Annotated in this window: 63 protein-coding genes and 2 tRNA genes (1 of these 65 running past the window's edge); 43 read left to right on the top strand and 22 right to left on the bottom strand. The window is 34.4% G+C overall.

Annotated features, from left to right (window positions below; genetic code table 11):
- The 4 genes from A9G11_RS06745 to A9G11_RS06760 all read right to left on the bottom strand — a co-directional run.
- The coding region (locus A9G11_RS06745) for a DUF535 family protein (RefSeq protein ID WP_065618734.1) at positions 1-766 on the bottom strand (766 nt) is incomplete at its 3' end.
- A gap of 737 nt (positions 767-1,503) precedes the next feature.
- Complete coding sequence (locus A9G11_RS06750) at positions 1,504-2,505, bottom strand: phage integrase (RefSeq protein ID WP_065618735.1); 1,002 nt, start codon at positions 2,503-2,505, stop codon at positions 1,504-1,506.
- A 2-nt stretch (positions 2,506-2,507) separates the two neighbouring features.
- Entirely contained in the window at positions 2,508-2,945 is a 438-nt protein-coding gene (locus A9G11_RS06755; RefSeq protein WP_065618736.1) for a hypothetical protein, read from the bottom strand.
- A gap of 875 nt (positions 2,946-3,820) precedes the next feature.
- A complete protein-coding gene (locus A9G11_RS06760) occupies positions 3,821-4,177 on the bottom strand; it encodes a helix-turn-helix transcriptional regulator (protein WP_065618737.1) in 357 nt (118 codons plus the stop codon).
- Positions 4,178-4,320: 143 nt separating this feature from the next.
- Here A9G11_RS06760 and A9G11_RS06765 point away from each other — a divergent pair, with 143 nt between their 5' ends.
- The 7 genes from A9G11_RS06765 to A9G11_RS06790 all read left to right on the top strand — a co-directional run bounded on the left by A9G11_RS06765 (position 4,321) and on the right by A9G11_RS06790 (position 8,369).
- Positions 4,321-4,560, top strand: coding sequence for a MerR family transcriptional regulator (locus A9G11_RS06765; RefSeq protein ID WP_065618738.1), 240 nt, complete (start codon positions 4,321-4,323; stop codon positions 4,558-4,560).
- Between the two features lie 2 nt (positions 4,561-4,562).
- Positions 4,563-4,715, top strand: a complete 153-nt coding sequence (locus tag A9G11_RS14405) for a hypothetical protein (protein WP_176701245.1) — start codon at positions 4,563-4,565, stop codon at positions 4,713-4,715.
- Positions 4,716-4,835: 120 nt separating this feature from the next.
- On the top strand, positions 4,836-5,156 hold the full coding sequence (locus A9G11_RS06770) for a hypothetical protein (RefSeq protein WP_065618739.1): 321 nt from the start codon (positions 4,836-4,838) through the stop codon (positions 5,154-5,156).
- Between the two features lie 44 nt (positions 5,157-5,200).
- Positions 5,201-5,416, top strand: a complete 216-nt coding sequence (locus A9G11_RS06775; protein WP_065618740.1) for a DUF2732 family protein — start codon at positions 5,201-5,203, stop codon at positions 5,414-5,416.
- Positions 5,416-5,622 carry a TraR/DksA family transcriptional regulator gene (locus A9G11_RS06780; protein ID WP_065618741.1) on the top strand — a complete coding sequence of 69 codons (207 nt, stop codon included), beginning with the start codon at positions 5,416-5,418 and terminating at the stop codon, positions 5,620-5,622. Before A9G11_RS06775 ends, A9G11_RS06780 begins: the two co-directional genes overlap by 1 nt.
- Positions 5,623-5,641: 19 nt before the next feature.
- Positions 5,642-7,801, top strand: a complete 2,160-nt coding sequence (locus A9G11_RS06785; RefSeq protein WP_081298454.1) for a replication endonuclease — start codon at positions 5,642-5,644, stop codon at positions 7,799-7,801.
- A 388-nt stretch (positions 7,802-8,189) separates the two neighbouring features.
- Complete coding sequence (locus A9G11_RS06790; protein WP_065618743.1) at positions 8,190-8,369, top strand: hypothetical protein; 180 nt, start codon at positions 8,190-8,192, stop codon at positions 8,367-8,369.
- 42 nt (positions 8,370-8,411) lie between these two features.
- Here the strand turns inward: A9G11_RS06790 and A9G11_RS06795 are convergent, their stop codons facing one another.
- Positions 8,412-8,618, bottom strand: coding sequence for a hypothetical protein (locus A9G11_RS06795; RefSeq protein WP_065618744.1), 207 nt, complete (start codon positions 8,616-8,618; stop codon positions 8,412-8,414).
- A 676-nt stretch (positions 8,619-9,294) separates the two neighbouring features.
- Here A9G11_RS06795 and A9G11_RS06800 point away from each other — a divergent pair.
- The 13 genes from A9G11_RS06800 (at position 9,295) to A9G11_RS06855 (ending at position 16,191) form a co-directional block, all read left to right on the top strand.
- A complete protein-coding gene (locus tag A9G11_RS06800) occupies positions 9,295-9,498 on the top strand; it encodes a tail protein X (RefSeq protein WP_065618745.1) in 204 nt (67 codons plus the stop codon).
- Between the two features lie 4 nt (positions 9,499-9,502).
- Positions 9,503-9,880, top strand: coding sequence for a putative holin (locus tag A9G11_RS06805; RefSeq protein WP_065618746.1), 378 nt, complete (start codon positions 9,503-9,505; stop codon positions 9,878-9,880).
- Positions 9,877-10,164, top strand: coding sequence for a phage holin family protein (locus tag A9G11_RS06810; protein ID WP_065618747.1), 288 nt, complete (start codon positions 9,877-9,879; stop codon positions 10,162-10,164). Before A9G11_RS06805 ends, A9G11_RS06810 begins: the two co-directional genes overlap by 4 nt.
- A complete protein-coding gene (locus A9G11_RS06815; protein WP_065618748.1) occupies positions 10,161-10,748 on the top strand; it encodes an N-acetylmuramidase family protein in 588 nt (195 codons plus the stop codon). Before A9G11_RS06810 ends, A9G11_RS06815 begins: the two co-directional genes overlap by 4 nt.
- Positions 10,726-11,172, top strand: a complete 447-nt coding sequence (locus A9G11_RS14670; protein ID WP_065618749.1) for a hypothetical protein — start codon at positions 10,726-10,728, stop codon at positions 11,170-11,172. The genes A9G11_RS06815 and A9G11_RS14670 overlap by 23 nt, the downstream gene beginning before the upstream one ends.
- Positions 11,075-11,317 carry an Rz1-like lysis system protein LysC gene (lysC, locus tag A9G11_RS14775; RefSeq protein ID WP_442902978.1) on the top strand — a complete coding sequence of 81 codons (243 nt, stop codon included), beginning with the start codon at positions 11,075-11,077 and terminating at the stop codon, positions 11,315-11,317. The genes A9G11_RS14670 and lysC overlap by 98 nt, the downstream gene beginning before the upstream one ends.
- On the top strand, positions 11,280-11,693 hold the full coding sequence (locus A9G11_RS06825) for a phage tail protein (protein WP_065618750.1): 414 nt from the start codon (positions 11,280-11,282) through the stop codon (positions 11,691-11,693). The genes lysC and A9G11_RS06825 overlap by 38 nt, the downstream gene beginning before the upstream one ends.
- 433 nt (positions 11,694-12,126) lie before the next feature.
- Positions 12,127-12,765 carry a phage baseplate assembly protein V gene (locus A9G11_RS06830; protein WP_065618751.1) on the top strand — a complete coding sequence of 213 codons (639 nt, stop codon included), beginning with the start codon at positions 12,127-12,129 and terminating at the stop codon, positions 12,763-12,765.
- Positions 12,762-13,115 (top strand): GPW/gp25 family protein, encoded by a 354-nt coding sequence (locus A9G11_RS06835; RefSeq protein WP_065618752.1) that lies wholly within the window; start codon positions 12,762-12,764, stop codon positions 13,113-13,115. The genes A9G11_RS06830 and A9G11_RS06835 overlap by 4 nt, the downstream gene beginning before the upstream one ends.
- A complete protein-coding gene (locus tag A9G11_RS06840; protein ID WP_065618753.1) occupies positions 13,103-14,014 on the top strand; it encodes a baseplate J/gp47 family protein in 912 nt (303 codons plus the stop codon). The genes A9G11_RS06835 and A9G11_RS06840 overlap by 13 nt, the downstream gene beginning before the upstream one ends.
- A complete protein-coding gene (locus tag A9G11_RS06845; protein ID WP_065618754.1) occupies positions 14,004-14,693 on the top strand; it encodes a phage tail protein I in 690 nt (229 codons plus the stop codon). The genes A9G11_RS06840 and A9G11_RS06845 overlap by 11 nt, the downstream gene beginning before the upstream one ends.
- Positions 14,690-15,796: a phage tail protein gene (locus A9G11_RS06850; RefSeq protein ID WP_065618755.1), complete on the top strand. Its 1,107-nt coding sequence runs from the start codon at positions 14,690-14,692 to the stop codon at positions 15,794-15,796. Before A9G11_RS06845 ends, A9G11_RS06850 begins: the two co-directional genes overlap by 4 nt.
- Before the next feature lie 2 nt (positions 15,797-15,798).
- Positions 15,799-16,191, top strand: coding sequence for a tail fiber assembly protein (locus A9G11_RS06855; RefSeq protein WP_065618756.1), 393 nt, complete (start codon positions 15,799-15,801; stop codon positions 16,189-16,191).
- Between the two features lie 410 nt (positions 16,192-16,601).
- Here A9G11_RS06855 and A9G11_RS06860 read toward each other — a convergent pair whose 3' ends face one another.
- From A9G11_RS06860 to A9G11_RS06865, 3 genes are read right to left on the bottom strand one after another with little or no spacing between them, the layout of a single operon-like run.
- The gene (locus tag A9G11_RS06860; RefSeq protein ID WP_065618757.1) at positions 16,602-17,000 is read right to left on the bottom strand and encodes a tail fiber assembly protein; all 399 of its coding nucleotides are present in this window, start codon (positions 16,998-17,000) and stop codon (positions 16,602-16,604) included.
- 6 nt (positions 17,001-17,006) lie between these two features.
- Positions 17,007-17,441, bottom strand: coding sequence for a gp53-like domain-containing protein (locus tag A9G11_RS14780; protein ID WP_442902979.1), 435 nt, complete (start codon positions 17,439-17,441; stop codon positions 17,007-17,009).
- Positions 17,441-18,334, bottom strand: a complete 894-nt coding sequence (locus A9G11_RS06865) for a tyrosine-type recombinase/integrase (RefSeq protein WP_065618758.1) — start codon at positions 18,332-18,334, stop codon at positions 17,441-17,443. The genes A9G11_RS14780 and A9G11_RS06865 overlap by 1 nt, the downstream gene beginning before the upstream one ends.
- Before the next feature lie 269 nt (positions 18,335-18,603).
- On the opposite strand from A9G11_RS06865, the gene A9G11_RS06870 reads away from it, so the two are divergent.
- The 10 genes from A9G11_RS06870 to A9G11_RS06910 all read left to right on the top strand — a co-directional run bounded on the left by A9G11_RS06870 (position 18,604) and on the right by A9G11_RS06910 (position 27,634).
- A complete protein-coding gene (locus A9G11_RS06870) occupies positions 18,604-19,980 on the top strand; it encodes a phage tail protein (protein ID WP_065618759.1) in 1,377 nt (458 codons plus the stop codon).
- Between the two features lie 13 nt (positions 19,981-19,993).
- Positions 19,994-20,599: a tail fiber assembly protein gene (locus A9G11_RS06875; RefSeq protein ID WP_065618760.1), complete on the top strand. Its 606-nt coding sequence runs from the start codon at positions 19,994-19,996 to the stop codon at positions 20,597-20,599.
- A gap of 142 nt (positions 20,600-20,741) precedes the next feature.
- A complete protein-coding gene (locus tag A9G11_RS06880) occupies positions 20,742-21,917 on the top strand; it encodes a phage tail sheath protein (protein WP_065618763.1) in 1,176 nt (391 codons plus the stop codon).
- A 13-nt stretch (positions 21,918-21,930) separates the two neighbouring features.
- Positions 21,931-22,443: a phage major tail tube protein gene (locus A9G11_RS06885; protein ID WP_065618764.1), complete on the top strand. Its 513-nt coding sequence runs from the start codon at positions 21,931-21,933 to the stop codon at positions 22,441-22,443.
- Between the two features lie 71 nt (positions 22,444-22,514).
- Entirely contained in the window at positions 22,515-22,814 is a 300-nt protein-coding gene (locus tag A9G11_RS06890; RefSeq protein ID WP_065618766.1) for a phage tail assembly protein, read from the top strand.
- Positions 22,815-22,822: 8 nt separating this feature from the next.
- Positions 22,823-22,942 carry a GpE family phage tail protein gene (locus A9G11_RS14020; protein WP_081298456.1) on the top strand — a complete coding sequence of 40 codons (120 nt, stop codon included), beginning with the start codon at positions 22,823-22,825 and terminating at the stop codon, positions 22,940-22,942.
- The gene (locus A9G11_RS06895) at positions 22,935-25,802 is read left to right on the top strand and encodes a phage tail tape measure protein (protein WP_065618768.1); all 2,868 of its coding nucleotides are present in this window, start codon (positions 22,935-22,937) and stop codon (positions 25,800-25,802) included. The genes A9G11_RS14020 and A9G11_RS06895 overlap by 8 nt, the downstream gene beginning before the upstream one ends.
- Position 25,803: 1 nt before the next feature.
- Positions 25,804-26,241: a phage tail protein gene (locus tag A9G11_RS06900; protein ID WP_065618769.1), complete on the top strand. Its 438-nt coding sequence runs from the start codon at positions 25,804-25,806 to the stop codon at positions 26,239-26,241.
- A gap of 7 nt (positions 26,242-26,248) precedes the next feature.
- Positions 26,249-27,328, top strand: coding sequence for a contractile injection system protein, VgrG/Pvc8 family (locus A9G11_RS06905; RefSeq protein WP_065618771.1), 1,080 nt, complete (start codon positions 26,249-26,251; stop codon positions 27,326-27,328).
- Positions 27,329-27,412: 84 nt separating this feature from the next.
- A complete protein-coding gene (locus A9G11_RS06910) occupies positions 27,413-27,634 on the top strand; it encodes an ogr/Delta-like zinc finger family protein (protein ID WP_065618773.1) in 222 nt (73 codons plus the stop codon).
- A 79-nt stretch (positions 27,635-27,713) separates the two neighbouring features.
- On the opposite strand, the gene A9G11_RS06915 is transcribed toward A9G11_RS06910, so the two are convergent.
- On the bottom strand, positions 27,714-28,535 hold the full coding sequence (locus A9G11_RS06915) for a VirK/YbjX family protein (RefSeq protein WP_065618775.1): 822 nt from the start codon (positions 28,533-28,535) through the stop codon (positions 27,714-27,716).
- Between the two features lie 409 nt (positions 28,536-28,944).
- Positions 28,945-29,021, bottom strand: a tRNA-Ile gene (locus tag A9G11_RS06920).
- A gap of 222 nt (positions 29,022-29,243) precedes the next feature.
- Between A9G11_RS06920 and A9G11_RS06925 the strand changes: the two genes are divergently transcribed.
- Positions 29,244-29,603, top strand: a complete 360-nt coding sequence (locus A9G11_RS06925; protein ID WP_065618777.1) for a DUF4156 domain-containing protein — start codon at positions 29,244-29,246, stop codon at positions 29,601-29,603.
- A 68-nt stretch (positions 29,604-29,671) separates the two neighbouring features.
- Here A9G11_RS06925 and serC read toward each other — a convergent pair whose 3' ends face one another.
- The 6 genes from serC to A9G11_RS06955 all read right to left on the bottom strand — a co-directional run bounded on the left by serC (position 29,672) and on the right by A9G11_RS06955 (position 38,070).
- The gene (serC, locus tag A9G11_RS06930) at positions 29,672-30,757 is read right to left on the bottom strand and encodes a 3-phosphoserine/phosphohydroxythreonine transaminase (RefSeq protein ID WP_065618779.1); all 1,086 of its coding nucleotides are present in this window, start codon (positions 30,755-30,757) and stop codon (positions 29,672-29,674) included.
- A gap of 145 nt (positions 30,758-30,902) precedes the next feature.
- Positions 30,903-32,279 carry an argininosuccinate lyase gene (gene argH, locus A9G11_RS06935; protein WP_065618781.1) on the bottom strand — a complete coding sequence of 459 codons (1,377 nt, stop codon included), beginning with the start codon at positions 32,277-32,279 and terminating at the stop codon, positions 30,903-30,905.
- Between the two features lie 230 nt (positions 32,280-32,509).
- Positions 32,510-33,787 carry an argininosuccinate synthase gene (locus A9G11_RS06940; RefSeq protein WP_065618784.1) on the bottom strand — a complete coding sequence of 426 codons (1,278 nt, stop codon included), beginning with the start codon at positions 33,785-33,787 and terminating at the stop codon, positions 32,510-32,512.
- A 103-nt stretch (positions 33,788-33,890) separates the two neighbouring features.
- Complete coding sequence (gene argB / locus A9G11_RS06945) at positions 33,891-34,670, bottom strand: acetylglutamate kinase (protein WP_065618786.1); 780 nt, start codon at positions 34,668-34,670, stop codon at positions 33,891-33,893.
- Positions 34,671-34,795: 125 nt separating this feature from the next.
- Positions 34,796-35,806 carry an N-acetyl-gamma-glutamyl-phosphate reductase gene (gene argC, locus A9G11_RS06950; protein ID WP_065618788.1) on the bottom strand — a complete coding sequence of 337 codons (1,011 nt, stop codon included), beginning with the start codon at positions 35,804-35,806 and terminating at the stop codon, positions 34,796-34,798.
- Between the two features lie 800 nt (positions 35,807-36,606).
- The gene (locus tag A9G11_RS06955; RefSeq protein ID WP_065618790.1) at positions 36,607-38,070 is read right to left on the bottom strand and encodes an aminoacyl-histidine dipeptidase; all 1,464 of its coding nucleotides are present in this window, start codon (positions 38,068-38,070) and stop codon (positions 36,607-36,609) included.
- Between the two features lie 152 nt (positions 38,071-38,222).
- Between A9G11_RS06955 and gpt the strand changes: the two genes are divergently transcribed.
- From gpt to proA, 5 genes are all read left to right on the top strand, one after another.
- The gene (gpt, locus tag A9G11_RS06960; protein ID WP_081298458.1) at positions 38,223-38,759 is read left to right on the top strand and encodes a xanthine phosphoribosyltransferase; all 537 of its coding nucleotides are present in this window, start codon (positions 38,223-38,225) and stop codon (positions 38,757-38,759) included.
- A gap of 19 nt (positions 38,760-38,778) precedes the next feature.
- Positions 38,779-40,035 (top strand): alpha/beta hydrolase, encoded by a 1,257-nt coding sequence (locus A9G11_RS06965; RefSeq protein WP_065618792.1) that lies wholly within the window; start codon positions 38,779-38,781, stop codon positions 40,033-40,035.
- A 25-nt stretch (positions 40,036-40,060) separates the two neighbouring features.
- Positions 40,061-41,179, top strand: coding sequence for a glutamate 5-kinase (gene proB, locus A9G11_RS06970; RefSeq protein WP_065618793.1), 1,119 nt, complete (start codon positions 40,061-40,063; stop codon positions 41,177-41,179).
- A 182-nt stretch (positions 41,180-41,361) separates the two neighbouring features.
- On the top strand, positions 41,362-41,769 hold the full coding sequence (locus A9G11_RS06975; protein ID WP_065618795.1) for a hypothetical protein: 408 nt from the start codon (positions 41,362-41,364) through the stop codon (positions 41,767-41,769).
- A 67-nt stretch (positions 41,770-41,836) separates the two neighbouring features.
- Positions 41,837-43,090 carry a glutamate-5-semialdehyde dehydrogenase gene (proA, locus tag A9G11_RS06980; protein ID WP_065618797.1) on the top strand — a complete coding sequence of 418 codons (1,254 nt, stop codon included), beginning with the start codon at positions 41,837-41,839 and terminating at the stop codon, positions 43,088-43,090.
- A 65-nt stretch (positions 43,091-43,155) separates the two neighbouring features.
- Here the strand turns inward: proA and trhP are convergent, their stop codons facing one another.
- The 5 genes from trhP to A9G11_RS07005 all read right to left on the bottom strand — a co-directional run bounded on the left by trhP (position 43,156) and on the right by A9G11_RS07005 (position 47,668).
- Positions 43,156-44,499 carry a prephenate-dependent tRNA uridine(34) hydroxylase TrhP gene (trhP, locus tag A9G11_RS06985; RefSeq protein ID WP_065618799.1) on the bottom strand — a complete coding sequence of 448 codons (1,344 nt, stop codon included), beginning with the start codon at positions 44,497-44,499 and terminating at the stop codon, positions 43,156-43,158.
- 181 nt (positions 44,500-44,680) lie between these two features.
- On the bottom strand, positions 44,681-44,884 hold the full coding sequence (locus A9G11_RS06990; protein WP_065618801.1) for a thermostable hemolysin delta-VPH: 204 nt from the start codon (positions 44,882-44,884) through the stop codon (positions 44,681-44,683).
- A 137-nt stretch (positions 44,885-45,021) separates the two neighbouring features.
- The gene (locus tag A9G11_RS06995; RefSeq protein WP_065618803.1) at positions 45,022-45,750 is read right to left on the bottom strand and encodes a Vgb family protein; all 729 of its coding nucleotides are present in this window, start codon (positions 45,748-45,750) and stop codon (positions 45,022-45,024) included.
- 500 nt (positions 45,751-46,250) lie between these two features.
- Positions 46,251-47,168, bottom strand: a complete 918-nt coding sequence (locus A9G11_RS07000) for a LysR family transcriptional regulator (protein ID WP_065618805.1) — start codon at positions 47,166-47,168, stop codon at positions 46,251-46,253.
- Positions 47,169-47,197: 29 nt separating this feature from the next.
- Positions 47,198-47,668, bottom strand: coding sequence for a hypothetical protein (locus A9G11_RS07005; protein WP_065618807.1), 471 nt, complete (start codon positions 47,666-47,668; stop codon positions 47,198-47,200).
- Positions 47,669-48,315: 647 nt separating this feature from the next.
- Here A9G11_RS07005 and A9G11_RS07010 point away from each other — a divergent pair.
- On the top strand, positions 48,316-48,828 hold the full coding sequence (locus tag A9G11_RS07010; RefSeq protein ID WP_065618809.1) for a hypothetical protein: 513 nt from the start codon (positions 48,316-48,318) through the stop codon (positions 48,826-48,828).
- A 998-nt stretch (positions 48,829-49,826) separates the two neighbouring features.
- Here A9G11_RS07010 and A9G11_RS07015 read toward each other — a convergent pair.
- Positions 49,827-49,900: transfer RNA gene (locus A9G11_RS07015), tRNA-Cys, on the bottom strand.
- A gap of 885 nt (positions 49,901-50,785) precedes the next feature.
- Here A9G11_RS07015 and atoD point away from each other — a divergent pair.
- From atoD to A9G11_RS07045, 6 genes are all read left to right on the top strand, one after another.
- Positions 50,786-51,442 carry an acetate CoA-transferase subunit alpha gene (gene atoD, locus A9G11_RS07020; protein WP_065618811.1) on the top strand — a complete coding sequence of 219 codons (657 nt, stop codon included), beginning with the start codon at positions 50,786-50,788 and terminating at the stop codon, positions 51,440-51,442.
- 12 nt (positions 51,443-51,454) lie between these two features.
- Positions 51,455-52,114: a 3-oxoacid CoA-transferase subunit B gene (locus A9G11_RS07025; protein ID WP_065618813.1), complete on the top strand. Its 660-nt coding sequence runs from the start codon at positions 51,455-51,457 to the stop codon at positions 52,112-52,114.
- A 3-nt stretch (positions 52,115-52,117) separates the two neighbouring features.
- Positions 52,118-53,464, top strand: coding sequence for a TIGR00366 family protein (locus tag A9G11_RS07030; protein WP_065618814.1), 1,347 nt, complete (start codon positions 52,118-52,120; stop codon positions 53,462-53,464).
- 24 nt (positions 53,465-53,488) lie between these two features.
- Positions 53,489-54,670 (top strand): acetyl-CoA C-acetyltransferase, encoded by a 1,182-nt coding sequence (locus A9G11_RS07035; protein ID WP_065618817.1) that lies wholly within the window; start codon positions 53,489-53,491, stop codon positions 54,668-54,670.
- Positions 54,671-54,860: 190 nt separating this feature from the next.
- Positions 54,861-56,681, top strand: coding sequence for a two-component system sensor histidine kinase AtoS (atoS, locus tag A9G11_RS07040; protein ID WP_065618819.1), 1,821 nt, complete (start codon positions 54,861-54,863; stop codon positions 56,679-56,681).
- Positions 56,682-56,697: 16 nt separating this feature from the next.
- Positions 56,698-57,671: the 5' portion of a sigma-54-dependent transcriptional regulator gene (locus tag A9G11_RS07045; RefSeq protein WP_065618821.1), read on the top strand. 421 nt of this gene lie beyond the right edge of the window; only the first 974 of its 1,395 coding nucleotides appear in the window; it begins with the start codon at positions 56,698-56,700; its stop codon lies beyond the right edge, outside the window.

Here is a 57,671-nt window from a genome sequence, read left to right on the forward strand (position 1 = left end):
CGCGAATGGCTTCTCTCTTTTTAAACTCACTTCGCTTATTACTTTTGATATCCTCAATAGATTTTGGCGATTGATTAATTGGTAACTTAAACCATGCTTTATTATATGAGACACCATTTACTTCTTGCCAAAATTTGTCATAGTCGAAATCGAACTTACCTAACTTAACATGAGCTTTATTTTTAACAGCATATATGTTCTCGACCTTAAAAAATTTGGCTATTTCCAAAATTAAAGCCATCATAAGATTGCTGGGTCTAAAACCATAAAAATCCTTAGTTAATTTTTTCAAGACCTCTCTACTGGTGTGTCCTTGCACTCCAGCAATATAAATATCACCAGAAAGTGTAATGGTAAAATGCATAGAAAAAACAAGCTTCTCATCAAAACGCATAATGACTCTTAGATCCCCCTCTCTAGGGTAAAATGCTGAGGAAAGATATAATGATATTTTAGTATCATTTTTGCCTTCCATTTCTGCCAAGATAACCCCATCAAGAGTAGGAGAGTAAAGTTTATCAACAGCATTTGCATTTATTTTCTGATCTATAAAGTCAATATGAGAATTGAGAATAGATAATTTCTTATTATAGGAAATTTTTTCATTGAGATATTTGTGAAATATTTTTTCGCTCAATGGATAAGGTCTTTCTAATTTGTCGTAGGATAATGGATATACACTTAACTTACATTTTTTTTTAAAATCAGCATAGTTAGATTTATTGAGTGATATTTTTATAAAAAACAAAGTTAAACGTGACTTCATTTTATTCATTTCCTTAATTGTATGACCACAAAAATGAGAGATTTTCAGGTTATTTTTAATAAACTTTCAAAATTTAAATAATAAGAAGATTAAACAGAGTTTATCATTCATTCCTTTTTGACTATAAATAAACTCATCGGTGAGGTGATGTTTTCGATTTACACATAAACAGATTTATCAACACACATACCTTTAGTTATTATACCGACCAACTGCATAAATTTAAATGGATTGTATGATAAAATATAAATCAGTTAATCAACAAGGTTATTTTAAAAAGTAACTAAAAATTTAAAGATACTGTTATTCTCAATAAAAAACACCCGCCATTTTACCGCCACTTAGTAAAAACTACTCTTTTTTAGATTAAATGTTTTGATGCTAACTTATTGATTATACTGATTTAGAATGGTGGCCCCTACTGGACTTGAACCAGTGACCAATCGATTATGAGTTTTTTGGAGATATATTTTAAATCAATAAGTTACAATTGAATCTATAAGTTAAAATGACCTATATAGACATATAAAATCATATAAGAACATTGTCAATCGCCATTTCACCGCCATTTTGTTGATTCTTGTTTTTGGTGATTTAATTAAATTGATTTGATGCTTGGTGTCTGCTTTTTGGTTTTTTATTATATTCGATGATTAGTTTGTTTGTTCGGTTGTTGAGATTAAATCAAACATTTTGTTTATTTGGTTTCAATCATAACTTTTAACATTATAGATATTTTATAGATTAGTCAGCGGATTTAATCTTACTGCGTCTTCAAAGTGATCTGGAGCAAAGTGAGCGTAGCGCATGGTCATTTTTATGTCAGTGTGTCCCAAAATTTTTTGTAGGACTAAAATGTTGCCTCCGTTCATCATGAAATGACTGGCAAAAGTGTGACGTAAAACATGGGTTAATTGACGTTCTGGTAGTGCTATATCGGCTCGATCAATTGCGGTACGAAATGCGGAATAACAAGGTGTAAATAGTGTTCCTTGTTTTTTGGGAATTTGGTTAAATAGCTCTTCATTAATGGGAATAGTTCGGTTGCGTTTGCCTTTGGTGTTAATATAGGTGATTTTACCGTCTTTAACTTGAGCGCCTTTTAAATTTTCTGCTTCACTCCACCGCGCGCCAGTCGCTAAGCAAATTTTGACAATAATGGTTAGATCTGATGCAGTACTTTGCTGACAAGAACTTAGTAATGCGTTAATTTGTTCTTTGCTGAGATAAGCCATTTCTTGCTCATCAGTTTTAAATGAACGTATCCGTTCAAGTGGGTTATTATGTTGCCACTCTCCTAGTCTAATTAATTCATTAAACATTGCTTTGAAATACGTTAATTCAAGATTCATGGTTCTTGGGGCTACTGTCTTTATACGGCTAGTTCGGAAGATTTCGCCATCAATACGCTTTTGTCGGTAATTGGTGAACTGTTTTGCTGTAAAATTAGTCGCCAGTGGATCATCCATGCATTCGCAGGCAAATAGCATGGCATTGATGCGTGTTTGGCCATCTTTTAAGGTTTGTCCGTGTAAAGAGTACCAACTTTTTATCAAATCAGATAAATGTCGTTTGTCAATTTTTTCGTTTAGCCAGGGTTTTTGATTTGCTTGTTCATCAAGGTAATTTTCATATGCCATTGCCTCACCTTTGGTCGCAAAACTCTTGCGAATTCGACGACCCCCTGTAAGGTATTTTTCAAATAACCATTTGCCGTTAGACTGTTTTCGGATAGACACGGTTATTCACAAATCTCATCAATTGATAATGTGGAAGGTACATTTCGGTTGTCGGTATATTGAAAACGGAATAAAAAGCGGATGTCGTAAGCGCGTAGAACATTGACAATATCTTGTTTGCTACAAAATTGACTATTAAGTCCGGCTCTGAGGTTTTCAATAAGATCGACAGTAGGTTTACTTTGGCTGTCTGTTGGGATGTTATATTCAAATACAACAATTTTATCAACGGCACTGATGTTGGTGACTTCCATTCCTTCATCGATTTTTAATGGGAATTTACCTTTATCACCTAATAATGATTTTTTAGCACTATCCGCAAGTGCTTTGGAAATAGTACCAGCAGAAGGAGTAGTGGCAGGTTTAGATTTAGCACCATAGGCAAAAGAAAAAGTTAATACACCTAGAAATAACACTGCTAATTTGACTATTTTTTTCATTTTTTCTTCCTTAATTTTAATTTTTATTTATTACTTTAATATAAATATATCCCGGTAAAATAGCGTTATCTTTATATTACCGGGAGTTTGAGATTCCATTTTTAAGGTCTATTTATTTTTGGCCAAAAGTTAATTTGCCATAGCCAATTTATCGATTTTGTTCACTATTTTATACAAAAATGAATTAAATTACTTTAAAAATTTATGTGTTTAATTTTAATACCTATTACCAATCAAACTTGAGATTTTGAAATAAAAATTGCCATTATCAGATAGTTGTATGTGATATTTAATATTTGAGATACCCTCTTTGGTACTCGAGACGTAGTTTTGTGAGCTATTGGTCGTCAGATGTTGATAAGAATTTTATAAAAAATTATTAAATCGAATTGATTTTATTTAGGTTTGATTGGTTAAGTAGCATCGCATATCCTTTATTTTTAAACGTTTTAGGTCATTTTTTTACTATTTAATGGAACCTTTTATCTTACTATTTAAGTGAGATGATAAGACAATACTATGTAAGCAAAGGATGTATACCTATTCCTGATAGGTAGAGCCAATATCGTTGGTAATAAGAAAGTAAAAACCTATTTTACTTATTTTAATAAGCTAGTGAAAAAAATCGCTTCATCTTATTAAGATGCTAACGATTAAACAGACTTGATTACTATTGTAGCCAATATTATAGAGCCGACCAGCTCACCAATAGTAACCAACCATAGGAGACGATAAATATTAGGATAAAATTTACTTCTCCTTGATTTAAGAACCTACCGACACTAAAAAGTGGAATAGGTGATCATGCATATATAAAATTGTTTATCTGCGACTTGAGTACGATATTTCTTTATTTAGAAATTTGCAGGAAAGTACTAAATTAATTTCCCTTTTAATTCAATAAATTCTTGTTCAGTAATTGCTCCTATTTCTTTTAAGTTAGCTAAACGCTCTAGTTTGGCTAATGTTTCTTCTGAAATAATCGTTTCTTTCGCTTCAACCAATGGATTAAAGTCACCTTCGCCGGTTGCTAACCATTGTAAGGAGGCTCCGGTTTCGTCCATACATTTTACAACGAGATCCGAAGGAAACAGATCGCGTCTATAACGAATAGATAGACTTGCCGCTGAAGTACCTAAATAGTTGCTGTATTCCACTTTTGATTTAAAGCCATAGGCTTGAATGATTCTATCCAGCACTTTGGCTCCACCAGAATTAAAATTAATGCTCATAATAAATTAAGCCTAGATTAAAAAAATAATTAAAATATCATTGACATTAAGCTTAGCTTAATGTTAATTTATACAAAGTTTAAGTTACGTTATATATAAACATATAAAAACATATTAATATATTCAGCTAGGAATAATGCACCATGACGACGCCAATTTCAATCACTATTTCAGCACCTTATGTGACCGTTGACGAGTTTGCTCGTGTTTCAGGTATGAATCCCCGTACTGTGAAGAAATATGTTCATGAGGGATTACTACCGACCCGCAAAAAGAAAATCACCGGCAGACATGATCGCTCAACTACTTTAATTAATATGACGGCTCTTACGCTTGAAGGTGCCAAGGCTTTTAATCCCGAATTGAATTTAAAAGAGGAATAATGATGAGCCAAGCTATCTATTTGAGTAGTAAAACCACTAATAAACCAACCGTTATTTTTATTCAGGTCAATAAACACAATCAATGTGGGTGGCTCGAAAAACCTGATGGTAAACATATCAAATTATGTATGACAAACAAAGTCGCGAGTAAGTGAACTGTCGTTAAACGTCAATAGTCTTTTCTAATCATTGCTATCTATTGGTTCTGAAAAGTGCTGTTGACATGTTAATAAAGGCACTTTCATCAGTCAACTTACGTCAATAGAGGAATTCATATGAATAACATTGAACAAGCACGTCAGCTTGAACATATTCGAAAGCTCTATCAGCTCATTAACGGTAATCGTAGTTTAGTACGTAGTAATTTTAATCGTTTAAAGCCAGGACAAAAGAGATTGCTGTTAGCTGCTTCAGGGATCCAACCTCGTTCGATGATAATTTATAACTCAAATAGTCAATTTTCACATACTTTTGGGATGAATTTTGATGATTTGACAGATAAGGAACTGGATGATTTGAGTAAAGGGTTACGTCGCTTACAAGCAATTATTGACATATTTTCACACTGTGAACAACAAGATTTTATTAAACAATAACCGAGTTATTTGATAATTAATCATACAATTATAAGGAAGCAAAAATGGATATGACACAACTAAAAGGCGAAACATTGCTACAGGTACTAAATCAAGTTAGAAGCGAGACTAAACATGATTTATGTCATTTTTTTAATCTGCGCTTACAACAGATTGGTAGCTATATTTTAATCCAACAATTATCACCTAGCGAAGCTAATGAGTTGCTTTGTCAAGAAGCCGAAAAACTACGCTATCAAAATTACGAGACCGAAGCCTAATGCGAGATGTTATCGATCGAGCCAATGACCTTGCCCAACTGGAACTCGACAACCTGATTGCTAATCGAAAAACGTTTCAAGGTGAATCGGCTACACATTGTATTGAATGCGATGAACCTATTCCTGAAAAACGCCGTCAGCTATTAAAAGGTTGTCAGTTGTGCGTAGATTGCCAACGTTTAAAAGAAAAATTAGCTAAAAGATAGCGCTCAGAGATCACACACCATGACCACACTTATAACAAGCTTGCCACCGCTTGCCGTTAAGGATAAGCATAAGTTATTTTTGGCTATGCAGGATTATTATGACAAAATCGGGCGGTTTTTGCCCAATAAACAGATAATCAGAACGCCAATAACAGCGCCAATTTCATGCAAAAAAATGCCACACGCTATTAGTTATAATGAGGTCAAATTGTGGCAAGCCGATCCGGAAGATCATGAATTTCGAACCAAATATTTAGCCGATCTACCCGATTTTTTAAGTAGCTATTTTGCTAATAAATATATAAAACTCTTACAGAGTCAAGGCCGCCAAGCTGCCAATAGCTTTTTACGTCATACACTTGGCGGTAATATTCATGCCCGTCTTAATTTAGTTAACCAACAATATAAAACCAATAAATCCAGTGCATTATCGATTAATTTTGCCAGTGAATTTGCTAAACTTCCCACTTTAACGCCTCATTGTATAAATGAATTAAGTGTTGAGATAGCGCATTATTTAGAAAAGCACATTCAACATTTACTTGATGATCGAACTTTTTGCCTATCAGCCAATGAAATTGATGCCCACAGTTTGGAACATAAATTATATGTCGCGATTTTAGTTGAACTTAAAGGGATTAATATTGATCCACCCTACTTTAATGATTATAAAAATGGCAAATTGACTAATGACAATTGTGTCAGAGCGTTAGCAAAAATAACCAATCAAGAGTGGTGGCAAAAAAAATTAAAAACTCGCCGCGACTATCAACACGAACATTTAGCGATAGCAGTTGGTCAAGTGCAAAAAAAGGCCTCTGCTTATGCTAGCCGAACTTGTCAATCAGAGTGGCGAGAACAGAAACGCCGTAACCAAAAATATCTCCAAAAAATGGCTATCGAAAACGAACAAACCGGAGAACAAATTCCGCTTGATTTACAAGTCTATAAATCGATTACCAATCCTGCAATAAGGCGTGTTGAATTAATGACACGCATGCGTGGTTTTGAAGATCTTGCCGATGAGATGGGTTATCACGGTGCATTTATTACCTTAACGGCTCCTTCCAAATATCATAGTACTTACGCTAAAGGTGGTTTTGTTGAAAATTGGCAAGGAAACAATCCGCGCGAGACTCAGGCTTATTTATGTAAAATCTGGTCACGCATTCGGGCTAAACTTAATCGAGAGCAGATCAAATTTTTTGGCTTTCGTGTTGCTGAGCCACATCATGACGGCACGCCACATTGGCATATTTTGATTTTTATGCGGCCGGAACATTTAGCCCAAGCTTTTAAAATCATGTGGATTTACGCCATGGATGAAGATAGTGAAGAAAAAGGCGCATCAATCAATCGCTTTGAATTTAAAGATATCGATAAGCAAAAAGGTTCGGCAACAGGTTATATCGCTAAGTATATTGCCAAAAACATAGACGGTTATGCACTAGATAATGAAATTGATGATCAAACGGGTAAAAATCTCAAACAGACAGCAAAAGCGATAAGTGCGTGGGCCAGTCGCTGGAAGATCCGCCAATTTCAGCAGTTAGGTGGAGCGCCGGTCAGTGTCTGGCGTGAGTTACGTCGATTAAAAAATCAAAAAGTGGCTAATCAGATAATCGATCCAATCTTAGCTTCAGCCGATATTGGTGATTGGGCTGCTTATACTGTTCATCAAGGTGGTCCATTAGTGCCACGCAAAGATCTTAAAGTCAGACTAGCTTATGAAGAAAAGCTGAACCAATATGAAGAGCCTTTTAAAAAAATTAAAGGCATATTTGCGCCTATTATTGGCTTAGCGTCTTTTATCTGCACAAGGCTTATTAACTGGAAATTGGTACCAAAGCAAAAATCAACTCAGGATGTTGACCTTAAACATCGAGCGAAACGCTCGCCTTGGAGTTCTGTCAATAACTGTACGCCACAAGATCTTTCATTGAAAGCAGATCATCAGATAACAGAACGGCAAATAATAGAGCAACAGTTAAAAATAATTGGTGTACCTAACGATGATCTAACCATAAACCGACTTTATTTGCGACAAAATATAAAAATTAATGCTAAACAGTACTTAAAATTGGATAACCAGCTTAATGGTGTACACCTGATTATTAGTCAAGCACCAGTTAGAACAATAAAGCAACAATCTGACGAAGTCATTGAATTTGAGTTTTAATAAAGTTGGAAAGATGTTTCAGGTTAACCCTACGTCTTAATATAAAGTTAAAATATGATTTAAGGAGAATGCCATGTAATACGGCTATTTTTAGCAATAAATTTGTAAAATTTGGTAAAGAATTGCATGCCAGAAAAGCTAAAACGAATTAGCAATATCCTTGAGTTTTCAGGCAAAAACGGCTAATTGAGCTATTTACTAAAAAAAATGCTATACCAATTAGGGATCTGTTTTGACTCAGTATTTGTGGTTAGAATAACTTAAGAATATAGAGAAACAGATAATTAATTTTAGTAATTTACAGATGATCACAATTTTACAAAATGTTACTTGATCACCACGGTAAATATTATATACTGTATATATATACAGCTAAGAGGGTAAAAAAATGGACGAACTAGAAAAAATAAAAACAATAGAACGAGCAGAACTACTTTCACGTGTTGTAACCGAAAATTTGCATTTGAGAGAACGAGATAAAGATATTGCATTATTTTGGTTTCGTGACCTATTGGAACCCTTGAAAAATCACATGTTTAAAGAATCTATAGAGGAACAAAAAAGGTAACTTAACTTACGTTACCTTTTACAATCAAACAACAAAATGTCACTATTTTGTATTAGGATGAGGATCTTTTACTGAATCACCCTGCCCGGTCAAAATATACCAACCATTTTTAGTATGTGGTTTTTTATTATAATCAGGGCAAGGTGGTAAGGACTTTTTACTTTGGTTTGAATAAATATATCCACAGTCTGCACATTTATAAGTTCCTGCAGAAACATCACTACCGTATGAAGCAAATTTTTGTACCATTACAAGCTCCTCCAATAAATTAAGTTAATGATAAGCACATTACTTATCGTTGCTATATATAATCGTTGCTTAAAAAAAAAGCAAGTGATGTTTTTTATCCCTCTTTTTAAAAGAGGTTTTTGCACTGACTTTACCTCTCTATTTCAATAAGGCATAGCAAAATTAGGCAAATCAGTTGCAATGGCTATTGTTAAGTTACTAAGCTTATGCAGTTCAAGTGGATTTCTTTTTATTGGTAACCTTGTATTGAGTGATTAAATGTGGAAATAATAAACAGTCAGCGCCCCCTGATTAATATAAAATCTCGGTTTTATACTAAAACATATAGTTAACCTGAAACATTTTAACAAGTTGTCATCTGTTCAATCAGGCATTGGTCTTAATTATTACTTTAATGAATTTTACTGCAAATCATCTCATCTACCGAAACCTGCCTTTATTTGTAAAAATTTCCTCTACAATTTAGGTTAGTTGCGATATTACTCATTGCAAACGACCATACCCATATATAGGCGTTTTTAACCGAGTGACCCTCACCTCTCGGCGGCACAAAGAGTCTAGTGGGTTATTCAAACTCTATCTTTGTTCACCGCCGATCCTCTTTTGTTAGTTTTGAAGTGAGTTTTACCGTTTAAAAATATCAGTCAATCACGATAAGCGAAGGAGTAATTAAAAGATGATTGTTTATGCCATGCAAAATGAAACTGTTGACGCATTGGCGTATCGTGTTTTTGGTAAAACAACTGGGATTGTTGAAATTATTTATCAAAATAATCCTAAGCTGTGTGAATTACCAGCGATGTTACCAATTGGCACCGAAATCGATGTGCCTGAAACGGTACCCGAACCCAAACAAAAACTCATTAATTTATGGGATTAACTTAATGACTGAACCAACCACGTTGACAATCACTGCTGTAATTAGTGCCTTTTCAGTATCGATGATCTACCCTAATATTGAAAATGGCATCATCTTAGGCGCATTATGTGGCTCAATTTTACTGGTAATTAGTGAAGAACGTATCTCTGTATTAAGGCGCTTCATTCTATTTTTTATTTCATTTGCTATGGGATTATTATTAGCCGAATTAACTTTGTGCCTGATCCTGCCCTTTTTTCCTGCCAATATTCAACAAAAAATGCCATTGGGATTAGGGGCATTAATTGCTTCCGCTACCAGTGTCAAACTTTTACTGTGGTTGATTAAACGCTTTGACGATCCAACAGATTTCTTTAATAGCTTTAAGGGGAAAAAGCCATGATGATTATGCTTAATGCTTTCCTTTGTCTACTAATAGCAGTACGACTGTTTACTTTCGATCGTGATAATTGTCGTTATAAAGTCAAATACAGCTGGCTTGCCTGGTTAATGATAGTCTCAAGTGTGGCTGTGTTTCTATTTTCTTTTTTCGGTCTTTTAAATCGTGCTTATTATGCACAGATGATTATGAATGTCACGCTCCTGGTCTGTTTACTAAAAAGTAAAGGCAATATTGCCAACTATTGTGCTTTGGCCAAAGCGAAAAAGAAGGAAAAAAAACCATGATCACAACAGAAGAATTACAAGAAGTTGCAACTAAATTAGCCGTTGAATTAGCAATGATTCAAGCTGTAACTAAAATCGAAGCTCGCCATTCAGGGTTTAAAAATGGTCTGCCGGTGATCTTATTTGAACGCCATATCTTTTATCGCCAACTAAAAAAACGTGGTTTTGATGTCAACCGTTTATCGCAAACCTATCCACAACTTGTCAACCTTACTGCCGGCGGATATTTAGGTGGGAATGAAGAAAATAATCGTTTAGCTTCAGCAAAACGAATAGATCGACAAGCTGCGATTGAGAGCGCTAGTTGGGGATTATTCCAAATTATGGGCTTTCATTGGGCAATGTTAGGTTATCAATCTGCCGATGAGTTTGAACAGTTAATGAGTCAAAACGAACAGCAACAATTAGATGCGTTTTATCGTTTTATCTCACACCCATCAAACAATCAGCTACTACAAGTAATGAAAAATAAGGATTTCACTCGTTTTGCTCGTCTTTATAACGGCATCGCTTATCAAAAAAACCATTATGACGTGAAACTCAAAGAGGCTTACGAGGCTTATGCTAAACCTAATTCAAAATAAGCTATTTCCTTGGTTGTTACTGATAATTGGTTTATCAATGTGTTATACACATGGTCAAAAACTTACTACCAAAAATCAACAGTTACAAACCAGTAATAAACAATTGCAAGAAGATAAACAACAACTGATTGAAATTATTGATTATAAAAATAACGAATTAATTGAACTTAATGATCAGTATCAAATTCATCAACAAAAGTTGCTCGAACAAAAGATTCAATTACAAGACGTCAATGCACAAAATCGTCAATATCAACAACAATTAGAATGGCTTATCCATGAAAATGAACAAATTCACTTATGGTCTACTGGCGAGTTGCCTACTGATATTAAACGGCTGTACACTCGCCCCGAAATCAAAAACAGTGCAGATTATCAAAACTGGTTGTCCTCCCGTCACGCCTTGTTATCTGCCCATGAATAACTTACAGCAGAACCGTTCTTTATTGGATGATAATAGCGCTATTTTAAACGCATGGTTTGACTGTGCGTTACAAGTCGAAATGATATACCAATGCCAACAGGATCAACATGAAAAAACTAACTCAATTACGCCAGATGCTCACTGAGAATCATCTCATAAACAATCCAGACTCATTACAAATTAGCGTCAAAGACGGTAATGTCATACCGTTAACGAATGAAAAGCTAACTTACAGTTATCGTTATACTTTTTGTTTAACATTAGATGAGTATCCTCTCCCTTTTGATGATGTCATCACGCATATCATAAGCTGGATGAATATTAATCAACCTGAATTTATGACTAATCCAACATTACGCCAACAAGCAATAAGGTTTAATGCTGAACAAATTACCGATACTCATTGCCGACTACACATCGAATTACAATTAACTGATCGAATTCGTGTAGAAAAGAGTGAACAAGGTCTAACATATCATGCTATTAGCGACAAATCTCCTGATGAAAGATATTTTGAATAACTTTAGCTAAACCTGATTTTACAATTACAACTTTTGGCTTTGCTTTCTCCTGAGCAAGCCAAAACTCGGCATATTTTATTATGTGCCGAGTTTACCTGTTCACAACATGCATAGATTAAATGGTCCGTGTACTTGTTCTTCCATAAATAACAGTGAATGGATAAAAAATAGCGTACCTAAATGGCGTAGACAGTTAACGGACAACAAAATTATTACTCATTGAACTGGTTTTATTGAAATAACGTAAATACGATTTATATACTTTTTAAATTGATGAGATGATTGAAGGATAAGTGTTTAATTATGCTTCTTGTTAAAAAGATCGGCAAACAATAACCTCCATCGTTAATCTAAAAATAGCCATAATTTGTAAAAAATCACTCTACAAACAAGGTCGCTTTATTTTTTGACCCAAAATCATAATGATAACGCTATGAAAAATTATCATCCAGCCGACCTAGTCGAAATATTACGAAAAATAGAAAACCTGATCCGCGTTGGCGTTATTTGTCAAACCCAAGGCGATCGGGTTAAAGTCCGTTGTGGCAATATTGTGACCGCCTGGTTACCATGGTTTACCCACCGCGCAGGTAAAAGCCGATCTTGGTGGCGACCTAGTGTGGGTGAACAGGTATTTATTTTAAGTCCTTATGGAAATCTTGAATTAGGTTGTGTTTTACCTAGCATTTTCAGTGACAATAATCCAGCACCATCCACTTCAGAAGATGGTTATTTTGTCACGTTTCCAGATGGAGCTTCTTTCGAATATGAACCCAAAACCAGCTCATTAACTATTAAAGGCATTAAAACAGCGGTAATCGAAGCGAGTGAACAAATTACGGCAAAAGCTGGTACTAAAATCCACCTTGACACCCCATTGGTTGAATGTAGCGACCATGTCACCTTTAAATCCTTTAGCGCCACCGGTGGTGGTCGTCATGGTAGTACCGGCGCCTTAACCGGTAATGTGGTTCATCAACAAGGTCAATTATCTTCAAATGGCATTGTGTTAGATTCACATACCCATAGGGGTGTCAAATCAGGTGGAGATTCAACAGGGAAACCGCAATGAGTTATATCGGCATGAACACTAAAACCGGACGAACCATTACTGATATGGATCATATCAACCAATCGGTCAAAGATATTCTAACCACACCGATTGGTACACGCATAGAACGGCGAAATTATGGTTCTTTACTTTTTCAATTATTAGACAATCCAAATAATGAAGCAACACGTCTAAGAGTTATTTCAGCTATTGTTATGGCTCTGAGCCAATGGGAAACCCGTATTAAATTGGATCAAGTCGAACTCCTAACCGATAAAGAAAAATTAACGATGCAAATAACTGGTTCACGGACAGATAAACCTAACGAAACATTTACCAGCGAAATTGAGGTAGCATCATGGCGACATTAACCGACTTATCAAAATTACCCCCTCCGGACATCATTGAATCATTAGACTATGAAACAATTTTTGAGCAACGTAAAAACAAATTTATCTCACTCTATCCAGCTGAACAGCAAGAGGAAGTAAAAAAAACCTTACAATTTGAAAGTGAACCGATTGTCAAACTACTACAAGAAAGTGCTTATTATGAATTGATTTTACGACAACGGATAAATGAAGCTTCTCAAGCGTTGATGATCGCTCATGCAAAAGGTAACGATTTAGACAACTTAGGGGCTAATTTTCATGTTTACCGATTAATTATTCAACCAGCTGACAATACCGTAACCCCTGCAATTGAAGAAATCAAAGAATCAGATAGTGATTTTAGACTACGTATTCAGTCGGCTTTTGAAGGGTTATCGGTTGCTGGTCCTCGTGCTGCTTACGAATTTTATGCGCGTAGTGCAGATGGGCGTGTTTTAGATGCCGCTGCAGAAAGTCCATCACCGGCCTGTGTAACTTTAGCTATCTTATCGCGAGAAAATAATGGTATTGCTAGTGAAGATCTAATCCATATTATCCAAAATGCTGTCAATCAGGATAACCGTAGACCAATAGCTGATCGCGTTACAGTGAAATCAGTAGAACTGATTGATTACACAATTAAAGCTAAACTCTTTCTCTACCCTGGTCCTGAATCTGAACCAATTAAGAAAGCGGCAATCAATAATTTACAATCTTATATTAATGAAAAACACCGTATTGGCAGACGCATTAGTCGTAGTGCAATTATTTCAGCGTTACATGTTGTTGGCGTTCAACGCGTTGAATTAGAATCCCCCGCACAAGATATATTAATCAATCGCGAACAAGCCAGTTATTGCAAAAATTATCAAATTGAGGTAGCAGGTTATGGCGAATAAAACGCTACTTCCACCCACTGCTACCGCACTAGAAAAGAATCTATCACAAACCATGGTTTGTGAACCACCCATACCTTTACGCTCTCTTTGGGATGCACAAACCTGCCCTTTTGAATTATTGCCTTACTTAGCTTGGCAATACAGTGTAGATCGCTGGGATGAAAACTGGTCTGAACAGACCAAACGTAAAGTAATTAGTGAAGCCTTTGAAATTCACAAACTCAAAGGTACTAAAGAATCTATTCGTCGTGCTGTCGAACCCTTTGGCTATTTAATTAATGTTATTGAATGGTGGCAAAATCAACAACAACCTGGCACCTTTGCTTTAGAAATCGGGGTATTAGATAAAGGGATCACCGAAGAATCTTACAATGAATTAAGTCGAATTATCGATGATGTTAAACCGGTTTCCAGGCAATTAAATGGATTAGCTATCCAATTAGTCACCCAAGGTACATTGACAATAGGTGCTAGCAGTTACGATGGTAATACATTAAATATCTACCCTTATGTTGCCGAAACAATCACAACAACATCTGAACGCCAAATTGGTGCAAGTAATTATGATATTAATACCTTAAATATTTATCCTTTTATTAATGAAAATATAACAACACTTTCCGAAAGCCAAATTGGCGCAACTATTCATTTTATTGATACGATGAGCATAAAACCATGAGTCAAAAATACTACACAATATTAACCAAACTTGGAGCCGAATTGCTAGCTAATGCAACTGTACTCGGTACTCCTTTAAAATTAACCCAAATAGCTGTTGGTGATGCCAATGGCTCAATACCCAACCCGATTGCTACGCAAACTTCGCTTGTTCATGAAGTACGCAGAGCAGCGATTAACACTCTTTTTGTTGATAAGGATAATCCTAATCAACTGATCGCTGAACAAGTTATTCCAGAAACAGAGGGAGGTTGGTTTATTCATGAAATAGGTCTATATGACGATAAAGGTAATCTAATCGCAGTAGGAAATTGCCCTTCGACGTATAAACCTAAATTAGTTGAAGGCAGTGCGCGAACTCAAGTGATCCGCATGGTAATTGTCATTGATGATGTCAATGCTGTTGAATTAAAAATCGACCCTTCGGTTGTATTAGCTACCCGACAATATGTCGATGAATTGATCACCACTAAAATGGCAAATCATGAAAAATCTACTAATCACCCTAATGCAACCACTAAATCAAAAGGGTTTGTGCAATTAAATTCAGCAACCAATAGCACCGCTGAAAATCAAGCAGCGACTCCACTGGCAATCAAAACGGTAAATGATAATGCTAATAGCCGTGTACCAAATATTCGTAAAATTAACAATAAAATGTTAAACAACGATATTTTACTTCAAGCAGATGATATCAATGCATTACCGGCATTTAGAAAAATTATTAACAATGAACCTATTTATGAGGTAGGTGAACAAACTAATTTTGTAAAAAGACCTAAAGCTAACAATTCTTACTTGTTAACTTTTGAAGATTTTTCATATGAAGTCTCAAATGGTATTATCATTTTACGTAGGGCTGATGGTTTAATTTTACAATATTTCAAGGCTGTATATAACGGTGTCAATGGAGCGAATGGAACAGTTGTATCACTACCCATAACATTTCCTAATAATTTTTATTTTGCTATAACTAGTGATGGCGATAATGGGTGTCATGTGGTAACAGCCTTACCTAATGATCTAACTTCAGTAAAAATGTGGGGAAAAGTTGGTGATATTTACGTCGATTCATTATTGCAAATAGTAGCAGTAGGGAGATAAAAATGATTTTCTATAATGCACAAACTAATGGTTTTTATATTTCAGGATTTAATAATATTCCTGAAAATTCGAAAGAACTAACAACTGAATATCATGCTGAATTACTAAAAAAACAATCTGAAGGATTTGTGATACAAGCTAATGATAATGGCTATCCTGTTGCGGTAGAGCGAGTTTTAACTTTAGAAGAAATTAAATCTATCAATGAGTCAAAACAACAACAACTCCTTAACCGTGCAAATGAAAAAATAACTATGTTACAGCGAATTGTTAAATATAATCGAGCAACCAATGATGAAAGAAAATTATTAGAACAGTTAGAATTATATACTGTTGAACTTCATCAAGTTGATACATCCGATATTAATGCTGTTTTTCCAGATATGCCTGAGTAGAGATGATTCTCTACTCAGGCAAGATAAATCATAGTGTTACATTGTTATAACCGTTTAATATTGTAAGCGGAATGATAATAAGTTGATGGCAAATATAATTATTATGACGACGAAAATTTACTAACTGTAGACAATTAGGATTTAAAAGGATAAAAAACAGAGTAGTGCGTTAGCACTACTCAGGAGCAGGTAGAAAATTGGCATTTGATATTTGTCTATATATGCTTGTGATTTGAACTGTATATAATTCTATATTTTTCCAATATCGATTTTTCAGTGTTTTTTGATAATTATATTTAACCATTTGTTATATATGATTATTTTTATGAGTAAGATTAATGAAAATATCATATTCTTTAACTTGTGTAGATACAAATGAGTTAAAGATAAAATGGTCAGAACAGCCGTGATTAACACGGCATTTCTGGAAAAGATGCATTACTATCTGTTAAGTCTATATGTGTAACATCTATTGTAAATAATTCTAATTTTTCCAATAACTGCTTTTCATCATCAGTTGCTCGATTATATTTAACAATTCGCTGTAACATAGTTATTTTTTCGTTTGCAAGGTTAAGGAGTTGTTGTTGTTTTGACTCATTGATAGATTTAATTTCTTCTGGGGTTAAAACTCGTTCTACCGCAACTGGATAGCCTTTGTCATTAGCTTGTATCTCATATCCCTCTGATTGCTTTGATAATAATTCTGCATGATATTCTGACGAAATAGTCACTGAATCATTTGGTATATTTTTATTAATAGAATCATCATAAAAACCGCCACTTTGTTTACTATAAAATAATGTCATAATTACTTACCACCCAATTGTTAGAAAAAAATACGCATAGCTACCAGATTCAACTATTCCACCTTTTATTACCCCACGTGTACAAATAGTTATCTCACTATTTGTCGTTTCACTATCTGAGGCTCCCCATACCGTTGTCCAAGGAACGCTATTTGTAAACCAAGCTTTAGCATCTCGTTCAAAAGCAGTAACAAATAAAGTTTGGTTTGGGTATGTAACAGGTAAGGTTATGCGTTTTCTTCCATCACTATTGGCATTCCCTATACCCCATTGAATTATGGCATTTTCAATTTTCCCGGCAATTAAGACAGGTATTTGGATATATCCATTTTTATTAAGTTGACCAGAACCAATAATTTTTTTGTTTTTATAAGTTGGGATGGTATTTAAGTTAACTAATTTTAATAGTTCTAAAATAGAACCTACCTCATAAATAGGTATTAATTTCCTATAATTTTTAGTTTCTTATATTCACGTCCTCGACAATCATTATAACGATCCGTTGTAGCTTGAGTTTTATGACCAAGCAATGTCATCGTATCAACCTTTTTCTCACGATAGAGTCTTTCAGCTAATGATCTAATTTCATGAAAAGTTGTTGGTGTCCCTTTCCAATAACTCCTTTTAAAAGCTTTATCTCTTATTTTGGCAAAATCACGTGTAATTTTTTCAGCTGAAACGGATTTGCCTTTTCTATGGATCACATGTTCATGATCTGATGATTCAATAATATCTTGTATACTAATACCAATTTTAGGGCAGGTTAATTTTGTCGGAAGCGCTATTTTTGAGCCTGTTTTATATTGCTCAATAAATAAATAATTACGTTTTACATTTGATTTTTTCATTGTGATTATATCCGAACGCCTTTGCCCCGTTACAAGAGCCGTTATCATCGCATCTTTAAGATAATGATATTGGTTATTTTTTTCCGCTTCTTGTGTAATACGTTTAAACTCTTTTAATACCATTCGACTACGTTTCACCGTAACTTTTGGACATTTGATTGGATCAGTTGGATTTTTATCATTCCAACCCTGAGCATAAGCTTCTCTGAAAATATCCCTTAATAAATGAAACATACATTTAGCCGATGGTGCCTTATCTTGATCCAGATAAATTTTTATAAGGTCATTTATATCAAACGGAGTAATATGAGTCACCTTTTTACACCCTATATTTTGACTAATTACTTTGATCATATAGGTTTTTATTTCCATAGTTTTGGGTTTTAAATTTCTCTCAGATAAAATCTTCTTATACTCATTAAGCCAGTTATTAACTGTTTTTGATTTATAACTTATTGATTTAAATAATTTAGATAAAATAATCATAGTAATTCCTAAAATTAATTGTTTTAGTGTCAAAAAAATTTCCCTATATTTTCCTTTTCAATTTGTAAAAATTCAAATTACAAATCCAACCACTAACCACTTTGTTAGTTATCTGTCACTATTTTTATTAATCCACTTTATGAAATGCAGCTCATAGGCAAATTATAAAGGAAACCTAAACTAGACATTTTCACAATAAAACAAGTATTAACTCATTCGATCGCCGGTTGGCGATTCGATTTTTTTATATATATGGTGAGAGGATTAATATGAGCCAAAAATTTTATACACTAATAACCACCCAAGGAGCGGCATTATTGGCTAATGCCACCGCCCTTGGGATCCCTTTAAAATTGACTAAAATGGCTGTAGGGGATGCCAATGGTAGTGAATCACACCCTACTGCTACGCAAACTAAATTGATTCACGAAATTTATCGAGCGCCAATCAATACCATCACAACCGACAAGGATAATCCCAATCAAATTATTGCTGAACTTGTGATCCCCGAAACACAAGGCGGTTGGTTTATTAATGAAATTGGTCTGTATGATGATGGAGATAATTTAATTGCAGTAGGCAACTGTCCGGTTACTTATAAACCAAAATTAGTCGAAGGTAGTGGACGAACACAGGTTATTCGCATGATTATCATTGTGGATAATGTTGATTCAGTCCAATTAAAAATTGACCCAGCGACAGTATTAGCTACACGCAATTATGTCGATGAATTAATTGCCACTAAAATGACCAATCATGAAAAATCCACCAATCACCCTGATGCAACCACTCAATCAAAAGGGTTTGTACAATTAAATTCAGCAACCAATAGCACCGCGGAAAATCAAGCAGCGACTCCATTAGCAGTTAAAGATACATTTGATTATGCTAAATATGTGGACGAAAAAGCCCAATCCTCATATAACCATGCAACGGATGCTCATAATCGAATAACTGATGTACATAATATTGTAAACCATATAGTTGATACGTTCCAATCCCAGGAATTTGAATCAGACGTTTTTTCTCCTGATAAACGATTTTGTATAATTATACGAAATGATGGTGTAGTCGGAATGTATAACAGGGTCAACAATAGACTGGCTTGGGGATTTACTCATGATGGTGTTCTGGGTGAAGGTTATGTACCAGTTGAACGAATACTAAATCTAGACCTGTTTATTCGGGACAGATGTATTCCGGTGGGGGTTCCGATGCCATGGCCACAAACCATCCCGCCGGGAGGATATTTTGAATGTAATGGCGCACCAATTGATAGAAATAGATTTTCGAAATTGGCGGCAGCTTATCCGTCTGGTTATTTACCAGATTTACGTGGCGAGTTTGTTCGAGGTTGGGATAATGGAAAGGGTATCGATCCTAGCAGAGGAATACTCAGTTGGCAGGGGGATGCAATTAGAAATATCTGGGGGCAAGTTGAAACATTTGTCACTGGCTCGACAAATGACGCGAATGCTAGCGGAGCATTTTATTCAAAGGTGAATTCACGACCGGCATATCAACCTGGATCATCAGGTGGCGGAACACATCAAAAATTAACGTTAGACGCATCAACACAGGTGCCAACTGCTCCAGAAAACCGCCCTCGCAATATCGCATTTATGTATATAGTTAAAGCAGAATAACAGGAGAAAAATAATGAAATATCAATTACAACCAGAAATAGCTATTTTAAATGAAGCTGGATTTACTACCACTGCTGGATGGGCAGTCATCCATAATGTTGATGCCAATACAGGTGAGTATCTAACCGCTACCTATCAATATTTACCTATTGGTGTTGGTTTACCCGCTCATGCTTACTTAGATGCACCAAAAAATGTTGAAGACGGGCAAGCTATTGTTCGTCAAGAAAATCAATGGATTTACCCTAACGATTTTCGCGGTCAAAAAATCTATTCAATAAAAACTGGCATTGAATCAACAATGACTAAAATTGGTGAGATTGAAAAAGGTTTCACATTATCAAAACCGTCAAGTGAATTTGATAGTTGGGACGGTGAAAAATGGGTATTAGATACCAATAAACAACATAATTATTATGTAAATAGGGCTATCTCACAAAAATCACAATTAATTAGTGAGGCTAATGAAAAAATTAGCTACCTACAAGATGCGCTGGATGCTGAAATAGCCACAGAGCAAGAAATATTAGCGCTAAATCAGTGGAAAAAATATCGGGTTGAATTAAATCGTATTGATGTTGAGCAAGCAGATAAAATTCAATGGCCTGAAAAACCCTAGTTTTTTATACAAAAAAGCCCATTTAATTGGGCTTTATTTGTAAAAATTCAAATTACAAATCCAACCGCTAACACCTATTTTTATTATATGCAACTATTTGCATGAATTAACTTTACGATATGTAAACCACAACGGAGATCTTATGGCTAACGATTATCATCACGGCGTCCGAGTCATCGAAATCAATGAAGGTACCCGCACTATCAGAACAGTATCTACTGCTGTTATTGGTGTTGTATGTACTGGCGATGATGCGGATGCAACTTACTTTCCACTTAACACACCGATCCTCATTACCAATATCAATACTGCAATTGGTAAAGCAGGTTCACAAGGAACACTTAAACCAACACTTGAAGCAATTGCTGATCAATGTTCACCCGTCATTGTCGCTGTTCGCGTTGAAACAGGCACCACTGATGAAGAAACTGTCGCCAATATTATTGGGACTACAACAGAAGATGGTAAATATACTGGTATGAAAGCCCTACTTTCTGCACAAACTCAGTTGAAAGTTAAGCCGCGTATTTTAGGTGTACCAGGATATGATTCATTACCAGTCGCTACCGCTTTAGTGTCATTAGCACAAAAATTACGCGCATTTTGTTATGTTTCAGCTTATGGTGCAAAAACTAAAGAACAAGCAGTACTTTACCGCGATAAATTAGGCGCTCGTGAAGCAATGGTAATTTGGCCTGATTTTGTCGGCTTTGATACAACTCAAAAACAAAATGTTACACTTGCAGCTACTGCTCGCGCACTAGGCTTACGCGCTCAAATCGACCAAAAAGTGGGTTGGCATAAAACGTTATCTAATGTAGCGGTTAATGGTGTCACAGGTATTTCTAACGATGTATTTTGGGATCTTCAAGAAGAAAGCTCAGATTCCAATTACTTAAATGAACACGATGTGACTACACTAATTTGTAATCAAGGTTATCGTTTTTGGGGTTCTCGTACTTGTAGTGCAGATTCTCTATTTGCTTTTGAAAACTACACAAGAACAGCACAAGTTTTAGCAGATACGATTGCCGAAGCTCAATTCCAATTAGTCGATGCTCCGATGCATGCTTCACTAATTAAAGATTTAATTGAATCAATCAACAACAAATTCCGTGAATTAAAATCTAACGGTTATATTGTTGATGGTAAAGCATGGTTCGATCCTGAAGCCAATACAGCTGACACTTTAAAAGCTGGCAAATTATACATCGATTACGATTATACACCAGTACCACCGCTTGAAAATCTTATGTTACGCCAACGCATTACCGATAAATATTTGGTTGAGCTGGCTAATTCGGTCGCAACTAATTAAGGAGATCAACTAAATGGCGTTACCTAAAAAACTCAAATACTTCAATGTTTATGTTAACGGAACATCATTCGTTGGTGAAGTCGAATCATTTACTCCACCAAAATTAACCCGTAAGTTTGAAAATTACCGTGGTGCAGGAATGCCGGGTAGTGTACCTATTGATCTGGGTTATGAAGATGATGCATTAAATGTTGAATGGACTATCGGTGGCTTAGCTCACGAAGTTCTTAGACAACATGGCGGTCTACTTAATGGTGTAACACTCCGTTTTGCAGGCGCTTACCAAAAAGATGATAGTGAAGATTTTGTCAAAGTCGAAATCATCGTCAATGGTCGTCATAAAGAACAAGATCGCGGTGAACTTAAACAAGGCGAAAGTAACTCAACTAAAATTACTACGCAATGTACATACTATAAAGAGATCATCGACAACGAAGAGATAACTGAAATCGATTTCATTAATATGATCGACAAAGTTAATGGCGTAGATCGTTTAACACAAGCGCGCCAAGCTATTGGACTTTAATCATCGGTCCAAATTAATTTCATTATTGTAAATAAAATAAGCCCGTAAGGGCTTATTACGAGGGGAAACAAATGACAAACACACAAAAAATCACACTAAAAAATGGTATTCAATCTGGAAAAAACCTTATTACTGAATTCACTGTTCGTAAACCATTAACGGGGGATTTACGAGGCGTAAAATTGATAGATTTTATCGATCTTGATATTGATTCATTGGCAAAAGTACTTCCACGTATTACTACTCCATCGATTGCTGAACATGAAGTCTTTGATTTGGATTTACTTGATTTATCAGAAATTACCAAAGTGGTTATCGGTTTTTTGTCCCAGAACTCGACCGATGCCAAAGCGGTATCCCAAACCGAGTAGAAGATGCAATGGCTGATATTGCCTCAATATTTCACTGGCAACCTTCTGAAATGTATGAGTTTGCTTTATCAGAATTAATGGATTGGCGAGAGAATGCTCGCCTAAGAAGTGGTGTTAGAGATGAATAACCAATTTAATAAATATAACCAAAATGATATTGAAAAAACAAATCAACCACTTCTTACCTGGTTAAGGGAAGAAATAAACTATTGGTTAAAACAAAATGAAACATTAAGAAATCAATATAAAAAAGCAAAAAATTTATTGAAGGTAAATAATGCCTTCAATAAACAAAATCAGTTAGTAAAACAGCAAAATAGTTTAAACGACCTACATACTAACCAACTTGATAAATTTATTGCTGGATATTCTCCAAAAAGAGAACTAACTCAAAAAACAAAGAAAAATCAAAAAATAATGAGTATGAATAAGCAAAATAACTCTCACTCATTACCAACACGACAAAATCAACGAGATCATTTCAATAAAATAGATGTTATACCACAGATACAGAAAAATAATAATTATCGATATGACGCTGTATCTAATGTAAACCAAACGGCAAAAAACACAAACTCAAATATGATTAATTTTAAAATACCAGCATTTGATGATTTGAGAAATGCCCAAAAACAAACGCTATCTGAAGGATATCAAAATGGTATAAAGATTCGTAATAGTATTGCCAATATTGGTCAGGAGGCTAAAAAAGTAGGTACTGATCTAGGTGATCCGATTCTAAAAACCATTCAAGAATACCAAACATTGGAAGAAGCGATGAAAAAAGTCGCTAAACAAGTTAAAGGATTACGCGATCAACAAGGTCAACCGACACCACTGTTCATGAATATGAAAGAGCAAATTCAAGCTATTAGCGAAACAGTACCTATGTCGCGTGGCGCTCTGGATATCGCCGATTTATTATCATTTAATGCAACATTAGGTGTTACTAATAAAAGTGATCCTCTAACGGAACAGCACAAACAATTAATAAACTTCACTAAAGTTTCAGCAATGGCCTCAAAAGTGTTTGATTTACCTGTAGAACAGGTATCTGAAAACCTAAGTGAAATTGCCAAACTTTATAATATTCCAATAAACAATATTGAAGAACTGACCGATACTATCAGCTTTCTTGAAGATAATTCACAAATTAGTGCCAGTCAAATCATCAGTGTTTTACAACAAATGCATGATGTTTCAGATAAACTTGATTTTAAACAAGCCTCGGCTTTGGGTTCAACCTTTTTAAATCTGGGTACCCAAACAGAAAATGCAGCATTAGCTACCACGACCATGATACATGAACTTTCCACTGCAACAACACAATCGAAACAATTTCAACAAGCATTACAGCAACTTGGGTTAGATGTTAACAATATCGAACAACAAATGGCTACTAATGCAATTGGGACAATCAAACAAGTTCTTGCTGCAACACAAACACTTAATAATGCAGATCAGACTAAAGTTCTGAGTAATCTGTTTGGTGCCGAAATTAGTCACGACGTTATCAATCTCACAAATAATCTAGGTGAACTTGATAAACAACTAAATCAAGTTAATAATCCTAAAGCAATTGGTTCATTAAAATTCAAAACTGAGATAGAAAACGACTCTATTTCATCACAGTTTGTGCTATTAAAAACAACCATATCTAATATATCAAGTTCACTTGGGGAAACATTGTCACAATCATTCCTTAAAGGTACAAAAGGGTTAAGAGAATTTATGCTAGGCATCAATGACTGGATAAATCAAACCCCAATAGTTGTACAAACGTTTATGAAAATAGCCAGTGTCGCGACCATCGCTTCAGTAGCATTGGGTGTCATTTCCATGACATTATCTCAACTCATGGGGCCTTTTATTCTCACTCGATGCCTGTTTGGACAACTATCATTTTCACTCAGCGATCTGTTAGCTAAATTTGGGAATTCATCAGGCGGTATTCAAACGTTAGGAAAATCCCTACTTACTGCTGCTGGCTCACCGATTAAAACGTTGGGAAGTGCTTTTACAGAATTAGGGACTACATTTAGCACAGTAGGTGCAAGTTTCTTAAGCAATCCAATAGCAATAGCCATAACTTCAATTATTGCCGTTGCTTTACTTATCCGTAAATTTTGGGAACCCATTAGTGCATTCTTTATCGGATTTTGGCAAGGTTTAAGTTCAGCTATTGCACCGGTAATACAGAGCTTTTCATTTATGGCACCGATATTCAACACTATTGGCGATGCTATTAGCGGTATAATTAATTGGTTCAGTGAACTCTTATCGCCTATTGAATTAACCGGTCAAGAATTTGAAGGTGTCAAATCGGCTGGGGTTGCTTTTGGTACAGCAGTAGGCAATATTATCATGCTACCAATAAGGCTATTTGAACAACTTTTTGACATCGTAAGCAGTGCATGGGATTTGATTATTTCGCTACCAGAAAAAATTACTGACTTACCCAATAAAATTGGGGCGATTTTCACAGGTGAAAATGAACTATTTAGTATGTTTAGTCATTTCGGCTTTGATATTATTGATGGCATAACAAATGGTATCAAAAACAAATGGAATGCCCTTAAAGAGACCATATCAAATGTAGGAAGTAGCATTTGTAATTGGTTTAAGGATTTATTAGGTATTAATTCCCCATCACGTGTATTCACTCAATTTGGTGCTTATACGATTGAAGGTTATCAACTTGGCATTGAACACAATCAAGCTAGAACTCTACACAGTATGAGTAACTTTGCCAATAAGATAAATACTTCAGCGCCACAAATTAATGATAATTTAATAACTAATCGACAAAATTCACTTACAAGATCGGCGATCAACACAACTATGGGGCCTTCTCAATATTATATAACAGTTAACTCAGCACCTGGCATGAGTGAACAGGAATTGACTAACCGAATCATACAAGAACTCGACCGACGTGAAGATCAACAACAATTTTACTTTCGTAGTAGTTTAAGGGACATAGAATAATATGATGATGAGTTATGGCTTATTTGTTTTCTGCTTAAAAACATTACCTTATCAAAAAATGACAATCAGTAAAAGTTGGCGTTATCCAAAAAATGAAAGAGTTAGGTATCGACCAGCATTACAATATATCGGTCCGAATAATGATGTCGTCACATTGTCAGGCTCAGTATATACTGAAATCACCAATGGTCGAGTCAGCCTTGAAGTGCTTGAACGCATGGCTTTACTAGGTATATCCTGGCCCTTAATAGAAGGCGATGGTGTACCGCTTGGTTTTTTTGTTTTAGAAAATGTCGAAAGAACCCATAGTGAATTAAATCGTGACGGTTCTCCTCGAAAAATCGATTTTACCCTTAGATTAATTAAAACCGATATACCGAATCCTTTTGACAGTGGTAATCTGAAGAAAGTTATAGATATTATAGATATAATCATTTAGGAATTTTATGAAACAACCATTTTTCACAATTACTCATGTTGATCCTAATCTTGAAAAAAATATTACTGGCAACTTTGAAAAGCGTCTTATATCGATGACAATAACTGAAACAAGAGGAATAACTGCAGATACAATCGAAATTAAACTAGACGATTCTGACGGAAAACTTGGATTTCCAAAACGCGGTATAAAACTTAACGTTTCTTTAGGTTGGAAAAATCAGAAGGATTATAATTATATTATCAGTAATATATTCATTATTGATTCTTATGAACATACTGGCACTCCAGATGTACTTACTATCAGGGGGCGAAGTGCCAATCTTCGTGATACACTTGTTGAAAATAAAGATGATAGTTATGACCAAATGACTATTGGTGAAATAGTCTCAATAATTGCAGCACGAAATAACTTAAAATATGTCATCGATGAAGATATTAAATCAATCATCCTTGATCATATGGATCAAACAAAAGAAAGTGACGCTTCATTTTTAACACGAATAATTGAAGACGTTAATGGTATTGTTGCGATAAAAAAAGATAAGTTGCTCATATTTAAGCGAGGTCAAGGTATAAAGCCCAATGGAGAAAAACTTGAGTCAATGACTATTATGCGAAAATCGGGGGATAATCATAAATATATAATTGATGATAGATCGGGTTACAAAGGTGTAAAGACCTTTTGGTATCATTACAAAAATCCAACGCCAATGCCAATTAAAATTCGCTATAAAAAACAACTAGATAAAAGCAAAGAAGTATTAATTGGAACAACAGAAAAAGTTAAAGTGATTAGATACGCCTTTGCCAATGAAGCAAGTGCTAAACGTGCTGCAGAAAGTGAATTAGCAAAGATAAAAAGTGGGACTAGTCATTTCGAAATCAACTTAGCTGAAGCACGCCCTGACCTCATTACTGAAATGCCAATTAAAGTTTATAAATTTAAAGATGATATAGATAGTGAAGATTGGACAATCATCGAATGTAAACACTCTTTAACAGGTGTAACGGGGCAAAAAGGTTTTTCAACAAGAATTACATTAGAAATCACACCTGGCGAGCAAATATATCAAAATATTCTCTGATAGGAAACGACAGAAAAAAACAAACCTCTGGACTTAATCTAAGATTAATGTAAAATTAATCTAAACTTAATTTTAGAGGTTAAAATGATGAAATGTCCACACTGTCGTAGTAAAACTTACATTCGCTCAAGTGAAGAAATTAGTAATCTTACACGTAAACAATACTATCAATGCTCAAATATCTATTGTGGTCACACCTTTACCGCGATGCAATCGATATCTGAAACCATCGTACCAAGTGCTATACCGGATCCAACAGTCAATATCCCAATTTCACCCTATAGCCAACATGCCAAAAAAGCCTAGCTCAGCAACGGGTTGCAAAGCCAACCCGATGTACTTTTCACCAAGAAACTAAGTAAATACCGATGCAGATACTGTCAAATCAATGATGATTTACTATGGTTGAAAGATTTTTTTGACACTGAATACTCATATTTTCGCGAATGGCTTCTCTCTTTTTAAACTCACTTCGCTTATTACTTTTGATATCCTCAATAGATTTTGGCGATTGATTAATTGGTAACTTAAACCATGCTTTATTATATGAGACACCATTTACTTCTTGCCAAAATTTGTCATAGTCGAAATCGAACTTACCTAACTTAACATGAGCTTTATTTTTAACAGCATATATGTTCTCGACCTTAAAAAATTTGGCTATTTCCAAAATTAAAGCCATCATAAGATTGCTGGGTCTAAAACCATAAAAATCCTTAGTTAATTTTTTCAAGACCTCTCTACTGGTGTGTCCTTGCACTCCAGCAATATAAATATCACCAGAAAGTGTAATGGTAAAATGCATAGAAAAAACAAGCTTCTCATCAAAACGCATAATGACTCTTAGATCCCCCTCTCTAGGGTAAAATGCTGAGGAAAGATATAATGATATTTTAGTATCATTTTTGCCTTCCATTTCTGCCAAGATAACCCCATCAAGAGTAGGAGAGTAAAGTTTATCAACAGCATTTGCATTTATTTTCTGATCTATAAAGTCAATATGAGAATTGAGAATAGATAATTTCTTATTATAGGAAATTTTTTCATTGAGATATTTGTGAAATATTTTTTCGCTCAATGGATAAGGTCTTTCTAATTTGTCGTAGGATAATGGATATACACTTAACTTACATTTTTTTTTAAAATCAGCATAGTTAGATTTATTGAGTGATATTTTTATAAAAAACAAAGTTAAACGTGACTTCATTTTATTCATTTCCTTAATTGTATGACCACAAAAATGAGAGATTTTCAGGTTATTTTTAATAAACTTTCAAAATTTAAATAATAAGAAGATTAAACAGAGTTTATCATTCATTCCTTTTTGACTATAAATAAACTCATCGGTGAGGTGATGTTTTCGATTTACACATAAACAGATTTATCAACACACATACCTTTAGTTATTATACCGACCAACTGCATAAATTTAAATGGATTGTATGATAAAATATAAATCAGTTAATCAACAAGGTTATTTTAAAAAGTAACTAAAAATTTAAAGATACTGTTATTCTCAATAAAAAACACCCGCCATTTTACCGCCACTTAGTAAAAACTACTCTTTTTTAGATTAAATGTTTTGATGCTAACTTATTGATTATACTGATTTAGAATGGTGGCCCCTACTGGACTTGAACCAGTGACCAATCGATTATGAGTCGACTGCTCTGACCAACTGAGCTAAGGGGCCTCGATGAAAGGTGCTACTGACTTAGTAGGTTTGCGATTATAATAGAGTTAAATAGAATTTGCTATAGTTAATTAATAAAAATCGGTTGATTTGGTTATTAATTAATCTTTAACTTATTAGATTTCAAGCAATCATAATAACTGATATTTTTTAATGAATTAAACTGATACAATAAACAAGGTTAAAATAATTATTCGTTGTACTATTGGTTGAGGAAATTTTATGTCTATCAAAAAATTATTATTTATTAGTGTAGCTATTTCAACTACATTACTTTTAAACGCTTGTAGTAGTTCAGAATATCAACTTACTTCGGCTGGACGACAAGTCCAATTTGTTGATACTAAACCAAGCGCTAATTGCCAACTACTCGGTAAGGCTGAAGGTCGTCGAGGTACATTCTTTTCTGGACTTAAAACCCACAGCGAACTTATTCGTGATGCAGCATCAGATCTTATGAATAAAGCAGCCGCAATGGGTGGAAATGTGATTTATGATGCTCAGGATGCTTCAATGAAATACATTTCAGATGTTGCCCCAACAGATGCCGTTATGGTTGGTGACGTTTATCGTTGTAACTAATTTTCCGGTTCTATAAAAAAGGGGGAAATTTATTCCCCCTTTTTACTTTTAAATTTGTTTTAGCTTATTTAACCATTTTGTTTTTCAAACTGTGCCATAAAATCAATTAAGTAATTAACACCATTTATATCCATTGCATTATATATCGATGCTCGCATTCCCCCAGCAATGCGGTGACCTTTTATACCAATAATATGTGCTTGAGTTGCCTCGCTAACGAACTTTTTATCAAGATCTTCATTAGGTGATAAAAAGGTGACATTCATAATAGAACGATTTTCCTTTGCAATCTTATTACAGTAAAAATCAGATTGATCTATATAATCATATAATAACTGTGCTTTAGCTTGATTACGCTTTTGCATTGCGGTCAATCCACCTAAATTTTTGATCCATTTAAACACTAGACCTGCTATATACCAAGCAAAGGTTGGTGGAGTATTAAACATAGAGTCATGATCTAATAAGATTTTATAATCTAAAACTGAGGGTAATGCTTTTTGGGCATAACCAATGAGATCTTCACGAACAATGACAATAGTAATACCAGAAGGACCGATATTTTTTTGAGCGCCAGCATAAATAATACCATATCGGCTGACATCAATTGGTTGCGATAAAATACAAGAAGATAAATCAGCAACCACTGTTTTGTCACCAAAATTAGGTGTTTCAAATATTTCAATACCATCGATAGTTTCATTTGGACAATAGTGAACATAAGCTGTTTCATCATGCAATTGCCATTCCGACATGGGTTTAACATAAGATAAACCATTCTTTTTGATCACAATATCTTGTTCTATCACTTGACAATATTTGCTTGCCTCTTTAGCTGCGCACGAACTCCAATAACCACTGTTGATATAGTCAGCACTGTTTTTTTGACCGAGTATGTTTAGCGGAACGGCTGCAAATTGCGCTCTTGCTCCGCCTTGGCAAAAGAGTATTTTGTAATGACTAGGTAGATTTAAAATATCACGGAGGTTTTGGGTTGCTTCAATAGCACAAGCATCAAAATCTTTACCCCTATGACTCAATTCCATTACTGATGCACCAGTATTTTGCCAATCTAATAATTCAGTTTGTACTTGCTTTAATACTTCTGCAGGTAACATGGCTGGACCAGCACTAAAATTATAACTTTTATTCATCACCATTCACTTTAATTCATTTAAATACAGGAATATATTTTTGCACTCTCTGAAAGGATATACAATCAGATTTTTTGCAAAGATGTTTCAGGTTAGCTATACGTTAAAGTAAAAAAGCCGACAACAGTCGGCAAAAAGAGTAAAACTAAATTGATAATTGTTGTTTCGCTCTATCAATAGCTGATTTTACTTGTTCTGTTGAAACACCACCTTTAGCTGAACGTTTAGCTAAACAGGAGTGTAACGATAAAATAGGATAAACATCATTATCAATAACTGTACTGAAAACTTTTAGTTCATCTAATGTCAGTTCTTCTAAAGCCTTTTGTTTAGCTATCGCGCTCACTACTGCTTCTCCAACAATATGATGAGCTTCCCGAAATGGAATACCTTTAGCAACCAGATAATCAGCTAACTCAGTAGCGTTTGAATAACCTTGTTTTGCTGCTTCTTGACAATTAGCATAATTAATTTTGATATCTTCAAGTACCAGTGCTGCCATATCCAGACATTCATGCCAAGTATCAAGAGCATCAAATAAGTGTTCTTTATCTTCTTGCAGATCTTTATTATAAGCAAGAGGTAATCCCTTAAGCGTAGTTAATGCGCCGGTTAATGCTCCAACTACCCTTCCAACTTTGCCACGAATGAGTTCTAAGGCGTCGGGGTTCTTTTTTTGTGGCATCAATGAAGATCCTGAGGTAACACGATCAGATAACTCTACAAAATCAGCTTCACCACTATTAAAAATAATTAAGTCTTCAGCAAAACGCGACAAATGAATCATACCTATCGAAGCATCATTCAATAATTCAAGAACATGATCGCGATCGGATACTGCATCTAAACTATTATTAGTCGCTGAAGCAAAACCAAGCCACTTAGCTAATTGTTCTCGATCCATCGGATACGCCGTACCAGCTAAAGCACCACTACCTAACGGACTAATGTCTAATCGTTTTAGCGTATCTTGTAAACGACTTTCATCACGAGTTAACATTTCATAATACGCAAGACACCAATGGGCAAAAGTGATAGGTTGCGCTCGTTGTAAATGTGTATATCCAGGCATAATAGCTTGTTGGTGTTGTTCCGCCGTTATGACTAGCGATTGACGTAAATGATTAATGGCTAAGATCAATTGCTGAATTTGATCCTTACACCATAATTTAAGATCGGTTGTGGATTGATCATTACGACTACGACCAGTATGTAATTTTTTTCCTAAATCACCGACTTTCTCAATGAGTTTTTGTTCAACCCAACTATGAATATCTTCAGCATCACTTTGTAAAATTTGTAGTGGGTCTTGCTGAACCAAGCTAAGTAATTCATTTAAAGCATGTTCTAATTTTTGTTGCTCATCGTGAGATAAAACGTTAACAGTAACTAGTGCTTTAGACCAAGCAATAGAACCTATGATATCTTGCCTAGCAAGACGATAGTCAAAGCGCAATGAATCATTAAAATGTTTAAATCGTTGATCTGCTGCTTGGCTAAAACGCCCACCCCATAATGCCATAATTACCTCAAATATTTTTTAACTTATATTGGACGATTTTGATTTAGTTATACTATCGTCACTCTCATTACTTTAATTTGGAATTAAATCTATAGTAGTAAAGAAATATATACAGGACAAAGCCTGTATATATTAGTTACGTTATTGTTCCTAAAAAGAGTATTAGTCGCTATTTTTTCTTTTTAGTTGCAGTTTTTGATTTAGTAGTAGCTTTCGCTGTTACCGTTTGTTTAACTGTTTTTTTTAGCATCAACTTTAGCCTCAACCTTATTGGCTTTTTTAGTAGGTTGTTTTTTCTTTTCAGCGTTTAATGCACGAATACGTGATGACAAGGAGAATAAACGAATAAAACCACCTGCATGGCTATGGTCGTACACTTCATCTTCACCAAAAGTGGCAAACTCTTCACTATATAAACTATTTGGCGATTTTTTCTGGACTGCTGTCGCACTTCCTTTGTAAAGTTTAACGACCACTTCACCTGTCATATCTTCAGCTAATACATCAGCAGCAGCTTGCAATGAACGTCGGTATGGAGCAAACCAACGCCCATCATAAACTACATAAGCCATCTCCAATCCAAGTTGTTCGCGCCATTTAAAGCTGTCGCGATCTAAAATTAACTGCTCCAAACCACGTAGAGCTGTCATCATAATAGTACCACCCGGTGTTTCATAACAGCCACGTGATTTAATACCAACTAAACGGTTTTCAATAATATCAACCCGACCTACACCATGCTTAGCCCCGATTTTGTTCAATGTTGCTACACAGTTATAAGGTGATAATTTTTTACCATTAACTGAAATCACTTCACCTTTTTCAATACCGATCGTTACTAACTCCGGTTTGTTAGGTGCATCTTCAGGTGCAACAGTCCAAGCCCAACAATCAGCATTTGCCTGATTCCAAGTACTTTCCAGTACACCGCCTTCGGTAGAAATATGCCATGCGTTTTCGTCGCGACTATAAATCTTTTCAACTGTCGCCGTTGTTGGAATTTTACGCACTTTTAAATAATCGATTAAAGCTTCTCGGGAACGTAAATCCCATTCACGCCATGGAGCAATAACTTTGAGATGAGGGGCAAGTGCGGTGTAAGTCGTTTCAAAACGAACTTGGTCGTTACCTTTACCGGTTGCACCGTGGCAAAGTGTATCGGCACCAACTTCTAAAGCATATTCAACTTGAGCTTTAGCAATAATTGGACGTGCCATGGAAGTACCTAAGTAGTAGGTACCTTCATACAAAGCACCAGTTTTTAATACAGGGTAAACATAATCTTTAACGAACTCTTCGCGTAAATCAACTACTTTACAAGCAACGGCTCCAGATGCTTTTGCTTTCTTCTCTACATCTTTTAATTCACTTGGATCTTGTCCAACATTAGCCACTAATGCATAGACTTCACAACCGCCATAATTCTCTTTTAACCAAGGAATAATAGCTGATGTATCTAAGCCCCCTGAATAAGCTAAAACGACCTTTTTTGTTGCACTTTTTTTCATGTTATACCCTTTCTAAATTAACTTACGATAAATAAATGAGTTAAAGACTTTCCCGATAAAACGCTAGTATAAAAACAGAGCTAATATACTAATTGAATTATAATTAAGCAATAATTCTTGTTCCGGTTATACCTGATTTTCCATTAAATAATTCCAACAATTTATCTGCATCTTGCCAGCTAGCGATATCTATAGGCCGACCAAGTGCTTTACTCGCTTCAAAAGCTGATTTTACTTTTATAATCATGCCGTCAGTAATGACCCCTTCAGCGATAAGTTGATCTGCTTGTGATTCAGTCAATGAAGTTAAAAGTTGTTTATTACCATCTAGTACGCCGGCGACATCAGACAATAAAATCAAATCCGCATTTAAGGTTTTAGCTACCGCTACTGCAGCATGATCGGCATTAATATTCATCATTTGTCCTTCTTCTGTAATACCAATCGAACTGATAATTGGTAAATAACCTGCGTTCATCAGTAAATTAATTAACGCTGGATCACCCTCTTTTGCTTCACCTACATAACCTAACTCTTCGGAAATTTGTTTAACCACAACGCTATTACCGTCAGCTAAACAGAGTCCTACACTTGCTATATGCTGTTTTTTAGCTTCGGATAATAATGTTGTATTAGCACTACCGGCGAGACTTCCAACAATAACATCAATTTGATCAGCTGGAGTTACGCGCAAACCATTTCGGCGTACTACCGGTAATGATAAACGATCCATGAGTGAATCAACGACACTGCCACCACCATGCACAATGACTAAAGAACGTTGATAACTTTTTTTATATTCACTAATAACAACAAATAATTTACTTAATGCATCTTTGTTATCGAGTAATACGCCACCGAGCTTGATAATTAGAGGTTTCATTTTTATTTCCTATTTATTCTTATGTAAAAATAATTATGTTAATTTTAGTTGTTCATATCAGTACTATCTATTTATATGCCATTACTGTTTTTTAGAGATCACCTTATAACAATAAATTTACCTATTTATAGCAGTGATGTCGTTTCATCGTAACCAAAGCGAATATTCATACATTGCACAGCTTGCGCAGCAGCGCCTTTTAATAAATTATCTTCAACTGAAATTAAAATTAAATGACGACCTTTTAACACAAAACCAATATCACAATAAGGTAAACCGATGACTGATTTTAATGCTGGCCAATTTTCTTGATAAACTCTTACCAAAGGTTTATCGTCATAATATTTATTTAAAGCACCTAAGATATCTTTAGCATTCACCCCTTCTTTTACTCGACAAGTAATAGTTGCATGAATACCTTGTTTAAAACTACCAAGATGAGGCATAAAGATGACTTCTTGTCCTAAATGTGTGGCAATTTCCGGTTGGTGTCTATGGGTAAATAGACCATAAGCATGCACACTCACTTCACAAAAATGATTGTTAAGTGAAGCTTTACGTCCTGCCCCACTAACACCACTGATTGCATTAATAACCGGCCATTGTGTACCATCTAGTAATCCTTCGACTATTAAAGGTTTTAATGGTAATTGTGATGCGGTTGGATAACATCCCGGCACTGCAATTAATTGCGCCTGTTTGATTTGGGCAAAATTCCATTCAGCTAAACCATAAACTGCTTTATCTAACCATTTTTGATGTTGATGGGTAAAACCATAAAATTCTGTATAAAACGAAGAGGAATTAACACGAAAAGCACCGGATAAATCAAAAACTGTGCATCCATGTTCTAAAAAATAAGGGGCGATATTATGACTTACTGAATGCTCTGTTGCTAAGAAAACAACATCAATATCTTTGATTAATGAAGCGTAATCACTGGTACCTAAAAGCGGTAAATCTACTACACCTTTTAGTTGTGGATATAAATCAAAATCTGAAATCTTCTTGCCAGCATCCAAACTGTTTTCTGATACGGTTAATGCAACAAGTTCTACATGTGGATGCTTCTGCAAATAATAGGCTAACTTAGCTCCTGCATAACCACTTGCACCGACAATAATAGCTTTTAACATATCTATTCCTGTATATCATTATAAAACTATGCATATATACTAGTTAATTTATTCGATTAATTCAATATCAAAATGAATTTTTATTCACTTTTTTTGAATTTTATTTCATTTTAATTTAGATGTTGAGTAATTAGTTAAAAACAGTATCACTTAATTTATCTAATGATAATAATCTATTTAGCTGTTCAATGAGTTGATGTTTATAGGACTTTCAGGCCTAGATTGTGCTATATTTCAGACACAAAATCTCATCTTTAACACTTGAAAGACTAATTGATTGTCGATATTGCCAGAGCAAGACATCATTAAATAATCCAGTTAATTTATTGTTTGGTCAAATTACAGGCAATCTTGCATTACTATATAACTAATTGCTTTTATTTTAGTAATTTTGAAGCATCATCTTTTAAAATAAAAATGAATGAGTCAAATCAAACCCTATTAAGGTTATTAACTTTAAAGAAGAAAATACAATGGTAAATAATGGTTTTTCCTTTATCGTATTTAGTATATGTTTATTAAATTCATTAATATAAATTATATTTTAATCATTTGATTTTAGTCATTAAATAAAAAACCATTTGCTTTTGATAAATTACATAATTTCTTATAAAAACTATAAATTCGTTTTCAATGGACTTGAATCGTTTAGATTTGTTTGGCTGATTCATAACATCTACATATGCTATTAACTCAGTATTGCAATATTCTTCTTGATTTAAAAAATGGTCAAAATAAGAGGCATTAAAAATGCGCTTATCTTCTTTGGGAGCAAATAGAAGATAATGCGCAAAAAATATTTATTTCAGATGTTTCGCTGATTTTAGTATAGCAATAAGTAGCTCCCAATATCGGTAAACACTTTGGATATTTACTTTTTCATCCGGCGAATGTGGAGAAACAATGGTTGGTCCAATGGAAATCATATCCATATTTGGGTAAGACTTTTTAAATAAACCGCATTCAAGACCTGCATGGATGACCATAATCTTAGGTCGCTCAGAGAAAATTTCATAATATTTATCTTTGGTTAATTGTAAAAGACTGGATTCTAAATTAGGCTCCCAACCAGAATAACCACCACTAATCTCATAATTCGCATTAGCTAATTGGCTATGTGCAATCAGAGTTGAAACAACGGCATCTTTAGCACTATCAATTTGTGAACGAATTAAAAAATTAGCATTAATTTGATTATCAGCAATACTAACAATACCTAAATTTAACGAAGTTTCAACCACGCCATGTAGCTGATCACTCATTCGTACCACACCATTGGGGGCAGCATGTAACCAATTGATAATTCGATTTTGTTGTTCGGCGGTTAACACCCGTTTAACCTTATTAGCATCAACATCGGACAAAGTAATTTCAATACTTGGTTCTACATGCCCTAATTCATTTTGTAACACCTCTTTATACTGGCTAATGATTGATGTTAATTTAGGCAGATCTTCTTTACTTAAGGAGATCTCAACAAATGCTTCTCTTGGGATCGCATTACGTAATGAACCACCACTAATATCGGCTAATCTAAATGAAAGATCTTGTGCGTACTCAGCCAGAAAACGAGCCATCAGTTTAATCGCATTGCCTCGACCAAGATGTATATCACAACCTGAGTGACCACCTTTCAAGCCTTTCAAAGAGATTTTTAAATAGCAATCATGTTTTGCCGGCATAACAGCATAATTGATAGGAAAAGAAGAAGTAAAATTAACACCACCTGCACAACCAGTAAAAATTTCCCCTTCATCTTCGGAATCGGTATTTATTAAATATTGGCTAGTTAACCAATTGGGTTGTAAACCAAAAGCACCAAACATTCCCGTTTCTTCTGATACGGTCACTAACACTTCAATAGGTCCATGCTCTACTGCCGGATCTATTAAAACTGCCAGAGCTGAAGCTAGGCCTACACCATTGTCCGCTCCTAATGTAGTCCCTTTTGCCTTGACCCACTCTCCATCAACATATGCTTGAATTGGATCAGTTAAGAAATCATGTTCTGTTCCTTCATTTTTTTGTGGCACCATGTCCATATGAGCTTGTAAAGCAATGGATGGACAATCTTCCATCTCTTTTGTGGCAGGTTTGGTTAATAAAATATTACCAACCTTATCAATTTTATAATCGATTTGATGAGAATTTGCAAAATCGACAATATATTTGGTTATCATCTGTTCATGATGAGAAGGATGTGGAATTTTACAAATATCATTAAAAATCTGCCAAACAAATTTTGGTTTCAACGTTGAAAGCATAATACAACCTCAATATTAAGTGCGGAATGAATTAATGAGTGGTTTTTTTTGTCTAATCACTCTATAATAAGGTGCAATTTTACATCTATTTTTAGTCTATTAATATTACTTTTATTTATATTAGCCCATTCGATTAAAATTGCAGGTCACACATGTCAATAAAACAAACATTATCAGAAGAAGAAATCCAAGCCCAAAAACAACATAAAGCAGAACTCATAGCTGAAAAGAAAAAATTCACTGTCACATGGGAAATGGTACAGGCTTATGGTCGTCAACTTTCTGAACGCTTATTACCCGCCAACCAATGGAAAGGCATCATTGCTGTTAGCCGTGGCGGATTAGTCCCAGCTGCGATTTTAGCTCGTGAATTGAGTATCAGATACGTTGATACAGTATGCATTTCAAGTTACGATCACGATCATCAACGTGAAAAATTAATACTAAAACAAGCTAATGGTGATGGCGAAGGATTTATTGTAATCGACGATTTAGTCGATACAGGTAACACAGCACATACCATTCGTGAAATGTATCCGAAAGCACATTTTGTCACTATTTTTGCCAAACCAGCAGGTAAACCACTTGTTGACGATTATGTTATTGATATCGCACAAGACACTTGGATTGAACAACCATGGGATACTGGTGTAGTTTTTGTTAAACCAGTTAGCGATCATCATAAATAATAAGGAAACAATAGTTGCTATGACATCTATTCAGAACTTATCTGAACAAATTTTTAAACCACAATATGATTATCCGGAAACATCAACACTTATTAACCGTGTTGATAATAGTGATGGCAGTAGTTTTAGCCCATTAGATGGCGAATTTGACTCCAATTGGTATCGCATTGTTAATCCTGTTTTATGGTATTGGCGAGGATTACCTAAATTGGAAGTTGAAGAGGTTTTATCTAAAATTGCCGTTTCAACTAAACCACATGTTAACAATAAATGGTTAGATTCTGTAGCGGGCTATCAGCCGGGTAATTGGATTTATGAGTTTTTAAATCAATCCGCCAACTGGCAAGCTAAATCTGATTCAATCGATAAAAATAATCTTACTGAAGCAGATAAAAAAAGCTTACATGACTATTATTTAATTGCTAGTGAATACGCTAGCATTGCTAGCTATCCTCATTTTAAAAATGATGAGTTAGCCATGTATGCGCAAACTTGTGCCTATCAAGCTTATGCTAAGGCATTAAGTTATTCACCATTTATCACTAAAGAACTTGAATTTAAAGTCCAAAATAGTAGTGTTAAAACGATATTACATCTTCCTCAAACCGAAGGTACTTGCCCGGTGGTGTTAATGTGTAATAGTTTGGGTAGTCTACAGATAGATTTTTATCGTTACTTTAGTGAATTTTTAGCACCTAAAGGCATCGCTATGTTGACGGTTGATTTGCCTACTGTTGGTAATAGTCGTGGTTTTACTTTAACGCAAAATAGTAGCCAAATTCACCAAGCGATATTAGAACAACTTGACTCTGTTCCTTGGGTCGATAGTAATCGTGTAATTTTAGCTGGTTTCCGCTTTGGATCGCATATTGCAACCCGCTTGGCACATTTAATGCCAAATAAGATAAAGGGATTATTTAATTTTGCACCATTAATTCATCAAATCTTTGTCGATAAAGAGTTACAAAAAAATCTACCCCACGTCTATAAAGATATGTTAGCTAGTCGTCTTGGTTTACCGTCTATCTCCAATAAACAATTAGCTGCTGAATTAAATTATTTTTCCTTAAAAAATCAAGGAATTTTGACCCATGCATGTATTGTGCCTGTCATGAATATAATTTTTGAAGAAGATAGATTAAGCAATCTTACTGAAGCAAAATTAATCCATTCAACTAAACAAAATAAAATTGTTAGCGTGCCAAAAACACCATTACAGCAGAGTTTATTTAACGCCTTAGAGCAATCAGTTAAATGGATGAGTTCAATTTTGTAATATTATATTTTAGAAGAGTATTGTTATGACTAATAAAACACAACAAATTGTCGTTGTTAAATTAGGAACCAGTGTTTTAACTGGCGGTACAAAACAGTTAGATCGCGCGCGAATCGTTGAACTTATCCGGCAATGTTCTTTCTTACATCAAAATGGACACAAAATTATTATTGTCACTTCCGGTGCAATAGCTGCCGGACGTGAATATCTTAATTTTCCTACTCTTCCTAATACCGTTGCATCCAAACAATTACTTGCATCTGTTGGGCAAAGCAAATTAATTCAGCTTTGGGAACAACTGTTTTCAATTTATAAAATTTATATTGGTCAAATGTTATTAACTCGAGCTGATCTTGAAGATCGTGAACGATTTTTAAATGCACAAGATGTACTTAAAGCAATGTTAGACAATAATATTATTCCAGTAATAAATGAAAATGATGCCGTTGCTACCGCAGAAATTAAAGTGGGTGACAATGATAATTTATCTGCACTGGCAGCAATTTTAGCTGAAGCAGATAAATTAATTTTATTAACCGATTTAGAAGGACTGTACACCGCCGACCCCAAAACAGATCCTAATGCCAGATTAATTCAACAAATCGATCATATTGATGATAATTTACGCAGCATTGCAGGCGATAGTGTATCAGGACTTGGTACAGGCGGTATGGGAACAAAACTACAAGCAGCAGAAGTAGCCGGCAGTGCCGGTATTGAAGTTGTTATTGCTGCTGGGAATAAAGCGAATGTCCTTATTGATATAGTCAATAACCAACCTATTGGCACCCGTTTTTTACCACAAAAAACTCCGTTAGAGCATCGTAAACACTGGTTATTTGGCGCACCTAAAGCTGGCAAAGTATATTTAGATGACGGCGCTGTTAATGCTATTTTAAATAATGGTAGCTCACTATTACCTAAAGGGATCATTAAAGTTGAACAAGATTTTTCTCGGGGTGAAGTGATTGATATTTGTGATAAATCTGGTCAAAAAATTGCGCGTGGTGTATGTCGTTACAATAGTGATGCATTAAAACAGATTGCTGGACATCATTCACAGGAGATCAGCCAAATCATTGGCTATGAATATGGCCCAGTAGGGGTTCATCGTAATGATATGATTATCAAATACAATAAGTAACTAAATTAACATAAAAAATTACTATGATCGGGATTTTCGTTAATTAACTCAATATTATTAATAAGTTATATGCATGTATAAAATCATAATTTATACAAATCGTTTCCCTCAACTGCCATAGCGGCATGATATAATCCATTGAAATCATAATATAATTATGTAGTATTAAGGAGATTTATAATATGGAAAGCACTTCAATTAAAAAATTTTATACACGCCGTTTTATTAAATTAATATTTATTGCCAGCATATGTTTACTTATATTGTCCTTGCTTTCTAAAGATGTCAAACTAGTTATAACCGCCTTATTCATTCTATGTATTTGCATTTTTAAATATAATATGCTTTATATAGCAATTGGTGAAAATTATATAAGTGTCACTCAAAGACCTTTTAAGGAACCAATCAAGATTTTATTTAATGAAGTTATATCAGTAAAATATGAAGCTAACAAAATTGTTCTATACTACTGTAATTCTATAAATCGTTATGAAACTACCTTTACAATTTATTTAGGTCAATTAGAAAACAAAGCTAAAAATGAACTAATAAAAACCTTACAGACTAATTTAGAAGGTAAACAAAGATAGACTACATAATAGTAAGCAGTAATAAATATTTTTCTTTTACATTATTTATAACATTGGCAGGTATATCATGTTAGAACAAATGGGTAAAGCAGCAAAACTTGCATCATATCAATTAGCACAATGCCCTACTACCACCAAAAATCAAGCATTAACCATTATTGCTGATTTACTGGAAAAACAGAGTGACACAATTCTTGCTGCTAATGAAAAGGATATGCTAGCGGCTAAAGCGCAAGGTTTAAGTATGGCTATTTTAGATCGCCTATTACTTACCCCTGAGAGACTCGCAGATATTGCTAATGATGTTAGAAAAGTTGTTTCTTTAACCGATCCGGTAGGCAAAACTATTGATGGATCTATTTTAGATAATGGACTAAAGTTACAACGTCACAGAGTGCCGTTAGGGGTAATCGGAGCCATTTATGAAGCTCGTCCAAATGTTACGATTGATATTGCGACACTTTGTTTAAAAACAGGCAATGCCGTAATTTTACGTGGTGGCAAAGAAACAGCTCAGACTAATGCCGCTATGATCGCACTTATCCAACAAGCATTGCAACAAGTAGGACTACCGCAAACGGCGATACAATCTATTGATGATCCGGATCGAAAATATATTCACGAATTACTTAAACTTGATAAATATGTTGATATGATTATCCCTCGAGGTGGTTCAGCATTACAGAAACTATGTAAAGAACATTCATCCATTCCTGTAATTACTGGTGGTATTGGTGTTTGCCATATTTTTATGGATGAAAGTATGGATTTTGATAGTGCTTTACCAATTATTATCAATGCTAAAACTCAGCGTCCAAGTACTTGTAATACAGTTGAAACGTTACTTGTACATACTAAAATTGCTGACACCTTTTTACCGAAATTAAGTCAAATAATGGCAGACAATGATGTAATACTGCATGCTGATCAAGATGCCTTTGCAATTTTGCAAACCGGTGTTGCCAATGTATTTCCTGTTGAAGATGAACAACTCCGTCAAGAATGGCTTTCAAAAGATTTAAATGTGGTAATTGTTGATTCACTAGAACTTGCAGTTGAACATATTCGTGAATATGGAAGCAATCACTCGGATGCAATATTAACTCGAAGCCTTGCTAATGCTGAAAAATTTGTAAATTTGGTTGATTCTGCTGCGGTTTATGTTAACGCTTCAACACGCTTTACAGACGGTGGACAGTTTGGTTTAGGTGCAGAAGTTGCGGTCAGTACTCAAAAATTACATGCTCGCGGACCAATGGGATTGGAAGCGCTAACCACCTATAAGTGGATAGGTTATGGTGATGATCTTATTCGTAAATAGCTTTTTCAAAATAGCTGTTAGCCACATCGGCAAACAGCTATTAATCAATAATAACCCTAAAATAGCTAGTCAAAATTCCGCATAAGTAAGGCATAATTTAGATCAATCTCAGGGGAAATTGGAATATACACAATATGCCCGTCACCTAATCCGGCGGGTACGGGTTGCCCTTTTTTGTTTTCCATTCGATCGATAATAAAAGTGATATTCCCTTTTGGTGTCATCATCTCTACACTATCACCCACAGAAAATTTATTTTTAACAATAATTTCTGCAAGCCCATTTAAGCGTTCACCACTAAATTCTCCGACAAACTGCTGTCTGTCCGAAACAGAGTGACTATGCACATAATTTTGCATCTCTTCATGTTTATGACGACGTAAAAAACCTTCGGTATAACCACGATGTGCTAACGAATCAAGTTCAGCTAACAATTTAGAATCAAAAGGTTTACCTTCACTTGCCGCATCAATAGCTTGACGATAAACTTGAGCTGTTCTGGCACAATAATAAAAAGATTTAGTACGACCTTCAATTTTAAGGGAATGTACCCCTATCTTCGTCAAATCACCAACTAATTCAACGGCTCTTAAATCTTTCGAATTCATAATATAAGTACCATGCTCATCTTCAAAAGCTTGCATATACTCGCCTGGTCGTCCGGATTCTTCAAGCATAAATAGTTTATTGGTAGTTTGACCTATACCCAGTGTTGGTTCAACTTGTTGCACTGGAATAGGCTCACATTTATGAACAATTTGCCCGATCTCGTCTTCTTTACCTTCCGCTACTTTATATTCCCAACGGCAAGCATTAGTACAAGTACCTTGATTCGAATCGCGTTTATTAATATAACCAGAAAGTAAACAGCGTCCAGAATAAGCCATACAAAGCGCACCATGAATAAATACTTCCAATTCCATTTCCGGGACTTTTTCACGAATTTCAGCAATTTCATCCAGCGACAATTCACGGGATAATACTACACGAGTTAAACCAATTTTATGCCAAAATTTAACTGTAGCCCAGTTAACCGCATTTGATTGTACTGATAAATGAATCTCCATTTCGGGAAAATGTTCACGGACAAGCATAATCAAACCGGGATCGGACATAATAAATGCATCAGGTTTCATATTAACGATTGGTGCTAAATCACGAATAAAGGTTTTTAATTTAGAGTTATGTGGTGCAATATTCACAACAACATAGAACTTTTTACCTTGTGCATGCGCTTCATTAATACCGATAGCTAAGTTTTCATGATTAAATTCATTATTACGAACACGTAAGCTATAACGTGGTTGACCGGCGTAAACAGCATCTGCACCATAAGCAAAAGCGTAACGCATATTTTTGAGAGAACCAGCAGGGGAAAGCAACTCTGGTTTTGCATATAAATGTGTCATTAAAAAAATGCCTCTGATTTCAAGTCAGTATTACATCTCTGTAATAGGTTAAGCAAAATAAGACTGGGCATTTTACGCTTTAGCCTATCTATTGGCAAATTTATTATGCTTTAAGTAAGTAGTTTAAATCGACGTGGTATTATAATTAAACAATTACCTTAAAACAGTGCATTAATATTAATCAATAACTCTTTAAATCTTCATTGTTAATTAATGGCAAATACTCTTCCCACCTATATTCTCGAATTGGCATTGGATTAGCGTCTTTAAAATATAAAACTAGTGCTGGCTTAATACCATTCCAGTTATCCACAAACTCATATCTAACAAGTAAACCGTCTTTAATTAGTTTTTTCGCTTTAGCATGATAATTGAAGTAGCTCATAATAAATTTTGATTAACATTGAGTTAAATGTTTGGTGGGCTATATGAAATCTTTAGACCGAATGATAACTTGTACCATGTTTCACATTAGTAATCAAGTTATCACTCAATTAATTATATTATTATAAATTATTTGCACTAATCATTACTTAGCATATGTACAGAACCATCTCCCCATGTTCCTATATAATAAGCATTATTATGAAATGCTAACGCCACCGCGCTAGATAATGATGAAGCGATAGTTTGAACGTTACCCGTTTTTATATCTACTTTGCGTACCATATCTGCCCCGTTATCTATCACGGCAACAGTATCAGGTGAAAGAGTTACAATTCCCACTCCTGGTCGAACAAAGTTTTTACCTATTTCTACTTGTTCTCCATTAGCTCTAATCAATGTTAAACGTCCACTATATTGTGATACAACTAAACTATTATCAGGAAGTTGTGTTACACCTACAGGTGTTGTTAATCCTTTAGCTATGATTTTTTTACTACCATTAGCTAAATCAAGGCTAACAATCTCTCCAGTTGAACGGTTAGTGATCAATAATTGTTTGTCATTAGAAAAAGCGATACCTGTTGGTGTATGGTAACCTTCTGAAATTTTTTCTGCTTTACCATTAGGATCTATTTTCAAAATATAATCATCTCCATATGAAGAAACATAAATGTTATCCTGACTATCCAGCACAATCCCTGCTGGTGATGAAATATTTGAATAAACAATTTCCCGCTGATTATTTGCATTGATTTTGACAACGGAATTACCTGACCAATTGGTTACATACATTGCACCTTTACTATCAAAGGCGATTCCCGTTGGCGCACTAAATGTTGAACTAATAGTTTTTAACTCTGCCATACAAACCCTTCCAAATAAAACGAAAAAAAACAACGTAATAATATATAAACAATTTTTTTTCATAATACCTTTTCTCCAATAACAGTTTATAAATCTCAATAACCGCCTAAACCTAGATTAAATGAGTGGGATATCAATCATATGGTTATATTTAGCGTCCATTACACAAAAACGATTCTCTTGGTTTCGTTATTGGTAACACTAAACTTAAAAAGCAATATATGAAAATATTTATTTTGTGATATGAAATAAATATCAAAGAAAAACAGATAAGCAGGAAAAGCAATTGAATAGGTTTTAAAGTTGAATCGGATTATCTTTTTATTTATTAAGCAACAAAATCAGATGATCTTAAAACATTACTGGATTTAGATTATTAGTAAATCAAATAATCATTAATTAACAATCAATTATGCTGAAGTCAGCACCTTTAGCATAATCTGATTAAGGGTAATAACAAAATTCGTATAATTTAATTCAAGCCATATAGTTATTATTTTTCAAAATGTTAAATGCTTTTCCTTAAAATAGTTAATTATCGCTTCGGTCAACGGTGTTTTTTGCAAATCCGTTCGCCAAATAAGAAAAATATCGATTTTAAGCTTGTCATCTTGTCTACTAATTAATGGTTTATAAATCACACCCTCTACTTTTGCTTGTACCATAGATTGCGGTAAAAGCATCATCGCTTTCCCTAGTGATACTTCCAGTAACATAGATAAAGTATCAGGTAATTCTGCACGACGAATAACAGGTTGATGAAGTGTTTTAAATACCTGTTCACATTGCCCATAAAAAGAGGGATTCAAATGAGGTTTAAACCAAAAAAGAGGTAAATCCAACACATCATTAAGATCAACGCGCTCTTGTTCACTACAGCGGTGCATAGCAGGTAACACTAAAATCATCGGCTCTTGATAAATCAACAAAGAATTTTCATTAGCATTTCTTGATTGGTAATCAGACACAAAGGCAAAATCAATGTGTTTTTTCTCTAATTCAATTTGCAACTCTTTTGATGTGTAATTATGCTTATAGATCTCAATGACATCGGCAAAATCAGAAAAGAATTGTTTAAAATAATCAATAAAATCAAAACTTAAAGTCTTAGTTGTTCCTAACGATATCTTGTTTACATTATCAAACTTAATTGACTCAGTAATTGAACTAAGCTCTTGCAATAACTGTATAGCTTTAGATTTAAACATCTCCCCTTCTTTAGTCAAAACCACATGGTGAGAGTTTCTTAAAAATAAACTCACCTCGAGCTTTTCTTCTAACTCTTTTATTTGAATTGAAAGCGGGGGCTGGCTAATATTCAACTTACTCGCCGCCCCCCTAAAACTATGCTCTTCACAAACAGCAATAAAATATTGTAACTGTTTAATGGTAGGTAACTTTTTACTAAAAATATCCATAAAATCTCTAAATCATCTTTTACATAATTTTACAGCAGTGCGTCTAATGCAATTAATTTCTGATTAAGGATAAAACCGCAAACCATTATAAAATATAGATAAAATATACCAAATAGTAAAATTGCAATGATTAAATGACACCACTCTTTCTGCTTGGATAGTTGTCTCATTTCGTTAATAGATTTAATTATCAAAAGAAAAACTGGGATAAAACCAGTAATAATTGTAATAGTTAAATAAACCATACTCCAATTATATTGTATATTATGTTTGACCAATAAATAACTTACAGCAACTATAGCACCCACCAAAAATATGATAGATACGTTCAAATCTCTTGCATATCCGAGCAAAATAGAGATGAAATCCATTTGTTGCTTTTTCGGTTTATCGCTTGAATTTTTATTTTTTAATTCCTCTAAAGCAACAATTTCCAACTGAAGTTTACCTAGTTGCCCTTTTTTGTCTTCTAGTAAAATATCTATATTACTCTCGTTCATTATAAATTACCCTTTCAATGTTATAAGATTGGATTTAACCTAGGTCAAAAAAGCATAAATGCAGGCTCTATAATATAAGCAAAACTCACTATAAAAAACCGTATGTTCAAAAAATATAGCATAGAACATAAGAAATGAACTGTCGATTACACTATTCTCAATATATCTTTTATATCAATGAACTAGCAAACTTTCTTGCCTTTAGTCATGCAATCCTTGCTAAATGAGTAAGACAACATATCGCCCCAATAAAACCTGTCGTCAAGGGTGAAGTACTAAGCAATAAAGGATTATCACCCTAAAAAGAGTAAAAGAACAAAAGTGACGAAAGAAATAAAGTTATTTTGTATCAAAACCAACTGAAAGTTAACTTCATAACAATTGTTCTACATAACAAAATAGAATGTTAATTTCAGCATGAAATTATAATTTAAGCGTTTAACATGGCATAGCACCCTATTTATTAAATAAAGTGTTCCTGATAAATCTTATAAATTATTGGTTACCGATATCACATATATCAAACCGGTTATAATTAATTTTATGTATATGTTATAATTGATTAGGCATTAATGAAAAGCTTGATATCAATCATTTATTGTTGTTTTTAAATTTTTCTAACTACTTTTTTAATTATAGGGGATTTTATGGAAGCAAATATAATCGTATCACTTCTTGGTATTGTCATTTCTGCTATTGTTGCATATTACACATCTACCAATGTTTTTGCACGAAAGTATCATGAAGGAAAAATCCGTATTTTCGATCTAACTCACAGATATTTTTATGTAATGTATAATAGTTTTGATCATGAATCAAGAAAATTGAAAAAAGACAAAGAGTCTACTGATATTTATATATTTGGGATCCAAAGTATATATGATGATTTACAATCATTGATGGAAAATCCATTTATGCATACTATTATAAAAAAGAATCTCTATTTATCATCTCTTCCGTATAGGTTGGGATGTACTTTAGTTAGTTCAAAAGAGCAACAAGAACCTTGTATTACTAAAGAATTAATTGATTTATTTATTAAGTTATTTACTATGACTAGCGATCTTTATAAAGAAGATGAATGGAAAACAAATGAAGAATTGAAAGATTTGAAGCACAACGTAAATGAGTTTAAAAAATTTATAAACTACACTAATTAGTACCACTTTTATAAGGTCATTGTCATGTTAAACGAACATTAAGTAAAGTAACAACAATGACCCTAAATCTCTCTCGAAAAGAAAACCGTAATTTTACTAACATTTTTAAAATACAGAAGATAATGCAAGATTAATACAGTAAAAAATATGCAGATATCGTTATCAAATAACGATTTAATTAAATCAATATTAAATAAACGGATAAGCAATATCAAATCACTAGCTTTACTGCACAAGGTAATCGATGCTAAAGAACATAAGCTTACAACACTACTTAAAAAGAATAATCGCTTGTTAATGAAGGGGATATCCTAAAGCAAACTATATTGATAATAAATATCAAAATAAATTATGTTGCATTTTATCGGTATTTAAAGATAACAAAAAATCGTTTCTATTATCAACGGTAATTAACGTTAATAACAACAGATACAAAGTACCTACGTAAGTGAAACTAGTTAAAATTAAAAGTTATTACTTTGATTATAATAATTAAATCGCAACTTAATAGGATAACTATTTTTTGGACTAAATTGAATGACGACAAAAAACTATTAAAACTGATTGATAACATTCTAAAAAATATAATCACTTTGCTAAAAGAAAAATAAAGAAAAGAAAAGATATGCATTACAACACAATGGTACCATCACAAATATCGCACTAATGAATTTTACAAATTTATTTATACCAACAAAGAAAAAAGTAAACCAATAACAATTACGATTAAATAAAGCCACCAGAAAGCGATTAACGAAAAGTATGAAAAACGATTCTATTGTAGTGCCATAAATAGCCTGATTTATTAAAAATACTGCTTGCCAAACATACTAATTAGGAAAAATGAGTAAAGCAAATTTTAACTTACTGTGCTAGTTGTTTAATAAGCGATTAACTATTATTTAAAGTGTATTAGTTCAGAATTAATCTAACAGATACTAATTACTTTAAATATTTTTTTAAATGGGCGTCTTTTGTGTATTGATTATATGTTTTAATGGAGGCGCGTCCCGGAGTCGAACCGAGGTAGACGGATTTGCAATCCGCAGCATGGCCACTCTGCCAACGCGCCGTTGAGGTCTATCTGAATAGGTGGCAAATAGTAGCATTGGCTTGTTTAGCCGTCAAGATTAAATAGATTATAATTACAGCAGTCACATGCTTTTACTTGAAAAAAATAACAATTTGCTTAATTTGTAAAGATGTTTCAGGTTAGCTATATGTTTTAGTATAAAACTAAGCCTGAATTCAACATCTAAAAGTGAATCTAGTTAGTATTACATTGATTTTCATGATTTAACTGATAAGCCCTCATTATTTCATCCACAAGTTTTTATTTGGAAAAGTATCAATTTGTTTAATCTGTAAAGATATTTCAGGTTAGCTATACGTTTTAGTATATAAACTAAGCTGAATTCAACATCTAAAAGTGAATCGAGTTACCATTACATTGATTTTCATGATTTAACTGATAAGCCCTCATTATTTCATCCACACGTTTTTATTTGGAAAAGTATCAATTTGCTTAATTTGTAAAGATGTTTCAGGTTAGCCATACGTTTTAGTATAAATTTGTAGATCCCACAGTAAATTTCAATTTGAATCACGCCGACTTAGTGTGACTATAATACTATGTTCTATAAATGTCAGTTAACATAATACAAATTAATTATCTCTAACTTTATCCCAAATACTTATTTAATTACGCACGTTAAATCACACAATGGGTAAACTTAAATTTATCTTTTATTAACGTAATTATTTTTTTGAACGCAATATATTTTGCGTTTATGTGCAAATAATTGCACATCCCTCACTGTTTTACGCTGATATCACCTTAAATTAATAATTATAAATCAATTAATTATCAATTCAACTCTATCTTATGCAACTTGGTACACCAATTGCAACATTGTCATTAGCAATTTAATTATTTGCAGTTACCAAGGGGAAACATATGAAGAAAAAATTAATCAGTTCAGACAAGGTCAACAATTATTTAAAAGATGGTATGTCGATTATGTTTGGCGGGTTTATGGGATGCGGTACACCGGAAAAACTTGTCAAACTAATTCTAGATTCAGGTATCAAAGATTTAACCATTATTGGTAACGATACTGCTTTTGTCGATACAGGTGTTGGGCCTTTAATCACTAATAATCGAGTAAAGAAATTAATTGCTTCACATATCGGGACGAATCCTGAAACAGGTAAAAAAATGATTGCCGGAGAGATCGAAGTTGAACTTGTACCACAAGGTACTTTAGCTGAAAGAATCCGCTGTGGCGGAGCCGGTTTAGGGGGAGTTTTAACGCCAACAGGTGTTGGCACAATTGTAGAAGAAGGCAAAGAGGTACTGACTATCAATGGTGTTAAATATTTATTAGAACTACCTATTTATGCTGACCTCGCTGTCGTTCAGGCTTTTAAAGCAGATTATAGCGGTAATCTTGTCTATCAATATGCAGCACGAAATTTTAACCCACTAATTGCAACAGCGGCGAAAACGGTTATTGCGCAGGTCGATCACCTTGTTGAAATTGGGCAGATCGATGCTGATGCAGTGATGACACCGGCGGCGTTAGTCGATTTTATTGTAAGTTCTAAAGAATAAAGGAGAAGGGTAATGGATAAAAAAGAGTTAATTGCACGTCGTGTTGCACAAGAGTTACATGATGGAGACGTCGTTAATTTAGGCATTGGTTTACCAACTCAAGTCGTCAATTATTTACCAAAAGGGATCAATATTACCCTTCAATCTGAAAATGGCTTTTTAGGTTTAGGACCTAAAACCGTAGATGAACCGAATATTGTCAATGCCGGTGGGCAACCTTGTGGAATTATTGCGGGTGCATCAATGTTTGATAGTGCTTTTTCTTTTGTTCTTATTCGTGGCGGTCACGTCGATGCTTGCGTACTGGGTGGTTTAGAAGTGGATCAAGAGGCTAATTTAGCAAATTGGATGGTGCCGGGGAAAATGGTTCCGGGAATGGGTGGAGCAATGGATCTTGTTACAGGTGCAAAAAAAGTCATTATTGCAATGGAACATTGTACTAAAAACGGTGAGGCAAAAATATTACGTCAATGCACTCTACCCTTAACAGCAAAAGGGAAAGTTAGCATGATTGTCACTGAGCTTGCTGTTTTTGAGTTTAGAAATGAACAACTCTATTTAATCGAAACCGCAAAAGGCATTGATGTAGAGACAATCAGAAGCAAAACCGCGGCAGAATTTATTGTTGCTGATGATCTAAAGTTCATGCCAATTGATAGCGAGGAGCAATAATCCATGATTTCTCGTTTATCTAAATATACGACTAGTTTGGTCAGCAAGTATCTTCCCGATCCACTGATCTTCGCCCTACTATTAACTTTTATTATCTTTTTAATGGCGTGGGGATTAACCGATTCCCAACCACTTGGATTAGTCAAAATGTGGGGGGATGGTTTTTGGAATCTATTAGCTTTCGGTATGCAAATGGCCTTGATCGTGGTTACAGGTCACGCTCTTGCCAGTTCACCGCCTATTAAAGCTGTTTTAGTTTCAATTGCCTCTCTAGCAAAAACACCAACACAAGCCGCTATGTTAGTGACTTTTGTTGGATGTATCGCTTGCATTTTAAATTGGGGATTTGGATTAGTTGTTGGAGCCATGCTGGCAAAAGAAGTTGCAAGACAGGTTAAAAATGTAGATTACGGTTTACTTATCGCCTGTGCTTATATCGCCTTTATGACTTGGGGTGGCGGATTATCTGGATCAATGCCTTTAATGGCAGCCACACCGGGTAATCCTGTTGCACATTTGATGGTCAGCGAAACTAACCCACAAGGTTTAATACCTATCTCTCACACCATGTTTTCGGCTACCAATATATTCATTACGTTAATGTTACTGCTTTGTTTACCGCTATTGGTGCGATTTATGGTTAGAAATGACGGCACAGTTAACGTCGTTAATCCTGAATTATTAGCTCCAGAACCTGATTTTCAAAAGAAGATCGATCGTAAAAATGCAACTGTTGCCGAGAAATTAGAAGAAAGTAAGTTACTTTCATTATTAATCGGTGCTTTAGGTATCTCTTATTTGATGATCTATTTCTATTACAATGGATTTAATATCACCATTAATACCGTCAATCTCATCTTTTTAACTGCAGGCGTTTTACTACACCGTACACCAATGGCTTATATGCGCGCCATATCCAATGCCACTAAAAGTACTTCCGGAATTATTATTCAATTCCCATTTTATGCGGGCATTCAATTAATGATGGAGCATTCCGGGTTAGGGGGATTAATTACTGAATTCTTTATCAATATTGCTAACAAAGATACCTTCCCTATTTGGACATTTTTTAGCTCAGGTATTATCAATTTTGCCGTTCCATCAGGGGGTGGGCACTGGGTAATTCAAGGACCTTTTGTTATTCCAGCAGCACAAGCATTAGGTGCCGATTTAGGCAAATCGACAATGGCAATTGCTTATGGTGAGCAATGGATGAATATGCTACAGCCATTTTGGGCATTACCTGCGTTGGCTATAGCAGGTCTAGGGGTGAGAGACATTATGGGATATTGCATGACCGCCTTAATTTTCACCACACCAATATTCCTCATTGGTTTGTACTTTTTCTAATTTTTAATTACAAGGAATTTGATTATGACAAAAGCAGTAATAGTAAGTGCCACCAGAACGGCAATCGGTACTTTTAATGGTTCATTAGCCTCTGTAAGTAGTATTGAACTCGGAAAAATTGTGATCCAAGAAGCATTAAAACGCGCTCAAGTAGATACCAAGTTGGTTAATGAAGTCATTATGGGTAATGTATTACAAGGAGGATTAGGACAAAATCCAGCTCGTCAAGCAGCACTCTCTGCCAATATAGCCAACAGTGTGCCAGCCTTTACCGTTAATAAAGTATGTGGTAGTGGCTTAAAATCAGTGGTATTAGCAACCCAAAGTATATTAACCGGTGATAATGATATCGTTGTTGCTGGTGGTATGGAAAATATGACTCAAGCCCCTTATCTGTTAAATAGTAAAGTTCGTTGGGGTTTAAAAATGGGCAATGCAGAACTTTATGACACACTTGTCAATGACGGTTTAAGTTGTGCAACTAACCATTATCATATGGGGATAACAGCAGAAAATATTGCTGAACAATATGGTATTAGTCGTCAAGAACAAGATCAACTAGCTCTGCGCTCACAACAATTAGCAACACAAGCCATTAAAAATGGTGACTTTGTTGATGAAATTGTACCTGTCACAATTAAAAATCGTAAGGGTGATATTATCTTTAAAGAAGATGAACATCCTAAATTTGATGCAACTTTAGATGGTTTAATTAAACTCCGACCAGCCTTTAAAAAAGATGGCACCATTACCGCAGGTAATGCCTCAGGTATTAATGACGGTGCAGCTGCGTTAGTCATTATGTCTGAAACTAAAGCTAAACAATTAGGCTTAACACCGTTAGCTTACATTCGTAGTTACGCATCTGGTGGTGTCGATCCAAGTGTTATGGGCTTAGGTCCTGTGCCAGCAACCCAATTAGCCTTACAAAAAGCCGGATTGCAACTTGCCGATATTGATTTAATTGAAGCTAATGAGGCATTTGCAGCACAATTTCTCGGTGTGGGTCGTGAACTTAACTTTGATATGGATAAAACTAATATTCATGGTGGTGCAATTGCGCTGGGGCATCCTATTGGTGCTAGTGGCGCACGCATTTTAGTTACCCTACTTTATTCAATGATTCATCGTAACAAACAGTTAGGATTAGCAACATTATGTATAGGTGGAGGATTAGGTACGTCAGTAATTATTGAGCGTTATTAGTAAACCATATACGTAAGTTAGTTTAACTAATCTTATAGTAAATAACGATTGGTGGTGTTAGGTTTAGTAGACACCACCTAACTTGTTAGCTAAAAAAATTTAAGGCATAATCTTGATATATTGATAAATTTTGTTAAAAAAAGCCTAACCGTTATTTATAAAAGATTGATAATTAAGGATTTAAACGTTTATGACGTCCAATCTTTTTAAAAAGTTATATCCAGATAAAATCAGCGCCCGTATTTTTTTGTTGGTTACTTTGCTTTCGTGTTTTTCTATTATCGTTTTTGCAATATTAATTGATAGAGAGGGTCGAGATCTCCTTATACAAGAAAAAAATCAAAAACTATACGCTATTACAAAGATGTTAGATTTATTATTAGACGATACCTATCAGCAAATCGATGTTACATTACCACGTCAAGAGCAAATCAAACAAATTAATCAAAAACTATCAGCAAAAATTGAACCATTGCTAATCACAATGCCTCAAGTTGCAGCCGGTTATTACCATAAACAACTTGATGCTATTGTCGTGTATGCCCCACAATCTAATTATGGTATTAATGTTGGTAAATCAATTCCTTCTACCCATAAAGGGCGTGAAGTTATGCATACCGGACATCATATTGTTGATATAGGTAAACAAGTTAGAGGCAATATTATGAACGCTATGACCCCTATTGTTCGTGGGGATCAGATACTTGGTTATATTTGGGCTAATGAAACGCTTGATGATATTGAGAAACAGACATTTGTTTTTGATAAAAATGTAATAATTATTAGTGTTGTTTGTATGTTGAGCTGTATCTTTATTGCCTCAATTTTGTCGCAGAAGCTTAATGCAGATATTAATGTCATCAAACATGGGTTACAAGCATTACCTTTCGATCTCACCTTACGCTTACCCAAAATTCGTGGTGAACTCAACGAAATCGTCAATGGTATAAATAGACTTGCTGAAAAACTAAGAAAAACTAAAACAATGAATGAATTGATTTTAGAAAATACTTTAGACGGGGTTATTACTGTTGATAATAATGGTGCGATTACCATGCTCAATCCGGCAGCTGAGAAAATGACCGGTTATAAATTAGAACAAGTGTTAGGAAAGCCTTACTCGACTTTAGTGGATGATAAGAACTTTAACAGCCCATTACTCGACACTTTATATAATGGTATTGATCATATCAGTATAGAAGTCGATTTTCCTGTTGCTAAACAAATTTTAAAAATCTCCTCCAGTACCAGTCACTTAAAAGATTATCAAGGAAATATCATCGGTGCTGTAGTGATCTTTAAAGACATTACCGAACAAAAAGAGGTCGAAAGACTCATTCAACAAACCGAAAGACTTGTCGCTTTAGGTGAACTTATGGCGGGTATTGCCCATGAAATTCGTAATCCTCTCGCCGCTGTTCGTGGTTTTGTTCAATATTTACAGAATGATTTACCGCTTAATGAAAAACATGAGTATATTGATATCATTCTTAAAGAGGTTGATTCAATCAATCATGTTATTCAACAGTTATTAGATTTTTCTGTACCTTCGAAAAACTATTATGTTTCAACTAACATAAATAACTTAATTGAAGAGGTGTTAGTATTAGTTAATACTTCGCATCGTTCAAATAATATTTCTATTATCACATCATTAGATAATCAATCACCAAGCTTGTATTTAGATAAGGAACTAATCAAACAAGCTTTATTAAATCTATTAATTAATGCCATTCAGGCAATAAAAGAACAAGGTATCATCGAAATAAGCACATTATTGTCGAGTAATCAAAAATATCAATTAATTCGTATCAAGGATAATGGAGAAGGTATTCCAATGGAGTTAATCGATAAAATTTTTACGCCGTTTTTCACTACTAAAATATCAGGAACAGGTCTAGGTTTATCTATGGTACAGAAAATTATTGCATCACATAAAGGAAAAATTTTAATTAAAAATAATGAAAATCACATTGGTGTAACGGTTGAGATAGCTCTTCCTATTAATTAAGCATTCAAAGGATCCTATGTCAGAAAAAATTTTAATTGTTGAAGATGAAGTAAACTTACGTAAATTGTTAACTATTTTATTATTGCAAGAACACTACCAAGTGATTGCTGTTGATAATGGTGAAGCCGCTTTAAAGTTAATTGAACAAGAGCCGGTAGATTTGATCTTACTTGATAATCGCCTTCCTCAAATGAGTGGACTTGATACACTTAAAATAATAAAAGAGTTACATCCAGATATGTATGTGATTTTGATGACCGCTTATGCAGGTGTTGATACCGCTGTTGAAGCACTGAAATTAGGTGCATATGATTACATAGTAAAACCGTTTGATCTCAATGAACTAAAAGCGCTTATTCATCGAACGTTAGAATTAAATAAAGCCAAAAAGCAAGGCATCAATTTATTACCAAAAATAGAATTGACCAATTCCGATAATAATGGTCGCATATTAACTAATAGTCCTAATATGATGGAACTTTGTCGCAATATAGCCAAAGTGTCACAAACCAAAACCACCGTATTAATCAGTGGTGAAAGTGGTACTGGCAAAGAGTTAGTGGCAAAAACAATACATTTTTATAGCACTCGTTCAACCGGCCCTTTTATTAAGGTTAATTGTGGTGCATTACCGGAAACGCTATTAGAAAGTACACTGTTTGGTCACGAAAAAGGCTCATTTACAGGTGCATTTCAACGACAAATTGGCTTATTTGAACGCGCACATTTAGGTACTCTTTTTTTAGATGAAGTGGGTGAAATGTCAACCAATCTGCAAGTTAAATTACTGCGAGTGATTCAGGAAAAAGAGTTTGAACCTATTGGCGGGAATAAATTAATCAAAACTGATTTTCGATTGATTACAGCTACTAATCGTAACTTACAAGATTTAGTTGAAGCAGGAAAATTCCGGCAAGATCTATTTTATCGACTCAATGTAATGGCATTAGATTTACCTCCTTTACGAGACAGACAAAATGATGTGATGTT

Origin of the sequence: Gilliamella sp. wkB108 (genome assembly GCF_001690195.1) — a bacterium.
Taxonomy (GTDB): Bacteria; Pseudomonadota; Gammaproteobacteria; order Enterobacterales; family Orbaceae; genus Gilliamella; species Gilliamella apicola_L.

What these genes read in the sequence shown, in the direction of transcription:
- A9G11_RS06815 (WP_065618748.1), top strand. Translation starts at nt 10,161, where the DNA reads ATGATCACAACAGAAGAATTACAAGAAGTTGCAACTAAATTAGCCGTT.
- trhP (WP_065618799.1), bottom strand. Translation starts at nt 44,499, where the DNA reads ATGACACATTTATATGCAAAACCAGAGTTGCTTTCCCCTGCTGGTTCT.
- A9G11_RS06890 (WP_065618766.1), top strand. Translation starts at nt 22,515, where the DNA reads ATGACAAACACACAAAAAATCACACTAAAAAATGGTATTCAATCTGGA.
- A9G11_RS06910 (WP_065618773.1), top strand. Translation starts at nt 27,413, where the DNA reads ATGATGAAATGTCCACACTGTCGTAGTAAAACTTACATTCGCTCAAGT.
- A9G11_RS06900 (WP_065618769.1), top strand. Translation starts at nt 25,804, where the DNA reads ATGATGATGAGTTATGGCTTATTTGTTTTCTGCTTAAAAACATTACCT.
- A9G11_RS06915 (WP_065618775.1), bottom strand. Translation starts at nt 28,535, where the DNA reads ATGAAGTCACGTTTAACTTTGTTTTTTATAAAAATATCACTCAATAAA.
- A9G11_RS14670 (WP_065618749.1), top strand. Translation starts at nt 10,726, where the DNA reads ATGCTAAACCTAATTCAAAATAAGCTATTTCCTTGGTTGTTACTGATA.
- A9G11_RS14405 (WP_176701245.1), top strand. Translation starts at nt 4,563, where the DNA reads ATGAGCCAAGCTATCTATTTGAGTAGTAAAACCACTAATAAACCAACC.
- A9G11_RS07025 (WP_065618813.1), top strand. Translation starts at nt 51,455, where the DNA reads ATGGATAAAAAAGAGTTAATTGCACGTCGTGTTGCACAAGAGTTACAT.
- A9G11_RS07005 (WP_065618807.1), bottom strand. Translation starts at nt 47,668, where the DNA reads ATGAACGAGAGTAATATAGATATTTTACTAGAAGACAAAAAAGGGCAA.
- A9G11_RS06765 (WP_065618738.1), top strand. Translation starts at nt 4,321, where the DNA reads ATGACGACGCCAATTTCAATCACTATTTCAGCACCTTATGTGACCGTT.
- proA (WP_065618797.1), top strand. Translation starts at nt 41,837, where the DNA reads ATGTTAGAACAAATGGGTAAAGCAGCAAAACTTGCATCATATCAATTA.
- A9G11_RS06780 (WP_065618741.1), top strand. Translation starts at nt 5,416, where the DNA reads ATGCGAGATGTTATCGATCGAGCCAATGACCTTGCCCAACTGGAACTC.
- serC (WP_065618779.1), bottom strand. Translation starts at nt 30,757, where the DNA reads ATGAATAAAAGTTATAATTTTAGTGCTGGTCCAGCCATGTTACCTGCA.
- A9G11_RS06850 (WP_065618755.1), top strand. Translation starts at nt 14,690, where the DNA reads ATGAGTCAAAAATACTACACAATATTAACCAAACTTGGAGCCGAATTG.
- A9G11_RS06835 (WP_065618752.1), top strand. Translation starts at nt 12,762, where the DNA reads ATGAGTTATATCGGCATGAACACTAAAACCGGACGAACCATTACTGAT.
- A9G11_RS06995 (WP_065618803.1), bottom strand. Translation starts at nt 45,750, where the DNA reads ATGGCAGAGTTAAAAACTATTAGTTCAACATTTAGTGCGCCAACGGGA.
- A9G11_RS06855 (WP_065618756.1), top strand. Translation starts at nt 15,799, where the DNA reads ATGATTTTCTATAATGCACAAACTAATGGTTTTTATATTTCAGGATTT.
- A9G11_RS06800 (WP_065618745.1), top strand. Translation starts at nt 9,295, where the DNA reads ATGATTGTTTATGCCATGCAAAATGAAACTGTTGACGCATTGGCGTAT.
- A9G11_RS06840 (WP_065618753.1), top strand. Translation starts at nt 13,103, where the DNA reads ATGGCGACATTAACCGACTTATCAAAATTACCCCCTCCGGACATCATT.
- gpt (WP_081298458.1), top strand. Translation starts at nt 38,223, where the DNA reads ATGTCAATAAAACAAACATTATCAGAAGAAGAAATCCAAGCCCAAAAA.
- argH (WP_065618781.1), bottom strand. Translation starts at nt 32,279, where the DNA reads ATGGCATTATGGGGTGGGCGTTTTAGCCAAGCAGCAGATCAACGATTT.
- A9G11_RS06975 (WP_065618795.1), top strand. Translation starts at nt 41,362, where the DNA reads ATGGAAAGCACTTCAATTAAAAAATTTTATACACGCCGTTTTATTAAA.
- A9G11_RS07010 (WP_065618809.1), top strand. Translation starts at nt 48,316, where the DNA reads ATGGAAGCAAATATAATCGTATCACTTCTTGGTATTGTCATTTCTGCT.
- atoS (WP_065618819.1), top strand. Translation starts at nt 54,861, where the DNA reads ATGACGTCCAATCTTTTTAAAAAGTTATATCCAGATAAAATCAGCGCC.
- argB (WP_065618786.1), bottom strand. Translation starts at nt 34,670, where the DNA reads ATGAAACCTCTAATTATCAAGCTCGGTGGCGTATTACTCGATAACAAA.
- A9G11_RS06790 (WP_065618743.1), top strand. Translation starts at nt 8,190, where the DNA reads ATGGACGAACTAGAAAAAATAAAAACAATAGAACGAGCAGAACTACTT.
- A9G11_RS06860 (WP_065618757.1), bottom strand. Translation starts at nt 17,000, where the DNA reads ATGACATTATTTTATAGTAAACAAAGTGGCGGTTTTTATGATGATTCT.
- A9G11_RS14020 (WP_081298456.1), top strand. Translation starts at nt 22,823, where the DNA reads ATGGCTGATATTGCCTCAATATTTCACTGGCAACCTTCTGAAATGTAT.
- A9G11_RS06795 (WP_065618744.1), bottom strand. Translation starts at nt 8,618, where the DNA reads ATGGTACAAAAATTTGCTTCATACGGTAGTGATGTTTCTGCAGGAACT.
- A9G11_RS06775 (WP_065618740.1), top strand. Translation starts at nt 5,201, where the DNA reads ATGGATATGACACAACTAAAAGGCGAAACATTGCTACAGGTACTAAAT.
- A9G11_RS06955 (WP_065618790.1), bottom strand. Translation starts at nt 38,070, where the DNA reads ATGCTTTCAACGTTGAAACCAAAATTTGTTTGGCAGATTTTTAATGAT.
- A9G11_RS06825 (WP_065618750.1), top strand. Translation starts at nt 11,280, where the DNA reads ATGAAAAAACTAACTCAATTACGCCAGATGCTCACTGAGAATCATCTC.
- A9G11_RS06875 (WP_065618760.1), top strand. Translation starts at nt 19,994, where the DNA reads ATGAAATATCAATTACAACCAGAAATAGCTATTTTAAATGAAGCTGGA.
- A9G11_RS07000 (WP_065618805.1), bottom strand. Translation starts at nt 47,168, where the DNA reads ATGGATATTTTTAGTAAAAAGTTACCTACCATTAAACAGTTACAATAT.
- A9G11_RS06865 (WP_065618758.1), bottom strand. Translation starts at nt 18,334, where the DNA reads ATGATTATTTTATCTAAATTATTTAAATCAATAAGTTATAAATCAAAA.
- A9G11_RS06755 (WP_065618736.1), bottom strand. Translation starts at nt 2,945, where the DNA reads ATGAAAAAAATAGTCAAATTAGCAGTGTTATTTCTAGGTGTATTAACT.
- A9G11_RS06990 (WP_065618801.1), bottom strand. Translation starts at nt 44,884, where the DNA reads ATGAGCTACTTCAATTATCATGCTAAAGCGAAAAAACTAATTAAAGAC.
- A9G11_RS06845 (WP_065618754.1), top strand. Translation starts at nt 14,004, where the DNA reads ATGGCGAATAAAACGCTACTTCCACCCACTGCTACCGCACTAGAAAAG.
- A9G11_RS06895 (WP_065618768.1), top strand. Translation starts at nt 22,935, where the DNA reads ATGAATAACCAATTTAATAAATATAACCAAAATGATATTGAAAAAACA.
- A9G11_RS06905 (WP_065618771.1), top strand. Translation starts at nt 26,249, where the DNA reads ATGAAACAACCATTTTTCACAATTACTCATGTTGATCCTAATCTTGAA.
- proB (WP_065618793.1), top strand. Translation starts at nt 40,061, where the DNA reads ATGACTAATAAAACACAACAAATTGTCGTTGTTAAATTAGGAACCAGT.
- A9G11_RS07035 (WP_065618817.1), top strand. Translation starts at nt 53,489, where the DNA reads ATGACAAAAGCAGTAATAGTAAGTGCCACCAGAACGGCAATCGGTACT.
- atoD (WP_065618811.1), top strand. Translation starts at nt 50,786, where the DNA reads ATGAAGAAAAAATTAATCAGTTCAGACAAGGTCAACAATTATTTAAAA.
- A9G11_RS06805 (WP_065618746.1), top strand. Translation starts at nt 9,503, where the DNA reads ATGACTGAACCAACCACGTTGACAATCACTGCTGTAATTAGTGCCTTT.
- A9G11_RS06760 (WP_065618737.1), bottom strand. Translation starts at nt 4,177, where the DNA reads ATGAGCATTAATTTTAATTCTGGTGGAGCCAAAGTGCTGGATAGAATC.
- A9G11_RS06940 (WP_065618784.1), bottom strand. Translation starts at nt 33,787, where the DNA reads ATGAAAAAAAGTGCAACAAAAAAGGTCGTTTTAGCTTATTCAGGGGGC.
- A9G11_RS06870 (WP_065618759.1), top strand. Translation starts at nt 18,604, where the DNA reads ATGAGCCAAAAATTTTATACACTAATAACCACCCAAGGAGCGGCATTA.
- A9G11_RS07030 (WP_065618814.1), top strand. Translation starts at nt 52,118, where the DNA reads ATGATTTCTCGTTTATCTAAATATACGACTAGTTTGGTCAGCAAGTAT.
- A9G11_RS06885 (WP_065618764.1), top strand. Translation starts at nt 21,931, where the DNA reads ATGGCGTTACCTAAAAAACTCAAATACTTCAATGTTTATGTTAACGGA.
- A9G11_RS06830 (WP_065618751.1), top strand. Translation starts at nt 12,127, where the DNA reads ATGAAAAATTATCATCCAGCCGACCTAGTCGAAATATTACGAAAAATA.
- A9G11_RS06785 (WP_081298454.1), top strand. Translation starts at nt 5,642, where the DNA reads ATGACCACACTTATAACAAGCTTGCCACCGCTTGCCGTTAAGGATAAG.
- A9G11_RS06880 (WP_065618763.1), top strand. Translation starts at nt 20,742, where the DNA reads ATGGCTAACGATTATCATCACGGCGTCCGAGTCATCGAAATCAATGAA.
- A9G11_RS06965 (WP_065618792.1), top strand. Translation starts at nt 38,779, where the DNA reads ATGACATCTATTCAGAACTTATCTGAACAAATTTTTAAACCACAATAT.
- A9G11_RS06925 (WP_065618777.1), top strand. Translation starts at nt 29,244, where the DNA reads ATGTCTATCAAAAAATTATTATTTATTAGTGTAGCTATTTCAACTACA.
- A9G11_RS06770 (WP_065618739.1), top strand. Translation starts at nt 4,836, where the DNA reads ATGAATAACATTGAACAAGCACGTCAGCTTGAACATATTCGAAAGCTC.
- A9G11_RS06810 (WP_065618747.1), top strand. Translation starts at nt 9,877, where the DNA reads ATGATGATTATGCTTAATGCTTTCCTTTGTCTACTAATAGCAGTACGA.
- argC (WP_065618788.1), bottom strand. Translation starts at nt 35,806, where the DNA reads ATGTTAAAAGCTATTATTGTCGGTGCAAGTGGTTATGCAGGAGCTAAG.